Below are 57671 nucleotides of genomic sequence, written 5' to 3'. Positions count from 1 at the left end.
TTGAAAATGCGGGCACCACCGTCGCTACCTTGCGCGTCAAACCCGCCTGCTGCAGCGCATCGTGAATCGGGCCACCCAACTCCGCGCGACGTGACGCGATGATATGGCCAAACGCGGCGAACCGTTCGATATCCAGCTGTTGCGTCAGCGGATGACCGGCACGCACCACGCCCACAAAAACATCGCGAAACAGCGCCTGCAGGCGAATCTCCGGGCCCATATTGCCCAATACGCCAATCTCCAGATCGATGTTGCCTTCGCGCAAGTCGCGCGCGCTTTTCTCTGGCTTGGGCACAAAACTGAGCCACGCGTGCGGCGCTTGTTGAGCCACGGCTGCTATCAGCTCGCTGCCAAAGGCTTCGACGAATCCCTCATTGGTGCGCAAGGTAAAACAGCGATCCAGCTGACGTAGATCCAGCGACTGCGCCGTCGGGCTTAACACCGCACGCGCTTCGCTCACCGTGTGATGGGTGCGCTCGCGGATCGCTTCAGCATAAGGTGTCAGCACCATATTGCGTCCGGCGCGCACTAACAGCGCATCGCCAGTGGTGGCGCGTAAGCGTCCCAGCGTGCGGCTCATCGCCGATTCGCTTAAGCCCAAGCGACGCGCAGCGCCAATCACACTGCCTTCAATCAGCAGCGCATCCAAAGCAATTAACAGGTTGAGATCGGCATCATTCATGCGGGTTATCCTCGCCGATTCGACGCATCGAGACAAGGCGTTTGGTGCAGGTTAATACTGTCAATGCTGCGCATTCCGCCTGCCCTCACCCGGCGCTACACTCTATCCATCGCAAACACCGAGGAGAACAATATGAACATTTTACTGATTGGCGCATCGCGTGGACTGGGTTTGGCGCTGGCGGAAACCATGCTGCAGCGCGGTTATCAGGTGGTAGCCACCGGGCGTGAAAACTCGCCAGGCAATTTACAGCAACTGGCCGGTCGCTTCCCCGCACAGCTCAGGGTAGAAAGCGTGGATATCAATGAACCCGAACAGGTCAAAGCGCTACATACGCGGCTGGCGGATCGCCAGTTCGATATGCTGTTCGTTAACGCGGGCGTGAAAAATGACGACCGCGAAACCATCGCCGATGTCTCAACCGAAGAGTTTACCCGCGTGATGGTGACCAATGCGCTGAGTCCGCTGCGGGTGATTGAAACCTTTAAAGATCGCGTCACGGCTAGCGGCACCATCGCCGTGATGTCATCCGGCCAGGGCAGTTTGACCAACAACACCAACGGCAATTACGAGGTGTATCGCGGCAGCAAAGCGGCGCTGAATATGTTTATGCGCAGCTTTGCCGCACGCAGTGGCGGCGAACGCACATTATTGCTGATGGCGCCCGGCTGGGTGCGCACCGATATGGGCGGCCCGGAAGCGCGCCTGACCATTGAGGAGAGCATCCCGAATCTGCTGAATACCATGGAAAGTTACGCCGGACGGCGCGGGATTCATTATCTGGATTATTTAGGACGCGTGGTGCCGTGGTAAGCGAGCAGGTCGGCATAACGGTCGCCATAAATGGCGACCCTACGGAATTCCCGCCGTCCTGTCGTAGGATCGCCATTCATGGCGACCTTATTAACCCGCGCAGCAAATCCCGCAGCCAGCGGTTGGCGGCATCTTCGCTGCGCGCGTTGTGCCACAGCAGCGACACCTCATAATCCGGCATGCTGACCGGCACGGGCGCAGTGCTCAGCGCATATAACGCGCACCAGGATGGCACCAAACCCTGCGGCACCGTAGCGAACAGCGGCAGACGCTTAAGCAGCATTGGCAGCGCGGAGAAGTGCGGCGTCACATAACGCACGCGCCGCGCCATCCCATGCTGTTGCAATTGCCGATCCAGCGCGCTTTCACTTACGCCGCGATACGACACCAACGCATGCTCGTAACTGACAAACTGCTGCAGCGTCAGCGGCGCATCGAGTTGAATCTGATCGCGGTGCCAAACCGTGCTGAAACCCGCGCGTAGGATCTTCTCACGCGTAAGATCGCGGCTGGTTTCGTTGCCGACCGTGATCACCACATCGGCCTGCTGCTGTTCCATCAGCGGAATCGCCTGCCACGGATCGGTGGCGATGACTTTCACATCAACATTCGGCGCCACGCGCGCCAGTTCTGCCAGCAAATCCGGCATCAGCCAATGTTCCAGCCAGTCGCTCATGCCAATGCGAAAACTGTAGCTATCTTCTGCCGCGTTAAAGGGCTGCTGCGTGAAGATCACGCGATGCAGATCCTGCATCAACGGCGCGAACTGCTGCACCAACTGCTCGGCGCGTGGCGTTGGCGTCATGCCGTTTGAGGCGCGGACAAACAGCGGGTCGTCAAACATCTCGCGCAGACGCTTTAACGCCGCGCTCACTGCCGGTTGTCCGAGATAGAGCCGATTTGCCGCCTGCGTGACGCTGCGCACCTCGTACATCACCATCAACACCACCAGCAAATTCAGGTCGATGCGTGCAAAATCATTTTCGTTGATGCCTTTCATGATTTTAATCGATTTAAATAATGATCGTGCCGCCAGTATAGTGAGGCATCTTCGCTGCAACCAAGCAATAAGGAGCACCTCATGACGATTCGCGTCGGCGATTGCCGGATTACCAAAGTGAGCGAACAAACCGCTGCCTTCCCAATCGGCGTGCTGTTTACGCCGCATCGCGCGGAAATGAGTGATGAATTAGCCAATCAACCTGCTGAAATGTCGATTCACAGCTGGGTGGTGCGCACCGGCGAACACACCATCATCATCGATACCGCCACCGGCAACGGCCGCAACCGAGATAACAAACCGCTGTTCCATCAGCTGAATATGCCGTATGCCGAAAACCTGGCGCGCGCAGGCGTTAATCCGGCGGAGGTGACGCTGGTGCTGATGACACATATTCATACCGATCACGTTGGCTGGAACACTCATCAACAAGACGGTGAATGGCAGCCGATGTTCCCAAATGCGCGCTATATTTGCTCGGCGCGGGAACTGGCGCATTGCCAGCAGAATCCAGCGGCGCAGGAACTCTATCGCGATAGCATTCTGCCGCTGATCGAGAGCGGACAGCTGGAGACTATAAACGTGCAGGATTCCCCGCTGTTTGCTGGCGTGCTGCGCTATCTCTCAACGCCAGGTCACAGTGGCGATCATGCCTCGATCGTGCTGCAAAGTGCCGGTGAATCCGCCATCTTTGCCGGTGACGTGATGCACAATGCCATCCAGTTTCAGTATCCGCACTGGAACTCGCTGTTTTGCGAGGATAAAGCGCTGGCCGTCACTTCAAGGCAACGCGTGGTGGACTGGTGCGCACATCATCAGGCAATCTGGTTCAGCACCCACTTTAATGGCAGCTCGTGCGGACGCGTCTCACGCGACGGGCAATGGATTCCGCTGGAGGTTTAACCTGATGCAATACGCCGATTATCTCACCGCTTCGATCAACGATTTACAGCAGGCGCTGACCCAGCGCACGGTGAGCGCTCGCCAGTTAACGACGTTCGCGCTGCAGCGCATTGGCGAGGTGGATCAGCCGCGTTACAACGCCATTACCTGGCTGTTTGCCGATCAGGCTTTAGCGGCGGCGGACGCCAGCGATGTGCGTCGTCAGCGTGGAGAAGTGGCGGGACCTCTGGAAGGGATTCCAGTGCTGATCAAGGACAATATTGAAGTGCAAGGCTGGCCGACCAGCGCCGGTTCGGTGCTGCTGCGTGAGGTTATCGCCAGCGATGATGCGCCGCTGGTTACCCGACTGAGAAAAGCAGGCGCGATTTTGATCGGCAAAACCGCCATGCATGAGCTGGCGGCAGGCATTACCGGCGCGTCATCGTTGAGCGGTTTTACCCACAATGCGTGGGTTGAAGGCCGCTCGCCGGGCGGATCGAGCAGCGGTTCCGCCGTAGCGGTCTCGGCCGGTTATGTGCCGCTGGCGATCGGCAGCGATACCGCCGGTTCGGTGCGCATTCCGGCGGCGTTTAATCATCTGTTCGGACTGCGCATGACGCGCGGCGCGATCAGCACCGACGGTATCGTGCCGTTGTCGCCAACCCAGGACATTCCCGGCCCGCTGGCGCGATCGGCGGCGGATCTGCGTTTAGCGTCTGAGATTTTGAGCGGGCAACAGTTCGCGGAGAGCGATGAGCCGCTGCGCATCGGCATCTGGCAGGAAGGGTTTGCTGCCGATGAAGACGAGATTAATCAGGCGGTGCGCGCGGCGCTGGTGGATTTCGCGCCGCGTGAGGTGAGTTATCCGCAGCTGGAGACATTGGCGGCTGACGCCAATATCATCGGCTACGAATTTGCCGGTGCGCTTGCGGCGTATCTGGCGGATAAACCGCAGGCGCAGAGCCGCACGCTGGCGGAAGTGGTGGCGTCGAAGCGTTACCATCCGCAGCTGGAAACGGTGTTTACCACGCGGGCGCAGCATCCGGGCGTGGAGAGTGAAGGTTATCAGCAGGTACAGCAGCGTCAGCGCGAATTGTATCTGCTGCTGGCTGAATTTTTCGCCGCGCAGCAGATCAATCTGCTGGCTTATCCAGTGGTGCGCCGTGCGCCGGTTAAGCACGGCGAGATGCAGGAAGGCAGCAACGCACTGATTTCAGCGGTGACCGGCGCGCCGGCGATCAGCATTCCGGCAGGATTCAGCGCCGAAGGTTTGCCGATTGGGCTGGAGCTGCTGGCGCTGCGTGGGCGGGAAGATTTGTTGCTGAGTGTGGCGGATAAATTCAGGTGCGCCTAAATGCGTACCCTTCTTACCCGTGCAACGCCAATCCCTTAATCGCCTTATCCACCGCCTTCTTCGGGCCGCGTAGTGCAATACCCACCAAGTTCAAATTATCGGCGTCTTCCGCCTTAAACACGTCGCGGTTCGCGGCGTCGTGTCCGGTGGAAAACATCGCTTCAACGTAAGGAATGAGGGTTAACTCACGCTCCAGTCCCTGACGATGCGCGCGCTGTAACCCGGCTAAATCTCCGGCAAACACCAGCATTGGCTGTCCCGCCATATTGCCGTACTGGCGCGCTTTGGCATCAACATAGGGTTCACCCATCATTTCAGGCGCGGCGGAGGCAATGCCGGTGGCAAGAAACGCCACCACATTCAGGCGCTGCCAGGTGGCTAAATCATCACGTACGATCAGGGCGATTTTGGTATCAAACATCTGCAACTACTCTCCAATGACGACAAAACCTCATCATCTAAGAGCAGGCAGGGAAGCGTATAGAACGTTTGTGCACTGACGTTGATAAGACGCCGGCGTCATGCGATAGGCGCGTTGGAACCAGCGACCCAGATGGCTTTGATCGGCGAATCCTACCTGCGTTGCCACCTGCACGGGCTCAATACCCTGGGCCAGCAGCGCGCGTGCGCTGCGCAATCGCAAACGCACCAGATAGGCATGCGGAGATTGACCAAACGCCTGTTTGAATTGGCGCGTCAGACGAAATCGATCGATGCCGGAAAGTCGGGCGAGTTCATCCAACCCAATGTCCTGCGCCATAAAATCGTGCAGATAGTCGCGCAGCAGCTGCATCTGACGCATCGCTTCGCTGTGCTGCACGCTGGGTTTGGTATCCAGGTGACGCGCAAGCAAAGTGAGAAGATGATCGAGGCTTTGATCGCGCGCCAGCCGCCCTTCTCCCTGATGCACCGCAAACCACGCCTGCTGAATGGCGCTCGCGAGCAGCGCGTCGTCGGTGAGCGTGTGGCGGAAGGCGCCTTCAATATTCGAAACATCGCCCAACCCGCGACGCTGCATCATCTCTGCCACCCAAGGTTGCGGCAGATAGAGCATCACATAGGTAAAGCCTGCGGCATCCGGCGCATGGCCATCGTGCACCGCGCCAGGCTCAATCAAAATCGCCCGGCCCGGCGTGCTGGTGTGCAGAGAACGATGGCAATTGAAACGTTGTAAACCCTGCTGGGTCACACCCACCAGCAGTTCATCGTGGTCGTGTGGATCGTAAGCGTGCCCGCGAAAATGCGCGTTGACGCTTTCAATTCCGGTCTCGTCATCACGACGAAAATCAACCCAATCGTTATTAGCTGGCATAGGCGATCTCTGACAGATATATCAGGCATAGCCTAGCAGTCGGAACCACAGATAATCCAGTGGCAACAGCATCAGGACGCTGAACAGAAAGAGGGTCGCGCATAGCTGGAGGCCGGCCTTCGCCGGGACATTGCCTAATCCCATTGCCACCACTACCGGTGACGCCTGGTACGGCAACAGCGGCGTAGCGTAGGCAAACACCTGTAGCATGATGACGGTAAGCAGCGGAAAGCCAGACGCCTGCGCCAGCTCTTGCGCCATTGGCGTGACCATCGCCGGTACGCCATTAGCGGTGAGGACAAAATTCATTAGCGATACCAGCGCATTCAGCACGGCAAAATTACTGAACGACGGGTGATCCTGCAGCGGCAACACGCTAAGTAGCGCATTGGCGATGAAGCGCCCTAATCCGGAATCCACTACCAGTGTGGCGACGCCCAGAATACCGGCGATATAAATGCAGGTGCGGAAATTCACGCCGTTGGTGAAATCATCGCCCGAGAGAAAGCCGACGCGCGGCAGCAGGCAAATGCAGGCGGCCGCCAATCCCACCCACGCTGCGGGCAGGCCATGCAGGCTATCGGTCATCCACAACAGCAAGGTCACCATCAACAGGCCGATCAGCCGCCATTCGCTGCGGCTTAGGCCCGGCAGCACATCGCGCTGGCGAACCGGCGTCGGTGTGGCGCGAAACAGCCACAGCAGGCAACCGATTAACAACATGCCTTTGCCAACGCCGATCACCGGCATATGCAGCACCCACCATGGCAACCATTGCAAATGCAGCTGATAAGCGCTTTCTGCCGCGCCGCTCAGCACCAGATTAGGTACGTTTGCAGGCAAAATGCTGGCGGAGAGCTGGAAGGTGCCAAATCCGACCGCCAGCGCCAAACCGATGCTGCCGCGGCTGCCCGCTTTGATCCCCGCTCGTTCGCCCATCGCCAGCACCACCGGCATCAGCAGCGCAATGCGGCCCATATTCGAAGGCATGACAAACGCCAGCAGATAGGTGAGCAACACGGTTCCCGCCACCATGCGCGGCCAGCTTTGGCTCATGGGCACCACCAGATAGTTGGCCCAGCGCTGGGCGAGGCCGACTTTACGGATCGCCGCACCGAGCACAAATCCACTCAGCACCAGCCAAAATGCCGATGAGGCAAACCCGCTGAACACGCTACTGGCGGGCGCCAGTTTTAACAGCATCGCTGCAGTAAAAAACAGCAGCGCGGTGATAAATTCAGGTAAACGCGCACTGGCCCACAGCACAATGGTGATACCCACCACCAGTGCGGTAAGCCAAAAATTTAGATCTGTGGTCACTACTGAACTCCCTTTCCTGGTGCCGGTCGCCATTAATGGCGACCCTACGTGCCCGCTGCGGTTTTCGTAGGGTGCGCATTCATGCGCGCCTGCAGACGGATGCAAAGCGCAACAGCTTACTGCAAACCAACCTGCAGAAAGATGAATCCGTTAACAGTTTTTTAACTTGAAAGTGCCGTGAGCCAGTTAATCAGTGCCTTGCTGCCGGGCTGGCTAAGCGACCGCTGTGGCCAGGCGAGGAAGTAGGGTTTGCTCAGCGGCAGGCTAAGCGCATCGACAATCACCAGATCGCCGCGCGCCAGTTCATTAGCAATTAACCGGCGCTGCCCCAACAGCACCCCCGCGCCAGCCACGGCAGCATCGATAGCCAACGATGTAAGATTGAAGCTAAAAGCAGGCTGCGGCGCCGGATCATCCATCCCTTTAGCCTGAAACCAGCTGGGCCAGTCGGGCAGAAAACGCCCTTCGTTACCCCAGTCGAGATGGATCAACGGTGCCTGCAGCAAAACATCTTGCCCCACATAGCGTTGCAGCAGCGCTGGACTGGCTACCGGCAGCACCTCATCACGGAAGAGCAGCTGCTTATCCAGCTGAGGATAGCGATCGTCGCCGAAGCAGATGACAAAATCCGCCGGCGTGGCGTTGAAATCTACCTGCGTGTGGGTGCCGTGCAGCGATAAATCGATATCCGGGCACTGTTCACGCCACTGAGCAATATTGGGCAATAACCACTTTGATGCCAGCGCAGGCAGTGAATAGAGCGTCAGTTTTGGCACGGCGGCAGCATGGCGCAGGTTTTGCTGGCCAAGGTGCAGAATGTCAAATGCTTCAGTGACATAGCGCAGGTATTCTTTACCAATGTCCGTCAGCATCACGCCGCTCTGCGTACGTACGAATAACGCGCTGCCCAACTGCTCTTCCAGCTGGCGAATTTGCTGGCTGACGGCGGCGGGTGTTAACGCCAGCTGAGCAGCCGCTTTCGCCAGGCTGCCCAGCTCCGCCGCCACTTTAAACGATTGAATAACGCTAATTTTTGGCAAACGCGGTGATTGCGCAGGCATTAAGGTTTCCTTAGCAAGGTGTTAAGAATTTATCGTTACGCACTACCCTATCAGCGAGTTACAGTCATGACACACCGGTAAAAATGAGAACTGTTGCTATGTCTGCTTTGATTCGTTTCGACCTTCATCCGCTGGCTGATGCCGACTGGCGTCGCACCTGCCGTGAACAACTCAATCAGCACGGCGCGCTGGTACTGCGTAAGTTTTTACAGCCCGCTGCGCTACACGCCATCATTGCGGAAGGTGATGCGCAGCGCCATCTGGCTTATCACACCGCCAGTAAGCACAACGTCTATTTGATGAAAAAGGATGACGCTTACAGCGCTGACCATCCACGTAATCGCGATGTGCTGAGTACCAAAGGGTGTATTACCGATGACGTGATTGCTGCCGATTCGCCGCTGCGTCAGCTCTACAATGATGCGCTGTTCAAAAGTTTCCTCTGCGATGTGTTAGGCGAAGAAGCGCTTTATCCCTACGCCGATCCGCTGTCGTCGATCAATTTGCACTACGCGCCAGACGGTCAGGAGCTGGGTTGGCACTTTGATAACTCTTCTTTCGCCATCACCCTGCTGGTGCAGAAACCTCGTGCCGGTGCGGTATTCCAGTATGTGAAAGATTTACGTAACGCCGATGCCGGCGAGATGAATTTTGACGGCGTCGCCGCCGTGCTCGATCAGCGCCAGCCGGTTGAGGCGCTGGCAATTGATGCCGGCGATCTCGTGCTATTCCGTGGCCGCAACTCGCTGCATCGCGTTACGCCAACCGAAGGCGATATCACCCGCATGCTGGCCGTACTGGCGTACAACACCGAGCCGGGTATTGCCCTGTCGGAAACCGCCAGAATGACGTTTTATGGCCGGTTATAACGTCGCGAGCAACGCACGCCAGCCGCGCACAAAGATCTGCTGAGTACGAAACGCCACCAGCGCCCGCCAGTCGGCATCGGCGGGCCAGAATCCCTCCACTAACGCCTGCTTGATCACTCGCCCATGTTCGCTCGCCGGATCGCCTTGCAAATGCAGCCAGTGATCGTCCCGCACGCGGCGATGCATCTCTTCGCCGGTATAGGTGCCACACTCCACTACCAGCGGCAAAATCTGCACGTCAGGTAACGCAGTCAGCAGGAATTGCGACAGATAACCGGTGGCGGTGGCGGTCACGCCGGTCTCGCTATCGCGGCCTGCGCCGGTAAACAGCAGCGTTAGCCATTCGCCGTAAATTTCTTTGCCCCAGTCGTGCGCGGCGAAACGCTGCTCGGCAATCGACAGCAGCATCGGATGCCCCCACGCGCCCGCGCCGGTGTGCAAATCAAAGCTGAGAATGGTTTTTGCCTGCGATAAGTGGTTGGCGATAATGCTTTCCATGGTGCGGTATGACCAACTGGGCTGCTGGCCGCCGTAAAAGAAGCCGTCTGCCGCGTCATATTGCCCCGCTTCCACCACGCGTTTCACTGCCAGCCATCCGGCGCCGCTTAGCGTGTCGGCTAACATCCGATCGGCGTTAGCGCGATCGCCATGGTAAATCGCGTGCCAGCGAGCGTAAGCGGGATTCGCCGGAGCAGGCTGGTTGAAATCGATAAAGTTGCGATTAAGGTCAATATTGTCTTCATTGACACGTCGCAGGTGCGCAGCGCCCCATGGATTGAGCTGATGCAGCATCACAATGGCGGTATCGGCGGGCAGCGCGGTAAGGTTAAACAGATCCAGCCAGGCAATCTGGCAATCAGAGCCGTAGTAACCTTCCACACCATGCGTGCCGGCGATCACCAACATCAGCCGTGAAGCGTTAGCCTCGCCGATGACGGCAACATCGGTGTAAAGTTCTTCGCCCTGCGGGCCGGGTAATGGATGCGCGTAGGAGGTCAACGCGCCGTTTTGGCGTTTAACGGCGGCGAGAAAACGCGCGCGTTGGGTAGTGTAGTGAGGTAAGTCAGGCATGATTGATCTTGCTCTAATTAATGGCGGTCGGGATTGATCTGACTAGCATGGTGCGGTTTGCGGCGAGGTCGCCATAAATAGCGACCCTACGGAAATTGTAGGGTGCGCATTAATGCGCACCCTTCCAATGGCCGCGCCTTCTCATTACGGGTAGACCTTGAATGTAAAATACTTCTGCACCAGGTGATCGTAGGTGCCGTTGCTGTGCAACTCAGCCAGTGCGCTATTGATCAACTTAAGATTGGCATCATCACCTTTGCGCAGTCCAATTCCAACGCCGTTGCCCAGAACCTCTTTATCCACCAGCGTGGCGCTGATGACATAACCTTTGCCTTCCGGGGTCCTGAGGAAACCTTGCTCAGCGGAAACCGCATTCGCCAGGCTGGCATCAAGACGCCCTGCCACCAGATCCGGATAAATCTCCATCTGATTGGGATACGACACCACATCCACGCCCTGCGTAGCCCACTTTCCTTTGGCGTAGGTTTCCTGAATGGTGCCCTGCGCGACACCAATCTTTTTACCGCGTAACGCTTTGATGTCGCCAGTCAGCGGACTTTGCGCCGGTGTCAGCAGCGCACTCGGCGTGACGTACAGCATGTCGCTAAATGCCACCTGCTCGCGGCGTTTCTCGGTCATCGACATCGCCGAAAGAATGGCATCAAATTTCCTCGCCTGCAGCGCCGGAATGCTGCCGTCAAAACCAATCTGTACCCATTCGCATTTGACCTTGGCCTGGGCACAAATTGCGTTGCCCAGATCGATATCAAAACCCTGTAACGATCCGTCGCTGGCTTTAGACTCAAACGGTGGGAAGGTAGGATCAACACCAAAGCGCAGGGTTTGCTCGGAGAACGCCGCATGACTGAAAGCGCTCAGTGAAAGCAGTAACGCAAAGGACAAATTCTTTTTCATTGTTATCTCCAGCAGGCAGGTAAATTCACAACGGCATGCAGAGTTAATAACATGATGGAAACATTGCCACCACTAAAAAGATGGGTTTATTGCAGAGGAAATTCTTATTAAAACAGAAGGAGTTAAGCGAATTTATCTCCGGCCGTAAGAGAATCTTAATGCCGGAGAAAAAGTCACACGATGGCAGGACGTGAAACGTGCTCGGCGGCGGCTTGATTGGCTTTTGCCGCCGCATTCGACAAACTGAGTCCCGCCAGCAGCGCCTGACTCAACACGCCGACGAAACAATCGCCGGCACCATGCGTACTCACCAGCTCAACCGGGATCGCCGCCAGGCTAAATGCCGCCCCGCCCGTTTCGCATAATGCCAGACCATGCTCACCTGCCGTTACGATCACCTGTGGAAAACGCTGTGCCAGCGCTTGTGCCGCCTCACAGGCCGAGGTGAGATCGTTTACCGCAATCTGGCACATGTCACGCGCTTCTACCGCGTTAACGATCAGCAGTTGCACACAATCGGCCAACGCGGGTTCAATATCACGCGCCGGTGCGGCGTTAATGCATACCGCAATACCGCGCTGCTTCGCCTGCGTTGCCAGCTGCAGATTTACGCTGGCGGGCACTTCATTCTGCAACACCAGCATGCCCGCATCGCGCCACAGCGCATCACGCGTTGCACTGGCATCAATATGCAGATTGGCATTCGACACCACCACCGCGCCGTAATCCCCTTCTGCATCGCTGATGGCCACGCTCATACCAGAAGGCATAGCCGCTAGAATTGCCACAGCCTGGGTATCAACACCCGCCGCCTGCAGCGCATGCAGTAAAAACTCGCCCTGTGCATCATCACCAACGGCGCCGACAAAACTTACCGCAGCACCCGCACGCGCCGCCGCTATCGCTTGATTGCCGCCTTTGCCACCAAATTTATAACTGCAACCGCTACCGATAACCGTTTCGCCTTTTTCCGGGCGATGGTGGGCCGCCAGCATAATGTCGTAATGCAAACTGCCGGCAACAATAATTTTGTTCATGATTTAAAAGTCCCGCAGATCCTGAACCGCTCGCTGGGTTTTCATCAAATTCGTTTCTGCCAGCTTGAGATCTTTTTTGGCAATTGCGACAAATAACGCATCAAGAATATTTAATTGCGCGATACGTGACGCAGCATTTTCACCAAGCAGATGCGATCCCTGGGATGTTGATGTAAGAACCACATGCGCATTTCGCGCAATAGGCGACTCAGCATAGTTCGTAATCGCAATAATTTTTGCGCCGTTACGTGCTGCCAGTTTAATAGGATCATTTACCGCGCGCGTGGCACCAGAATGGCTGATGGCGATAACCACATCATCATCAGACAATACGGCTGCCGACATCAGCATAATATGGGCATCATCATAGGCCGTCGATTTAATACCAATCTTAAGCAACTTATGCGATAAATCGCGTGCTACGGTAGCCGAACCGCCGACCGCATAAAGATCAATATGACGCGCTTTAAATAAAATGTCTGCCGCACGGTTAAATTGCGAAATGTCCAGAATCGACAATGTTTCTTCTATTGCCTGAATCGATGTTCTAAACACTTTCGCCAGCAATTGTTCCGATGAATCATCCGGCTCAATTTCCGCATGTAAACCGGCCACTTCCGACTGATTATAATAAATCAGGCCGGTACGAAAATTACGGAAGCCGGTGAAGTTAAGCTTCTTGGTAATTTTCACAATCATCGCCTGGGAAACACCATTTTCCTCAGCAATCTCCTGCAGCGATGTTTGTTCATTTATGTCGGTTCTGGCGATAATCGCTTCTGCTACGCGTCTTTCTAGCGGCGTGAGTTGCGGTAAGCGCATGCGAATTTGAGCGCCAATGGCTCGCGGATCTTGCTTCATTACCTGCCTCGTGTCGCCCGGTCAATCAACATCGCTATGATAATGATTAGCCCGGTAGCAAGCAATTGATAAAAGGCCTGAATATTTAGTAGCGTCAAGCCATTACGCAATGCGCCAAGAATAATTGCACCAATAAGGGTGCCGACAATACTCCCTTTACCCCCCATCAGCGATGCGCCACCAATCGCCGCCGCCGCAATGGCATCGAGCTCCCACAAATTACCGATGGTGGGTTCAGCTGCACCTAAGCGGCCAATCAAAATTAATGATGCCAGTGACGCCAGCGTACCGGAAATAATATACACCGTCACTTTCGTCCTTTTTACCGGCACCCCCGCCACGCGCGCCGCTTCTTCATTACCCCCTACCGCAAGAATGTATTCGCCCAGCGGGGTTTTATTCATTACCACCCATAACAGCAGCGCAATCACCGCCACAATCACAATCGGTGTCGGCACACCTATTACCGTACTATTAATGATGCTGCGGAATTCCATCGGAATACCAAACACCGGATTACCGCCGGTATAAATCAGTGCAATGGCGCGGAATAACGATAAGCCGCCGAGCGTAACAATAAACGGCTGCAATCCTGCATAGGCGATTAAGGTGCCGCTAAATACACCACACAGCGCGCCAATCCCCAGTGTTGCCATAATCGCTACCGGCACCGGCACGCCCGCCACCATCATAGTAGCGCCCAATACCGCCGACAGCGCCGCCGTTGGACCAACGGAAAGGTCAATACCGCCCGAAATAATCACCAGCGTCATACCTAACGCAATTAAGGCGTTAATCGATGACTGCTGCAAAATATTCAGTAAGTTGGGCACGGTAAAAAAAACCGGCGATAAAAACGAAAATGTCACGACGATAATGACCAGACCGATTAACGTGCCCGCGTCGCGCAGATTAAATTTGAGCAGCGCCGACGGCGCAGTCGTAGACTGAGTAGAACTTTGCGTCATCATAATTTAGCCTTGATAGGGTAAGCGTTAAATAGCTTCTTTAATTTCTTTAATCGCAAAGCTCGCGATATTTTCTTCAGTAATTTCTGCACCCTGCAGTTCACGGGTAATTTTGCCTTCGCGCATCACTAAAACGCGATCGGATACCCGCAGTATTTCCGTCATTTCCGAAGAGACCACCACAATAGCTTTACCTTGCTGCGCCAGTTTCTCAATCAGATTATAAATTTCTGATTTGGCGCCGATATCAATTCCCCGGGTCGGTTCATCAAATAAAAATACGTCAGCATCCGCCGCGACCCAGCGACCAATAATCACCTTCTGCTGGTTACCACCGCTCAGCGTGCCGATCGGCTTTTCGATATTCAGCGGACGCAGTTTCAGGTCAGACATCACTTCCTGCGCCACCTGGTTCAGTTTAGCTTTACGGATCAATCCGCCCAGCGTGAAGTTGCGCATCGACGGCAATGCCATATTCATCTTCACCGCGCGCGCCTTAATAATGCCCTCTTTCTTACGATCCTCCGGCACCAAACCGATACCGGCACGAATCGCCGCGCTGACGTTATGATTGCGCACCGCTTTGCCATTCACGCGCACTTCACCCGCGCTGCGTTTGTCGATCCCCGCGATAAGTTTTAATAACTCGGTTCGACCGGCGCCCACCAGCCCGGCGATGCCCAGCACTTCCCCTGCGCAGACGTTGAAGCTGGCAGGCTTGATCTCATTACCGCGCGCGACATTTTCTACCTGCAGCACCTGACGCTCGCTGGCCCAGGAGTGATGCTCCAGCTTTTCGATTTTACGCCCGACCATTTTGGCCACGATGCTCTCTTCGGTTTCATCGCAAATGTTCACCACACCAACCTGGCGTCCATCGCGCATGATGGTGGCGCGATCGCACACCTGGAAAATCTCGTTCATCTTGTGCGACACGTAAATCAGCGACACACCGGTGGATTTCAAATCTGCGATCAGTTCGGCCAGACGCTCAAACTCGCGCGGCGTCAGGCTAGAGGTCGGTTCATCCATGGCGATGATTTTGGCCTCATCCAGCAGCGCGCGGGCAATTTCGACGATCTGCTGCTGTGACACCTTGAGATTTTTAATCGGCTCAGCCGGGTTAATACTCGGATCAAGCTGCTTGAGAATGTGCACCGCACGCGCCAGCTGCGCACGCTTATCCACGAAAAATCCCTTCAGCGTGGTGAGCGGGCGACCAAGAAACATATTCTGGGCTACGGAGAGCTCAGGAACATGCTGTAACTCCTGATGAATCATGGCGATGCCGGCATGCCGTGCGCTTAGCGGATTCTTCATCTGCACCTGTTGGCCATTGACATAAATTTCACCACTGTCAGCAGAGCGCACGCCGGAAAGGATGTTGAGGAGCGTCGATTTCCCCGCCCCGTTCTCACCAATCAGTGCGTGTACTTCACCTGGCCGCACCATAAAATCTACCTCTTGCAGCGCCGCAGCGCTGCCGTAGGTTTTTGTGATACCGCGCATCATTAAGCGATACTGTTCCATACGCTCTCCGCCTGTTTTATTGCTGAGCCAGCAGCTGACGCAGTTTGTCGTTGTCTTTGGTCGAAAACGCCTCGGCGTTATCTTTGGTGATCAGCGCCTGCGGCGTAGTCACCACGCGCGACAGTTTTTGGCCAGCGATCAGGCGCAGGATCACTTCTGTCGCCACTTCGCCGGTCAGCACCGGGAAGCTATCCACCGTACCGGTCAATTCACCGCGTTTGATGGAGGCATACGCATCTGAAATGCCATCAGTACCGAACACTGCGGTTTGTTTGGTTTTATTCTGCGCGCTCACCGCTTCAACGACGCCTAAGGCCATGGTGTCGTTGTTGGCATAGAAACCGATCAAATCGGGATGCTGCTGCAGAATGGTTGAGGCCGCGTTGAACGCCTGCTCGCGGCTCCAGTTGGCGGGCACGCTGGCCACAATGTTGAATTTGCCATTAGCCTGCAGCGTCTCCTTGAAACCGGCGGTGCGCTGGCCCGCAGCATAGACGCCCGGCTGGCCTTCAATCACCGCCACTTTGCCGCCTTGCGGATGGTGCTGGATAAACCATTTTGCCACGCGTGCCCCGTTATCTTTCTGCACGTTGCCCACGTAATACTGCGCACTGGGCACCACAGCATCGTTAACGTTCACCACCGGAATGCCTTTACTGCTGGCACTCTCCAGCGCCGGTTCGAGGTTGATATCGGTTTGCGGCGAGACCAGCAGGCCATTAAATCCCTGCGCGATCAGCGTTTCAGCAATCGACAGCTGACCGAGCTGATCGTCCTCATTGGCCGCTGCCTGATACGCCACGGTGAAGCCATATTTCTTCGCGACGTTTTGATAGCCTTCGCCGAGGGAACGCCAGTATTCGTTGGTCAACGTTTTCGATACGCCGCCAATTTTCAGTTTGGCATCGACTTTCGGCATCGGGCCATACTTGCTTTCCAGTTGCGTCCAGTCGGTGCGATCGGGTTCAGAATCGGATTTCAGCGGCGGCAATGTGGCGGCGTAAACGCTGGAGCACAATAACGCGGTGGTAAGGACAGAGAGTAAGCGCTTTTTCATGGTGTTAGCCTTTTTATAGTTTTCGCGTGACGTTGAAGTTGTTTCGTTAACGAGCCAGCATGATGTCATTGACAATTTGCTGCGATGACACGGCATCCTGGCGACCAATCGCCTCCTCCAGCGCCGGATTGTTATTGAGTTTTTCGCACAGTTTCAGCAGACGGGTAACGGTCGCAATATTGATCTCGGCTTCGCGAATCGGATCCAGACCGCTGGCGTCGGGGAAGGTATCGAAGTAGTACGCGCCTTGATAACCATCACGCTGCATCTGCCAGAGGAACTCTAGCGTGGCGCGCGGATTGACTGAACCGGCCATCAAACCGTCATCGCGCTTGCCCCAGCCATCGTTGAGATCCAATCCAAGTAAACGCGAACGGCGCGCCACCATGGCCGCAGCAAAGGCCGGAATTTCGTTGGCAAACAGCACGTGGGCGAAATCCAGCGTAATGCCGAGGTTGGCGCAACCAGCCTCTTCCACCGCCAGCAGGCAAGTGGTGGCATTCGGGAAGATGCTGTAGGCGCGCGGTTCGTTAGGTTTGTATTCGATGCTAACGTCGATATCTGGCGCATACTCCGCCACTTCACGCACCGCGCTCACTGCGTCTTCCCACATTTTTTTATAGTCAGCCTGGAAGCAGTAATCGAAGCCGTCCTGCCCCATCCACAGTGTCATTAAACGTGAACCGAATTCGCGACCGGCGTCGATACCGCGCTTAGTCAGCTCGATAGCTTCGCGACGAATCTTTGCATCCGGGTTGGTAAAGGCACCAATTTTGAACTGCGGCGCATCCCAACGCATCTGCATGCCGTTAACGGCTAAACCGGCATCGTCAATCGCCTGCCGCATGGTGTGGATATCCGTGGTGATGTGCTGCGGATAGTTGAGGTCCAAATGCGTGAGCCCCTGCACTTTTCCTGCACGCGCAATCATCTGTAAAACAGAAGGTTTTCCCTGAAGATCTGGCCAGTAAAGATGCGCCCCAGAGGCGAATGAGTTCAAACGTGTAGCAAACTTTAATTCGGACATGAGGAAGGACCCTTCGTGACAAGTTGTAATGTACTTTCCTTCTTCACGATTATTTGTGAAGTTATGGAATAAATTACATAGCCAACGCTATTTGGCAAGCAGTGACGCTCAGAAACTATTCAAAGTGAGAGGATGTTCACGAAATTCTTGATCAGTTGCGCGGGATCGACAGACACGTTTCGGTCGATGTCATTCTTTTGTCATAACTCGCTCACGCTGATGTCAGCGCCCTTTTCATATCCTGTAGGTCAACCTTCGCAATCAGGATTAACAAGATGAAAATGAACAAACTGACTCTCGCAGCGGGCATGCTGCTGGCTATCGCAGGCGGCGCAGCACAAGCGCAGGCGCAACCGATTAACAATATTGTGCTGGTGCATGGCGCCTTCGTTGGCGGTGCAGGCTGGCGTCCGGTGTACGATCGGTTGACGCACGATGGCTATAAAGTGACGCTGGTGCAGGAGCCGCTGACCGGCTTCCCGGAAGATGTTACAGCGACGCGTCGCATTATCGATCAGCAAAATGGGCCAGTGATTTTAGTAGGACACAGTTACGGCGGCGCGATCATCAGTGAAGCCGGTAACGACAATAAAGTGGCGGGCCTGGTCTACATCGCCGCCCACGCGCTGGATAACGGCGAAACGGAAGCCAGCAACGGCAAAAAATTCCCCAATAGCGCGCATCCGTTCGCGAAATCGAGTGACGGTTATCTGACTATCGCGCCAGAAAATTACCACAGCGATTTCGCTGCCGATTTGCCTGCCGCCCAGGCTGATTTTGAAGCCCATGCGCAAATGCCAACCAATTCGGCCGTTTTCACCGCCAACATTCCTGACCCGGCATGGAAGACCAAGCCTAGCTGGTACATGGTGGCGAAAGCTGACAAAATCATCAGTCCCGATCTGGAGCGCATGTACGCCAAACGCGCGCACAGCCACACGGTGGAAATTGCCGGTGCCAGCCATTCGGTTTACCAGTCGCATCCTGATGATGTTGCAAAATTAATTGAACAAGCGGCGCAGCACGCGCAACCCTAAATCCCCTTTCCCGCGGAGAAGCGCATGAAAATTTTGGTGATTGAAGACGAAGCCAAAGCGCGCGATTACATGCGCAAAGGATTGACGGAAGCGGGATTCATCGTGGATGTGGCGGAAAACGGTCAGGATGGCGTGTTCTATGCGCAGGAGCATCATTACGACTTGATATTACTCGACGTTATGATGCCCGGCATGGACGGTTGGCAAGTGATGGCGGCGCTGGATAAACAAATCCACACGCCGGTCATTTTCCTCACCGCGAAAAGCACGCTGGAAGATCGGATAAAAGGGCTAGAACTAGGCGCAGATGATTATCTGGTAAAACCCTTCTCGTTCGCAGAACTACTGGCACGCGTCCGCACGCAACTGCGGCGCGGCAGTCAGCAAAAGCTGCCGGATACGCTGCGGCTTGCCGATTTGCAGCTTGATATTTTAAAGCGCCGCGTTGAGCGCGGCGGTCAGCGTATCGATCTCACCAACAAAGAGTTCAATTTACTGCATCTGTTCATGCTGCATCCGGGCGAAGTACTGACGCGCACCGTCATTGCTTCCCGCGTGTGGGACATGAATTTTGATAGTGATACCAATGTGGTGGATGTGGCGGTGAAACGTCTGCGGCAAAAAATTGACGGCCCGTTTGAGCCGCCGCTGATTCACACCGTGCACGGCGTCGGTTATCGCTGCGAAGCCGAATCATGAAGAAACCTTCCCTCGCCGCGCGACTGTCGCTGTTGTTGAGCGCGACGGTGATCGTCATTTTTTCCCTCAGCGGTATCGCGCTCTATCACTCCCTGGCGCTGCAAATTGGCGTGCGCGACGATGCGGCGCTGCTCAATCGTATCGATCAAATCCGCACCCTGCTGCGCGATGAAGATGCTGTGACGCTGATCCAGCAGAAACCCCGCTTATTCGCCAACATGCTTGGTAATACCGAGTCGCTGCTGGTGCTGCGTTTTCCCGGCCAGCCGCCGCTGATTGTGGTCAACCCCGGTCAACGTCCGCTTCCTGCCATTACGCCGGTCGCTGCAGATCAACCGTTGTCGCTTGCGTCGGTGCATCATCTGGCTGCCGAAGACGGTACACCGTTTATCTCGGCGGCGGCGCTAACGCCCACGCGCGATGGCAGCGGACAGATCGAGATCGTTACTGGCCGCCTGATGAGCGATCGCACGCAAACGCTCAACAGCTATCGCAATCAAATCGTCCTCACCACTGCGCTGGCGGCGTTGCTGGTGGCGGCGATCAGCGTTTGGCTGGTGCGGCGCGGTCTCATTCCGCTCCGACGTTTGGCGGCGCAGGCGGATGCGATTGATGTGCGCCACTTGTCGCAGCGCATGCCCGATCAAGCCCCAGCAGAACTGCAGCCGCTGGTCGCGGCGTTTAATCAGATGCTAAGCCGCCTTGAAAGCGGTTATCAGCAGTTGAGCCAGGTGTCAGCGGATATGGCGCACGATCTGCGCACGCCCATTAATACGCTGATGGGACAGACCGAAGTGGCACTTAGCCAGACGCGCAGCATCGGCGATTATCAGGCGCTGCTCGGCTCCAATTACGAAGAGCTGGAGCGACTGGCAAAGATGATCGACAACATGCTGTTTTTGGCGAAAGCGGAAGATGCCAGCCAGGCAATGGATGTGCAAAACATCGATCTGGCGGTGCTGGGTGAGAAATTGCAGGAGTACTTTGACGGCATGGCAGAAGAACAGGCGATGCAACTGGAGATGGCGCTGCACGGCGAGCTGCATGCCGACGCGCACCTGCTGCAGCGCGCGCTAGCCAATCTGATAGCGAATGCGCTGCGCTATGGCGATTGTCATACCACCATCCGTATTTTCAATCACGGCACGACATTGGTAGTGGAAAATCGAGGCCCCGCGCTCAGTGGCGAACAGCAGGCGCGCATCTTTGATCGCTTCTGGCGCGCCGATCCATCACGTCATCAGGGTAGCAGCGGATTAGGATTATCGATCGTGCGCAGCATTATGCGCCTGCATCAGGGAAGCTGCGAGGTGCACAGCGAGCATGGCGTGAACCGCTTTACGCTGCGATTTCCTTAGCGTAAGTGCAGCCGTTGAAACGGTGCGCATCAATGCGCACCCTACGACAGTCAAATAAAGGTGAAAATCTCTTCACGCGGCAAACGTGATTTTGGCAACGCAGCGTTGAAATCCGCATCGCTGCGGTAGCCTAGTGACACCAGCACCACGCTGGTGAAACCTTTTTCACGCAGTCCCAGCGCCTGATCCAGTGCGCGCGGGTCAAAACCTTCCATTGGTGTGGCATCAATCGCTAACATTGCGGCGCCCAGCAGCAGGCCACCCAGCGCCAGATAAACCTGTTTTTCCATCCACTGCGGCACATCACGCTGCTCGTAACGATGCATATCAACATAGCTCCGACGGCTCTTATCCTGCCCGGCTTTACCCTCCGGCTTAGCAAAACGTCCGTCCGCTTCTTCCTGTGCCAGCACATGTTGCAGATGCGCTTCATCCAAATCGGTACGCATGCACAGCGCGATAACGTGCGACGCATTCAGTACTTTCGGACTGTTATAAACGAACGCGCCGTCGGTAGATTTTGCCATCTGCTCACGGCCCGCCGCGGTGGACGCCACCACAAAGTGCCACGGCTGTGAATTGACCGATGATGGGCTGTTGCGCAGCACGTTTAGCAGGGTTTCGATTTCGTCCTGCGGCAGGCTTTTACCGCCCTCAAAGGCTTTTACGGTGTGACGACGGGCAACGGCATCATTGAGTGTCATGTCAGATTCCTTGTTTTCAGATCAATAAAATTCTGGTGTCGACATTGCGCGATAAATCGCGCCGCTACAGCAGCGTGCAGTTATCTGTAGCGGCGCAATTTATTGCGCATGGTTAAAACTTAAAACCCGCTCAGCACAATCTTGCCGCGCGCGCGTCCGCTCTCGATCAGCGCGTGGGCCTGGCGTAAATTAGCGGCATTAATCGTGCCGTGATGTTCTCCCGCCGTGGTTTGCAGGGTTTTATCATCGATTAACTGGCTCACGCGCTGCAGAATCTCATGCTGACGCTGCATATCAGCGGTGTGGAACAGCGAGCGGGTAAACATCAATTCCCAGTGCAGCGAAATAGCTTTGCGCTTCAGTGGAACCGCATCCAGCGTCTCCGGGTCGTCAATTAACGCCAATTTACCCTGCGGCGCAATGACATCGATCAGTTGCGCGTAATAGCTGTCAGTGTGGGTTAAAGAAACGACATAGCGCACCTCTTTATGCCCAATCGCTTCCAGCTGCTCGCCAAGCGGACGATGGTGATCAATCACATGATGCGCCCCCAGCTTACGCACCCAATCCGCCGTTTCCGGACGCGATGCCGTGCCAATTACCGTCAGTTTGGTCAGCTTGCTGGCAAGCTGCGTCAGGATCGATCCGACGCCGCCGCCCGCGCCAATAATCAGTAAGGCCGCGTCATCTTCAGCTTGCACTTCCAGTCGATCAAACAGCAATTCCCAGGCCGTGAGGGATGTCAGCGGCAGCGCGGCGGCATCGGCATCATTCAATGAGCGTGGTTTATGCCCGGCGATGCGCTCATCCACCAGCCCATATTCGGCGTAGCTGCCAGCGCGGGTAATATCACCGGCGTAGAACACGTTGTCACCGGGCTGGAACAGCGTGACATCCGCGCCAATCGCTTCCACTACGCCAACCGCATCCCAGCCCAGAATGCGCGGCTTATCGGTGGGTGCACCGGCACGCACTTTGGTATCCACGGGGTTCACCGCGATGGCGTGAATTTTTACCAGCAGATCGCGTGCGCCTGGCGATGGCTTTTCTACGTCGAGTTCATACAGCGCATTTTCATCAGAAATCGGTAAACCGTTTTGGCTATAAACAATGGCTTTCATCAGGCAGATCCTTATTTAACAGCAGTTTTCATGCGATAGATTCAGCATAACGGGCCGTTACGCAATGAAAAATGCCCCTTGCAGGTGAACACTTTCACTTTTAGAGTGAAAATCCGTTTTTACTCCTTTCACTGAGAAGCAGATGATCCGTCTGGAAGATGTCACGCTGTTTGTCCGTTCTGCCGCCCTCGGTAGCTTTTCCCGCGCGGCGCGCGAGGTGAACTTATTGCCCGGTCAGGTGAGCGCGGCGATTCAGCGGCTGGAACGCGATTTAGATCGCCGCTTATTCGCCCGCTCCACGCGTAGCCTGCGTTTAACCGCGGAAGGGGAAAAGTATTTGCCCTATGCGCAGGAGATGCTGGCCCTGATGCAGGCCGGAGCCGACAGTTTGCAGAGCGATGAAGATGCGCTGAGCGGTGAGCTTAAAATCGCGCTGCCTTCGGACATTGGCCGCAACATCTTGCTGCCGTTGATTACCGGCTTCTGCCGCGCGCATCCGGCACTGGCGGTGCGGCTCGCTTTTTCCGATCAGATCAGCGACGTGTTTCGCGATCCGGTGGATATCGCCATTCGCTACGGCAAGCTGGAAGACAGCAGTTACGTTGCGCTGCCGCTGGCGGAGGATAATCGCCGCGTGATGGTGGCATCGCCCGATTACCTCGATCGCCATGGTCGCCCGCAAAGGCTGGAAGAGATTGCCCAGCATCATCACTGCCTGCTGTTTATTATGGGCGGACACGTTTACGACAAATGGGCTTTCCCGCAGGAAGGCATGCGGCGGCAAATTACGGTTAAAAGCCGCATGCTGTGTGATGATGCGGAGGTTGCCCGCCGCTGGGCCATCGCGGGCATGGGCATCGCCTATAAATCCTGGATTGATGTGTGTGAGGATGTGCTTGCAGGAAGGTTGGAGATCGTACTACCGGAGATGCCGGGTGAAAGTACCCCGCTGCACCTTATCTGCCCGCACCGTAAACAGTTTTCTCCGGCGATCCGTGCCTTACATAGCCTACTGCGCGAGCATCTGCGCGCGATAACAGCGCGGCTGTAACTGCTGTGACATCTGCACCTGTTACAGCTGTAACACTGATACTGTTCACGCTCACGCGCTTAATTTTTACTTATTGATTTTATTAGTCTTGTTAACCCCTTAGCGGCTGGCACGCTTTTCGCACTCTCCTTTTGAGCTTCTGCACCGGCCACCTGCGTGGCAATGGACAGAACCACAGCCAGACTCAAGGAGAAAATAATGAAAGCGGCACGTTGGTATAAAGCACGCGACATTCGCGTAGATGAGATTGAAGAACCCCAGGTTTCAGCCGGTAAGGTTAAAATTAAAGTGGCGTGGACCGGTATTTGCGGCAGCGATTTGCATGAATATCTTGCCGGTCCGATTTTTGTACCTGTCGACCATCCGCACAAAATCAGCCATGACATCGCCCCAATCGTGATGGGCCACGAGTTTTCTGGCGAAGTGGTGGAAGTGGGTACCGGCGTGACGAAAGTGAAAGCGGGCGATCGTGTGGTGGTCGAGCCGATTCTTTCCTGCGGCGAATGCGCTGCCTGTCGCGAAGGTAAATACAACCTGTGTGGCGATCTCGGCTTCCACGGTTTATCCGGCGGCGGCGGCGGCTTCTCAAGCTTTACCGTGGTAGCGGAGCACATGGTGCATCGCATGCCAGATGCACTCTCTTACGAGCAAGGGGCGCTGGTTGAACCGGCGGCGGTGGCCCTTCACGCCGTGCGCATGAGCAAACTGAAAGCCGGCGATAAAGCCGCTGTATTTGGTGCCGGTCCGATTGGCTTGCTGGTGATTGAAGCGCTGCGCGCGGCAGGCGCCGCCGAAATCTATGTGGTGGAGCTTTCGCAACAGCGCGGTGAGAAAGCGCGCGAGCTGGGCGCTAACGTAGTCATCGATCCGAGTAAAGACGATGCGGTAGCGAAAATCCGTGAGCTGAGCAAGGGCGGCGTCGATGTCGCGTTTGAGGTCACCGGCGTACCGGTAGTGCTGAAGCAGTGCATCGACAGTACCCGCTATGAAGGCGAAACCATCATCGTGTCTATTTGGGAAGGTGAAGCGTCATTCCATCCGAATAAAGTGGTGCTAGCCGAGCGCAACGTGAAAGGCATCATCGCCTATCGCCATATTTTCCCGGCGGTGATGGAGCTGATGGTTCAGGGCTACTTCCAGGCGGAAAAACTGGTCACTAAACGCATTGAGTTGACCGATCTGGTCGAGCAGGGATTTGAAGCGCTGGTGAAAGAGAAGCAGCAGGTGAAAATTCTGGTTCGTCCCCCGCAGTAATCGCCAGCCATGGGTCGCCATTAATGGCGACCCATGGGACAGGCAGCGAAAGATTAAGGAGTTACGCGTCTTTGCGCTTAATACCGAATTTTCCCATTCGACGATACAACGTCATGCGGCTAATTCCCAGCTGACGCGCCGCCTCGCTTTGATTCCAACCCACGGCGTTGAGTTGCCGCCGCAGCGCTTCTGCTTCGCCACTCAGCGATAAGGGCGCGACGGATTGCGGCAGCTGTAACGCATCAGGCAGATCTGCACGCTGAATCATTCCCTGTTCACACATCGCCTGGGCATATTGCAGCGCGTGATGTAACTCGCGCAAATTGCCCGGCCAGGAATAACAGCACAGCGTCTGGCGCGCAGCATCACTGATTAACGCCTTGCCGTTTAGCATCTGGTCGATCAACCCATTAATATCCTGGCGTGCGCGCAGCGGCGGTAGCGTGATAGTCGCGCCCTGTAAGCGATACAGCAGATCCTCACGGAATGCTCCCTGCGCCACCCGCTCGGTGAGCGCATGGTGAGAAGCGGAGATCACGCGGAGATCGACTTTCTGCGCCTGGCGTGCGCCAATCGGCAGCACTTCCTGCTCCGCCAGCACGCGCAGCAAACGCGTTTGCATTTCCAGCGGCATATCGCCAATTTCATCAAGGAATAACGTACCGCCGTGCGCGGCCTGAATCAGCCCGCTGCGCGCGCGATTGCCGGCTCCCGAAAAACTGCCGGGCAGATAGCCAAACAGCTCACTCTCAATTAATGTCGCCGGAATTGCTGCACAGTTGATTGCGATAAAGGGCCCTTTCCGCCGCGAACTGGCCTGATGGAAAGCGCGCGCAAAATACTCTTTGCCGCTGCCGGTTTCACCTTGTACCAACACATTGAGCGGTGTATTAAGCAAACGCGTCGCGCGCTGTAATTGCCGATCAAGCTGCGTATCGCCGCCGCTGAGCGCCGCCAGGGCTGGCGCCGTTTTCACCTCGGCCGATCGGATGCGCGGCGCGGCAGGTGGCTGCGTACGGGCGAAGAAACGCTGCTCGCCTCTGATGTCTTCTAACTGATGGACTTCGGAAGCATTTAACCAACTCGGCAGCTGATCGATCGAGGTGCGGAATAGCGCTGAAAGGGGGGATCCGAGAAGATCATCCCGCCCAGAAAACAGCTGGCGCGCCGGCTGATTCATGCCTACCAGCTGTCCGGAAACATCAAACGCCAGAAGGTATTCAGGATGTACATCGGCCCATGCATACGTGCGACTGAGTTTGAGAATCCAGTCCTGACGATGGCGATGTAAAAGCCATGCGTTTTCAATCCGTCGGGCCTGCCCCAGCGCCAACTGCATCACCAGATGCTGACTGCTGCGCGGCTGTGGCGATGTTAACGCGGAGATATCCAGTACCGCCTGCATCACCCCTTGCGAATCAAACAGCGGCACCGCGCTGCAGGTGAGCGGAATATGGGTGGCATCGAAGTGGTCAGTTTGATGCACGGTGATCGCGTTGCCAGTGGCAAGCGCCGTGCCCACCGCACAGGTACCTGATAACGCTTCAGACCATTGTGAACCGAGGAATAATCCCGCACGCCGCAAACTGACCTCCGCGTTGGCATCGCCGAGGTAATCCACCGCGACGCCCTGTGCATCGGCCAGCAGCAGAATATAGCCAGCGGGCGCAATCTGCTGATAAAGCGTCTGCAAACCGTGCTGAGCGACAAAGCGCAGCTCATCCAACTGCTGACGATGCTCAAGCAGTTGATGTGCTGGCAGAATACGCGCGTCCTGCAGGCGAGCGGGATCCAGTCCATGCTCACTGACACAGCGTAACCATGAAGCCTGCACCGCCTCCTCTTGCGGATTAACCACGCGGGCAGCATTACGGTTCTCGATTCGGGCAACTACATTGGCAATGTGTTCACGCTGGCTTAGGTTCACAGCGATTCTCCTGCATCAGCGCACTATACACGCCAGTTTAAAGCGGAATCACAGCATAGCGGATTAACATCTAAATAACAGATGTAGCGTGGATGAGATGCGCAACGACAGCAGAAGACTTTACTCTGGGGGATTACCATGGGTATTAGCCGCAGCGAATAGCGAAATGGCTGCTATGAATGGCGAGGTGAGCTGTGCGTCCATTATGACGGTCGCCATGAATGGCGTTGTGTACTGTGCGTCATTATGACGGTCGCCATAAATGGCGACCCTACATCGTAGGGTGCGCATTTATGCGCACCGTTTCAACGACCGCATTAGCCGTCATGATGCATTTATGCGCACCGTTTTAAAGACCGCATTAGCCGTCATGACGCATTGATGCGCACCGGACATGATTCAGGAGTTATTCGGCGGTGTAGCGTCGGTTTCGCTAAACGTTGGCTTCTGGCGGGTTACCGAATAAACAACATTTTTCGGACTATTAGGATCGGTGGTGACATCCACTGAAGCAATCGTCACTTTGCCAAAGCCAAAAAGCGTCTGCACGTATCCGCCAATTTGGTGTTTACCTGGCGCGACACGAATCTCTTTCTTTTCGCCCTTCTGCAACAGTCCCGCATTTTGACCATCAACCGTTAAATAAATGGTTGAACCATCATCGGTGCGCGTAACCAGATGCGAAACATTAATCACCGTCGGGCCGCTTTCAAATGGGGTTGGCGTGTCATTATTTTCGATTGGCGCGCCGGTCGCAGGCTGAGCCGCGGAGGTATCCGCCGTCGCAGTGCTGTCAGGGGATGTACCGGTAACGGCAGCCAGTCGGGCACAGCCGGTGAGCATTAAGGTTGCCATCAAAGTGGCCAGTGTGAAACGCGATAACATCGTGACAAAAACACCTTTGCTGAATGAGAAGCGATTATTTTAGCGTGCCTTGAATAGTGATGACAGTCTCATAATTACAGTATTTTCCTAAAACCGGTGAGGAGTTGTAACAGGTGCATACCAGCCGCACGGAATGTAAAAGAAACGGCGGCCGGTAAGACCGCCGACGGAATTACCAGCTGTAATTAACCGATGCAACAATGGAACGACCGCTGCCATAGAAGCAGGCGCTGGTGTTGCTGCACGAGGCGACATAGTGTTTGTCCGCCACGTTATTCACATTAAGTTGCAGCGTGGTACCGCGCAGCGAATTCGCCGCTTCGCCTAATTCATACTTCGCCATCACGTCGTACAACGTGTAATGCGGAACCTTATTGGTGCCGGTTTCATCCGCTGGCGCGGTGCCGGTGTAGCGCACGCCGCTGCCAAGGGTAAAGCCATTCAGCACGCCATCGAGGAAGGTATAACTGCCCCACGCCGAGGCCGCATGACGCGGAATGCTGGACGGCGAGTGACCAATACGTTCGGTGATGCTGCTCTCTTTGGTCACCGCATCGGTGTAGGTATAAGCCGCCAGCAGTTTGATCTCTGGCGTGATCTGCGCATGCGCTTCGGTTTCAATACCTTTTGAACGCACTTTACCAATCTGCTCGTTATAGCCGGTGACGTTGTTATAAGCGGTAATGTTTTTCTGCGTGATATCAAACGCGGACACGGTAAACACCGCATCCCAGCCCAACGGCTGATACTTCACGCCCACTTCTGTCTGTTCACCGGTGGTCGGTTTGAACGGATCGGTGCCCGGCGCGCCGCTGTTCAGGTTGGGTTCAAACGAGGTGCTGTAGCTGATGTATGGCGAAATCCCGTTATCGAACGCATACAGCAAACCGGCGCGCCCGGTGAACTTGTTATCATTCTGCTGGGTTTCGCTGTTATCGGTGCGATCCTGTGTACGCACTTCGCTCCAGTCATTACGGCCTGACAACAGCAGGTTCCACTGATTCCACTCCAGCTGATCCTGCAGATAAACACCAACCTGATCGAGCTTCTTACGGGTGCTGGTAGTCAGCGTCAAATCGCTCTCGTTGATGCTGATACGCGTTGGGTTAGCCCAATCGAGAATGTATTGATCGCCCCTGTCGAGCCACAATTTGTTATCTACGTCGCTCCACTTGTAATCCAGCCCGCCAAGCACAGTGTGCGCAACATTCCCGGTATCAAAGGTGGCTTTCAGCTGGTTATCCAGACCCAACTCTTTTGACTTGATCTTGTCGTGCTGCGGACGACGGTTGATCGAGTGATCGTTATCCGCATCAACGGTATACACCAGATATTTGTACGACTCATCCATGTTGCTGTAGCGCAGATTCTGCGTGAAGCTGACGTTGTCGTTCAGATTGTGCTCGAAAATATAACCAATCGACGTCTGCTCGCGTTTGGCTTCGTTGAAGCTCGGATCGCTGACGTTAAAGTCATAAGGGATCCGTCCGGCACTGGTGTTGAACAACGTTCCGTTGGCCGGCAGGAAGTTACGGTAGCCCGCTTTCGGCTCGTTCTGATACAGCGTCAACAGCGTAAAGCTGGTATCGGCGTTGGGCAGCCAGGTAATGGCCGGCGCAATCGCCATACGCTGCTGTTTATTATCTTTAACGAACTCGTGTTTGGTGCTGGCGATACCGTTCAGGCGATAAAACAGCGTGTTGTCATCATTTAGCTTACCGCCGAAATCAAACGCCGCTTCACCCAAATGTTGATTGCCAGTGCTGAGCTGCACTTTATGAATACTTTGCGCCGTCGGGCGTTTGCTGGTCATCGCCACGATGCCACCCGGATTCACCTGGCCGTACAGCACCGAGGCGGGACCATGAATCATCTCAACGCGCTCCAGCAGCCAGGGATCGATCTGCCCCGCGGCGCCAGCCTGACCGGACAAGCCGTAGCTCAGGCCGTCGAGGAACTTCGGCGCATAGCGGAAACCGCGCGCAATAATCTCATCATTACGGTTGGAGTTACCGCGATAGTTGGTTAGCACGCCGCTGGTGTAGCTTAGCGCATCCGCCACCGATGCCGCCGCTTGATCGTCCATCTGCTCACGCGTAATCACTGAAATGGATTGCGGGGTTTTGCGCAACGGCGTGGCGGTTTTTGTGCCTGCCGCGCTCTCTTTCGCCACATAGCCTTGTAGCGGTGCGGTGACGCTTTCGTGCGTTTCGGCGTTAACGGTAATCGTCTCTTCGGCGGACACCGGTGCCACTAACAAAATTGAGGCCAGTGAAAGATAGACAGGATTGAACCTGAACGGGTGTGCCACAGCAGGTATTGCTGATTTTCTTACTTTAATAGACATAGTCGCCATCTCTATTTCAAACTGCCTTGTAGATGAAATAATCCATTCAGAGGTCCTCGCCTAATAGCAGAGGCTGTAACGGATTGAAATATTACTGTCATCGATTATTTACGGCCCTAATTTCCCCGCGTGACCTCTCTCACAAAATAATCCACTGAAAATCCGAAGGTTTCTTAGGCGCGAAAAATCATATTGCAAATGTAAATCGTTATCAATAGCATTTGCATTAGCTTTGATTAAGTAAAGACTATGAACAAAATTTGGAGATGGATTGCAGAATGTTTCTAACGCATGCAGAAAAAACAGCAAAAACCTGGTTGCCTGCGGGAACCGTTGCGCAATGGTTGCGACAAGCTGATGTGGGCGGCGAAGGCTGGTGGCAGCGGCTTTATGCCACCGGAACACCGCTGGTGGAACGTGATGAGCAGGGTCAGACCTCCATGCATTTTTTTTGGCGCGATCCCCAAGGTCATTCCGCACTTTCTTCTACGCAACGGGTTTATATCGATATTAATGGCGTCACCGATCACCACAGCGAAGCGCCAGAAAGTTTGGCGCGCGTGGGGGACAGCAACGTCTGGCATTGGTCTACGCCGATTGAATCCGATTGGCGCGGCAGTTACAGCCTGATTCCGGTCACTGCGCAACAGCTGCCGCCGCTATTTTGTGGCGATGATGACACCTGTCGCGCGCTGCAACGTAAATGGTGGATTTCGCTGATGCCGCTGGCGATTCCCGACAAGCTCAATCCCACCCCGCCGTTTCTCAGCAGCCGTCGCTTTGCTTTGAGCAACGCGCATATGCCGGATGCGCCGGATCAATCGGCGTGGCGAGCGCTGGATGCCGGACTCGCCGAAACCTGGCCCGATACGCTGCAAACGCTGCGGTGGCGCAGCACGCTGCTCCAGGTTACGCGCAAGGTTTGGATCTACAGCACGGGTAAAACCGACCGGCCTGAACAGCGTCCGCTGGCAATTCTGCTCGACGGACAAAACTGGGTGTACGGCCAGCCGATCTTTAGCGCACTGGATCAGGTCACCGCCGCTGGCGAACTGCCGCCGGCCTGCTGGCTGTTTATCGATGTCATCGACAGCCAGCATCGCGAAGCGGAATTACCGTGCAATGAAACTTTCTGGCAGGCGGTGCAGCAAGAGCTACTGCCGCTGGCTCAGCAACACGCGGCATTCAGCAGCGATGCCGATCGCACGTTGGTGGCCGGGCAAAGCTACGGTGGACTCGCCGCCCTGTATGCCGGGTTGCACTGGCCGCAGCGCTTTGGCCGCATTCTTACGCAATCCGGCTCATTCTGGTGGCCCAACCTGCAATATCTCCGCGACTACGCCAATCGTGAACATCACGCGCCGGGCCTGCTGTTGCAGCGTCTGCAACAAGGCACATTGCCAACGGGCACGCTGAAGATCTTCCAGGAAGTGGGCGATCGCGAGGCGGACATGGTGTACGTCAACCAGCAGATCGCTCCGGTGCTGGAAGCCGCTGGCCACGAATTACATTTTCGCCGCTACGCCGGAGGGCACGATGCGCTGTGCTGGCGCGGCGGTCTGATCGACGGCTGTCGCTGGCTGCTGGCCGATTTTCTATCCCCAACCTCACCCTCTGAAGGTAATCACCATGTCTGAACAACAAAACCCGTTTGATAACGATGCGCTGGAATTTCTGGTGCTGCTTAACACGCGCCAGCAATACAGTTTGTGGCCAGCATTCGCTCCCGTTCCCGCCGGTTGGCATAACGTGGCAGGGCCGCTAACGCGCGCTGCGGCAATTGAATTTATCGAAGCCAACTGGCACGACATGCGACCAGCGACGCAACAGACGTCGTCTACCGCAGCTTAATTTGCTCTTTTAATCATTTAGTTAATTTATTCCCCCAATCACTCGGGCTGCAGCAAGGCGGCAAGTGTGCAAATCCCTAGGTGCTTACGGACGTAAGTGACTGGGGTGAGCGCACGCAGCCAACGCCGTTGCAGCCCGAAGGATGACGGGAATCAGACAGGAACTGTCTCTTGGCAACGATCAAACAACCCTATCCTTTAGTCGCGGCGCAGCCCGGCATCTGGATCGCTGACAGCATTGCGCAGCCGCGCAATCAATTTACCGTGGCGCACTACAGCGTGTTGCACGGCAACATCAACCGCGTCGCACTCGATAGCGCTATTCGTCAGGCGATGGCCGAAGCTGATACCGTGCAGGCGCGCTTTGGTCTCGACGATGAGGGCAATCCGGCGCAGTGGTTCGATGCACAAGCACCCATCGCACCGGAATGGCACGATTTTAGCCAGCGTGCCGACGCAACCCGCCAGGCGCACAAGCTGATGCAGGCAGATATCGCTGCTGAGCTGCCTGCCGACGGCGACGCTCCGCTCTATCGTCACGTGTTAATGCGCGTCGATGACGGCAACTGGCTGTGGTATCAGCGCTATCATCATCTGCTGGTAGATGGCTTCAGTTTTGCGGCGTTGACGCAGCGCATTGCGGCAATCTATGCCGCCGAGTGTACCGGCGAAACGCCTGCGCCCACGCCGTTTACCCCCTTCACCACGGTGATTGAGGAGTATCAACAGTGGCAGGATTCCGCCGCCTGCGAGCGCGCCGCCAGCCACTGGCAAAGCTACACCGCTGAGCTTCCTGAAACCCTTACGCTCTCAAATGAAAACATAACGCATCCCGACGCTCGCCCCATCAGTTGTCAGGTCACCCTCCCGCAGTTGACGAGATTGCATCAGCAGCTGGCTGACAGCAGCGAAGGAGATATCGTCAGTGCCCTGTTAATTGCCTATCTCGCCCGCATCAGCAACCGCTCGCGTTTGTCGATTGGCTTTCCGTTCATGCGCCGCATGGGTTCGGCGGCGATCTCAACGCTCGGACCGGTGGTGAATGTATTGCCGCTGATCTTTAGCGTGAGCGATGAGATGACGTTACCGGCGCTGTTGCAGCAGGTGCAGAGCGAAATCCGCAAAGCGCGCCGTCATCAGCGTTATGAAGCGGAACAGCTGCGCCGCGATCTGGGTCTGGTTGGCAGCAGCCAGGCGCTGTATGGCCCGGTGATTAACGTCAAGGTTTATCACGACGATGTGCAATTCGATGGTCATGGTGCCGCCACCCACACGCTGGCAATGGGCCCGGTGGACGATCTGGAATTTGAGGTTGGTTTCCGCGACGGTGCATTACAGTTGACGTTAGTCGCTAACCCGCAGCGTTATAATGCAAAATCGTTACAACGTCACGCCGAACGCATTGGCTATCTGCTAAACCAGTTTGTTGATAATCCTGCTATTAACGTGGGTGCGCTGTCGCTGATTGCCCCGCAAGAGCAGGCCGATCTGCAGCGCTGGTCAACCGGCCCTGGCATCATACCGCCTGCCAATACCGCCACCATTGTTGATGTCCTGCTGCAATCTGCTGCGCAACATGGCAATGAGATCGCGGTAGTTTGCGGCGAGCGCAGCCTGAGTTATCGCCAGCTTGCCGATCGCGCGATGCAGCTTGCACATCTGCTGATCGCGCGCGGTTTGCACGCCGACGACGTGGTGGCAATCGGAATTCCACGTTCTGTAGATTCACTGGTGGCGATATTTGGCGTACTGGCAAGCGGCGCGGCCTATATGCCGCTCGACCTCGACTACCCGCGTGAACGCTTAACCCTGATGTGCGATGACGCGCAGCCCAAACTGCTACTCACCCACACCCGCACGCTGGAGCAAATGCCAAAACTGCCGCATCTGTTGATTAACGAGATTGAGTTGAACACGTATCCCACCGCGCGACCCGCAACTAACCTGTGCGGTGTCGATCTGGCTTACATGATCTACACCTCGGGATCGACCGGACGCCCCAAAGGCGTAATGAGCACGCATCAGGGTTTGCTCAATCTGTTCCTCTCGCATCGCGAACACCTGTTTGGCCCCGCGATTGCGCGCTTTACCGCCCACAGTCCGCGCCGCATGCGCGCGGGTCACACCGCCTCATTCTCCTTTGACTCCTCCTGGGAACCGCTGTTCTGCATGCTGATGGGCTGCGAGCTAAATATCTTCAACGAAGATCTGCGCCGCGACGCCTGGGGATTGATACAACAGATGAACGCGGTGCCGGTGGATTTACTGGATATCACACCGTCGTTCTTCTCACAAATGATCGACAGCGGCCTGCTGGAAGCCGATAACCATCGCCCATCGTTTGTGATGATTGGCGGCGAAGCGGCAACGCCGACACTGTGGAAACGGATGCAGCAACAGCAGCAGATGGAGATCCACAACTATTACGGCCCGTCGGAATACACCATTGATACGCTCGGCGCCAACGTGATGGCCTCGCCGCAGCCGGTGATTGGCCGTCCAGTGGGGAACAGCGAAGTCTATTTGCTGGATAACCAGTTGCGTCCGGTACCGATTGGCTGCCCAGGCGAGTTGTACATTGCCGGAAGCGGCATCGCGCGCGGCTATTTGCGTCGCCCCGATCTCACCAGCGCACGCTTTGTTGCCAATCCGTTCCGCGCAGGCGATGTGATGTACCGCAGCGGCGACCTGATGCGCTGGAATCAGGATGGTCAGCTGGCGTTTATTGGCCGTACCGATCACCAGATTAAAGTGCGCGGCTTCCGCGTCGAGTTGGGTGAGGTGGAGAACGCGCTGGTGGCGCTGCCGGAAGTCAGCACCGCCATCGTCATCGCCGAAGTGATAGGCGCGACGCATCGCTTAATTGGCTACTGCTCGGTGCAGGATGATGCGCTGCGCGCAGAGGGCACTCTCAGCGCGCAATTGCTGGCACAGCTTGCAACACGGCTTCCGGATTACATGGTGCCGGCGGTACTGATGGTGATGGAGACGTTGCCGCTTAATGTCAACGGCAAGATTGATCGCCAGGCGCTGCCAAAGCCGCAACAGGCGGCGCAGAACCAAAGCCGCGCTGCCAGCACGCCGCAGGAACAGCTGATTTGTTCGGCGATAGCCAACCTGCTCGGGCTGGAAAGCGTGGGTGCAGAGGATGATTTCTTTGCACTCGGCGGTGACAGTATCTCGGCGATGGGACTTAGCACCGCCGCGCGCCGCGCCGGTTATCTGTTACGTCCGCGTGAAATTTTCGCTGAACGTACCGCTGCCCGCATGGCGCGTGATTTAACGCCGTTGGCACAACAGTCCACCGCTAAACGGGTGGCGCAACAGGGCGCGATTGGCGGATTGCCGATCCTGCACTGGTTCCACGCGCAGGCAGGCATTAATGCGCGCTTTGCCCACGGCGTGCTGCTGTCGGTGCCGCCGCAGTTACAGCAGGCGCAGGTAGAACAGTTGATCGATCAACTGGCGCGGGCGCATCCCGTGTTGAACGGCTTTACGCGCGATGAGCAGCTGATCGTCGGCGAAACATTGCCTGCATGCCCTGCCCGCGTACGCGTACGCGTATGGGCAATAGCAGATCGCGATAGTGCGGCGGAGCAGGCGTTTACCGAAGATGCTTACGCGCTTGATCCCGCTGCCGGTGCGTTACTCAAGGCCACGCTGTTGCAACAAAACGGCGCCAGCTGCGCGCTGGTGTTGACGCTGCATCATTTAATTGTTGATGGCGTTTCCTGGCGCGTGTTGCTGGATGAGCTGCAACAGGCCGGTGATGCGCTGCTCAATAACACGCCGCTGATGATCCCTGCAGAGGAAACCTCGCTGCATGACTGGTCGGCTGCCTTGCTGGCTAACCTCTCCGCGCGCGCTAGCGAACTGCCGTTCTGGCAACAGATGCTGGCTGAACCGCTGCCGGCGATTGGACAGCGATCCCTTCAGCACAGCGATCGCCAGCAGCATCGGCGCACGCTGCTGGATGCGGCCACTACGCACGCGCTGCTCAACACGCTGCCGCAATCTTATCGCGCCACCAGCGAAGAGTTGCTGTTAACGCTGCTGACCCTCGCGCTGCGCCAGCATAACGGCAGTGCGATGCAACGCGTTACGCTGGAATCACATGGCCGCGCCGAGCTGCATACCCAGCAGGATTTGGCGCGCACCGTTGGCTGGTTAACGGCGGAATTCCCGCTGTTGCTGGCATTACCGGAAAACCCACAGGCGCCGCTCAACGCTAGCGTACGCGCGGTAAAAGCGGTACTGCGCGCGGTGCCGGATCGCGGCATTGGCTATGGTCAGTTACGTTGGCTGGATGCGCATCGCGGCGTTACGCTGGCAAAACTGGCGGCTAAGCATGCGCCGCAGGTACTATTTAACTATCTGGGGCGCTTCCAACAGCGCAGCGGCTATTGGTCGCCACAGCGCACCGCCAAGGCGTTCCGCGACACCTTTGCGGTGATGCAGGATGGCGCGCTGCCGCTGCAGCATGCGTTAGAACTTAACGTGTTTGTCGAAGAGCAGCCGGACGCGGCGCAGCTGGCGCTCAATTGGAGCTGGGCCGCTGGCGTGTTGAATGCTGAGGCGATTGAACAACTGCATCTGGCGATGGTCAGCACCGCGCAGGCGTTGATGGCACTGGCACAAGATCAGCCGCAGCAGGCCGCCAATACGCTGGTTGCCGCCGACGTGGCCATTGATGGCGTAGACGATACCACGCTGCAACAGCTGCATGCGCGTCACGGTGCCTTCAGCCACGTGCTGCCGCTGTTGCCATTACAAAAAGGCCTGCTGTTCCACGCCCAAACCACCGCACAACAAGGCAGCTATAACTCGCTGACGCGTCTTACGCTGAGCGGCGAGATCGGCGCCGCAGCCGTTCAGCAGGCGCTGAACGCGGTGCTACGCCGCCATCCACAGCTGGCGGCACGCTTTGATGCCGAACTCAGCCTGCAACCGCTGCAGCTGCTGCCGGAAGGCGAGCGGGATTGGCCGCTGGCGGTGCATCAGTTGGCTGAGGAAGACGAAGATCAGGCGCTGCTGGCGCTGGAGCATCAGGCGCTGGCGCAGGATCTGTTTAGTCAGCCGATCATGCTGCAAGCCACGCTGATCGCCCATCGCGATGGCCTGCGCTGGACGCTGCTGCTTAACGCGCATCATCTCGTGGTCGATGGCTGGTCAACGCCGGTGATCCTCCACGATCTGCTTTGTGCGCTGCGGCAGCAAACCCTGCCCGCGCTCAGCAGCAGTTATGTTGACCTGGTGCGTCAACTCGGCCAGCGCGACTGCGACGACGCGCGCCAACAGTGGCAATCGTGCCTGCGCGACGTGCGGCCGACGCTGCTCTATCCAAACGCGGCCGACAGCGCGGTCAGCGAAAAACGCATCACGCTGGATGCCACGCTGGAGCGCGAGCTTTATGCGCTGTGTCGGGCGCGTGGATTAACCCTGAACACCGTCATGCAGGGTGTGTGGGGCTTGATGCTGTCCGTTGCCAGCGGCCAGCAGGATGTGGTGTTTGGTGCACCAGTGTCCGGTCGATTTGGCCAGATTGACGGTATCGATCAGCACGTCGGCCTGTTCAGCAACACCTTGCCGGTGCGCGTTCGCTTCGATCATCAGCGGCCACTGCTGGCGCAGCTGGCCGATCATCAGGCGCAGCAGATCCAGCTAATTGAGCAGGATTGCCTCGGATTGGCCGAAATTCAGCAGCTGGTTGGCGCAGGTACGCTGTTTGATACTTTGCTGGTGGTCGAGAACTATCCGGACAACCAAAGCGTGCTGGATGCCAATGCCGACGTGCGCTGCGAGGCGATTCACAACCGCGGCTATACGCATTACCCGCTGACGCTGCTGGTGCTACCGGGTGAACAGCTGACGCTGCTGATGGAGTATCGCGACTGCGTCAGCGCGCCGGAACGTCTCGCCGAGCGGTTGCTCCTGCTGCTGCAACAGCTGGTTTCCACGCCCGATCTGCCGCTGACGCAGTGGCGACTGCAAACGCTGGCTGAGCAATCGCTGCTGGCGTGGGTCAATAACACCGGCGTGCAGCTGGAAGATGAAACTCTGCAGCAGGCAATTGCCCAGCAGGCAGCGCGTACGCCCGATGCGCTAGCGCTGGTTGATGAAGCGCATCGTTTGAGCTACAGCGACATGCAGCGGCAGGTTACGCTGCTGGCGGATCGCCTGATCGAAGCCGGCGTGATGCCGGGCGACATCGTCGCCGTGGCGCTGCCGCGTTCGGTACGGCTTAGCATCGCGCTCAGCGCCATTTTACAAGCCGGGGCGGCGTATCTGCCGCTGGATATCGGTTATCCCGATGAGCGTTTGGCCTACATGGTAGAAGATGCGCGGCCGTGGGTGGTGATCACCGAGTCAGCGCTGGAAATTCGTTTCGCCCGTTTTGGTACGCTGATGCTATTTGATGGCTTAGCCAACCCACAGGCTCAGGCTCGGCACACGCTGCCGCAGGCGGATGCCAATCGGCCGGCTTACGTCCTTTATACCTCGGGTTCCACCGGCAAACCGAAAGGCGTGGTGGTGAACCAACGCGCTATCATCAATCGTCTGCGCTGGATGCAGGCCAGCTATCCGTTGCGCGCCGACGATGTGGTGCTGCAGAAAACCCCGTGCAGCTTTGATGTCTCGGTGTGGGAGTTCTTCTGGCCGCTGATGACTGGCGCGCAGCTGATGATGGCTCCAGCGGAGGCACACCGCGATCCGCAGGCGCTGTGGCAGCTAATTGACGATTATCGCGTCACCACAATGCATTTTGTCCCCTCGATGCTGGCCGCATTTGTCGGCCATCTGGCGACGCAAACCGATCGTGCTTGCCCAAGCCTGCGCCGCGTATTTTGTAGCGGTGAAGCGTTGGCGTGCGATTTGGCGCGCAGCTATCAGGATCTGATTGCCGCACCGCTGCACAATCTGTATGGCCCGACCGAAGCCGCCGTCGATGTCACCTGGCAACCGGCCAGCGGCAGCGCGCTAGCGGGCCTCAACGGTCCGGGCGTACCGATTGGACGCCCGGTGTGGAACACGCAGCTGCATATTCTCGATAACCTGCTGCGCCCGGTGCCGGTTGGCGTGCCCGGCGATCTCTATCTCAGCGGTGTGCAGCTGGCCGATGGCTATTTGCACCGCGCCGACCTCACCGCGCAGCGCTTTGTCGCCGCGCCGTTTGCCGAAGGGGAACGCATGTATCGCACCGGCGATATTGCCAGCTGGCGCGCCGACGGTGCGGTTGAGTATCTGGGACGCAGTGACGATCAGCTGAAAATGCGCGGACAGCGTATTGAGCCGGGCGAGATCGAACAAGCCCTGGCGGCGCTGCCAGGCGTGGCGCAAGCGGTGGTCGCGGCGCGCAACCTTACGCAGCAGTCAACGCCGGGCGTCGATAATCGTCAGCTGCTGGGCTGGCTGGTAGCGGAAGCGGGCATCACGCTGGACCTCGAGCGCGTGAAGCAGCAGCTGAGCGAACGATTGCCTGCGCATATGCAGCCGGTCAGCTATCTGCTGCTCGACCAATTGCCGCTGAGCGCTAACGGCAAGCTCGACCGCAAAGCGCTGCCGATGCCGCAGCGCAGCGCGCGCAGCGGTCGCTTACCGGACAGCGCCAGTGAGCATTTGCTGGCAGAGCTGTTCCAGCAGCTGCTGGGTTGCGACAGCGTGTTCGCCGACGACGATTTCTTCGCGCTCGGCGGCCATTCGCTGCTGGCGATGCGTCTGGCGGCAGAACTGCGTCGTCGTGAGGTGCCGCCGCTCAGCGTCGGGCAGATCATCGCGGCACGCAGCGTGGAGAAGCTGGCGACGCTGCTCGACGACGGCGCCAGCAGCGAAACCGGTGGCAACGGTGAACTGCTGCCGCTGCGCGCAGGCAACGGCCCTACGCTGTTCTGCATCCATCCCGCCTCCGGTTTCGCCTGGCAGTACAGCGCCCTGCTGCACTATCTGGACGGCGACTTCCCGATTGTCGGCCTGCAATCGCCGCGTCCTGATGGGGTGATTGCGGCGTGTCACAGCGTGGCGGCGATGTGCGATCGGCATCTGGCAGCGATTCGCCAGCAGCAGCCGAGCGGACCTTACTTCCTGCTCGGTTATTCGCTTGGCGGCACGCTGGCGCAAGGCATCGCGGCACGCCTGCAGGCGTTAGGTGAAGAGGTGGCCTTCCTCGGCCTGCTGGATACCTATCCGGCGGAAGGTCAGGACTGGCGCATGCCGGATGCCGCTGCAGCGGAACAGGAGGTGGCGCGGGAGCAGGCCGAATTTATGGCGGCAACCGAAGACGAACGCGATCCGCTGCTGCGGGCGGAGAAGGCGGCGATGTTTAGCACCATCGTGGCTAATTACAAAGATGCCGTCGCGCGCCTGGCCGAAGCGCGCACGCCGCGTTATGCCGGCAACGCCACGCTGTTTATGGCGAAGAGAACCGTGCCGCCGGATATGGATGTCCGCGCCAGCTGGGCGCCGTTTGTGGATGAGCTCACCCTCTACCCGCTGGATTGCGAACACGCCGATATTCTCTCGGCGGATTCGCTGAAGGTATTGGGACCGTTGATAAATCAGCTGTTAGCGGGTTGAGCTTTGGTGCGGGCATCGAAACGGTGCGCATAAATGCGCACCCTACGAAAGGTCTGCACGTTTTTGTAGGGTCGCATTCATAGCGGCCTGGAAATAAGTGTAGGGTCGCCATTCATGGCGACCTTTACCCCTTATGTTGGAGATATATGGCTAAGCCTTCGATATTTTTAGATTTTAGTTTGCTGAAAAATAACCCGTCATTCCGCGCAATATTCTGCGCTCGCATGCTGTCGGTGTTTGCGCTCGGCATGCTGGCGGTGGGTGTGCCGGTGCAGATTCAGGCCATGACCGGCTCCACGCTGCAGGTGGGCGTGGCGGTGATGCTCGATGGCGTCGGCATGTTTATCGGCCTGCTGCTTGGCGGTGTGCTCGCAGATCGCTACGATCGCCGCAAGCTGATCCTGTTTGCACGCGGCACCTGCGGCATTGGCTTTGTGCTGCTCAGCCTGAATGCCTTCAGCTCAGCGCCTTCGCTGCTGGCGCTCTACTTCCTCGCCTTCTGGGATGGCTTCTTTGGAGCGCTGGGCATGACCGCGCTGATGGCAGTGATCCCGCTGATCGTCGGACGCGAACATCTGGCGGAAGCCGGTGCGCTCAGCATGCTAACGGTGCGCCTCGGCGCGATTCTCTCGCCAGCGATTGGCGGGATGATTATCGTCGCGGCAGGCGTCGGCTGGGCCTTTGCGGTCGCCGCCATCGGTACGCTGGCTACGCTGATTCCGCTAGTGCGTTTGCCCGCCATGAAGCCTGAACAGCAGGAACCGGAGCATCCGCTGCGCGCGCTGGCGAGCGGCATTCAATTTGTTTGCCAGCATAAAGTGGTGGGCGCGGTGGTGCTGGTTGGGTTACTGCTCAGCATGGTGGGCGCGGTGCGTATCCTGTTCCCGGCGCTGGCGCTAACCTTGCACGCCGATGCCTCGGCATTAGGTTTGATGTATTCTGCGGTGCCGCTGGGCGCGATGATCGGCGCATTTACCAGCGGCTGGGTGCGACAACTGGCACGCCCGGGGCGGGTGCTGATCGGTTGTGCGCTGCTGGCGTTTGCCTGCATCGCCTCGCTCGGTTTCTACAGCCATTTGCTGCCCGCACTGCTGGCGCTGGTGTGTTACGGCTACAGCAACGCTATCGCCTCGCTGTTGCAGTTTATGCTGACGCAGCATCATACGCCGGATGCGCTGCTGGGTCGCGTTAACAGCCTTGGCACAGCACAGGATGTGACGGGCGATTCGCTTGGCGCATTAGGTTTGGGGGCACTGGCACGGGTGTTGGCGCCGTTGAGCAGCGTGTTGTGGTTTGGTGGCCTGGCGGCGGGGCTGTTGGTCTTGCTGGCGCTGGCGGCGCGCGGCCTGCGCACCGCACGCCTCGGCGATCAGCCTGATGCGTCGCGACCAGCCACCGCTGACGCTTGATGCGTGAATTGCCGCTCGATGCTGCTCAGCATATTGCTGGCGCTGTAGTAATCGAGGCGGAAAGTGTCGTTCCCCACGGCAAAAATAGCGTGCTGCTGCACCGCGGGCAGATGGGCGAGGAATGGATTCTTCGCCACCTGCGGCACGGTTTTCTCATCGGCCGCAAACAGCAAAATAGTGTTGCCGGTGATGCCATCGGCCATATTTTCACCGTTTAGCTGAATGATGTCATTGCGCTTGCCCATGCTGGTGCTGCCCTGAAAACTCGCGGGCGGCGCGGCCAAGGTAAAGCCCAACGCCTTTAACAGCGCACCCTGCGCCGAGGCCGGTGTCCATAGGTTCATGCCGCGTCCATCTTCGTAATAGACCAGGGCAGACGTCGGCTGTGGCGGCAGCGTGATCGTATTGCGCACCGCAGCGACGCGCTGGTCAAACGCAGCTATCACCTTTTTTGCATCCGCTTCATGACCGGTGATGTCACCCAACTGTAAAGCTAATGCCTGCCAGCTCTTATCGCCGTAGTCGATCACTAATACCGGCGCAATGGTTTGCAGCTGATCGTACAAGCGCAGCGCTGAATCCCCGCCGGTGGCGGCCATCACGATCAAGTCCGGCGCTTCGGCCGCAATCGCTTCGGCGTTTGGCTGCGACACGTACAGCGGTTTTACCTGACGCGCTTTCGCCACTTCACTCCACTGAGTAAAGAAGCCCTGCGCATCCGCCACGCTGCTATTGCGGCTGGTGGCGCCAGAGCCGATCAGCGGCGCATTAATTGCCAGCAAAGTGCCGCTCAGCGTGACGCTGGTCGAAACAATACGCTGCGGCGGCTGTTGCAGCGTAAGTGGGCCTTGCGGGGTTTGGATGGTGCGCGGCCAGCTGGCGGTTGCGTGGGCGTGGGTGCAGATGAAAAATAGAGTGAGCAGCAGAGAAAGAGCGGGAAAACGCATCAGGTTGTCCATCACTTGATAATTGAGAATAAATATCATTATCAAAAATACAGCGGTGTGCAAGCGTAATTCTTGGTGTATTTCCGGTCGCCATGAATGACGACCCTACCTATTCGTAGGGTGCGCATTAATGCGCACCTGGCAGAAGTTACTGCAGTGAATAACGCGCCATCGGCGCCACATCCTTAATCACACCATTCGCTTTCATATACTCACCAAATGCCTGATAGCGCGCCCGATCAAACTCTGCGCTGTGCGCAGCAAAGTACGGTAGCGTCGCCTGCCACGCTTCATGGTTTAGTTTGGTGTTCAGCTCTGGATATTGCTTGATAAATGCCTGCCACGCCTCTTGCGGATGCGCGCGCAGCCATGCCACACCCGCATCAAGCCCGCGCAAAAACGCCGGAATACGTTTGTCCTGCGCGGCCGTTTTTTGATTTGCCAGAATAATCAGTTCGTCATACGCCGGCACACCGTAATCCTCAGGTTTGAACACCGTCGGATTGGCGCCTTTGTCCTGCAGATCCAGCAGCTCATAGTTGCGGAAGATGGTCATCGCACCCTCAATCTTGTGCGTCAATAGCGCTGATTCACCGTCCATATTCAGGTTAATCAGCTTCACGGTGGCAACATCAACGCCCTGCGATTTCAGCATATTGCGAATTGCCACGTCTTCCGTTCCCGGTACCGCATAGCCCAGCGTTTTCCCTGCAAAATCTTTTAAAGAGTGAATATCGCTCGCAAGCGTGGTCAGCGTATTCAGTGGCTGATTGATTAAAGTACCAACGCGGATGACTGGCACATCCTTCTCCACCAGCGTATAGAGCTGCGGCTGATAGCTGATAGCAAGATCGGCTTTACCTGCGGCCAAGAGCAGCGGTACAGAGGCGGAATCGGCAGGCGCGATCATCTCTACGTCCAGCCCCTCTTTTTTGAAAGCCCCGCTGTGCTGAGCCGCAAAAATCGCGGCATGATTCGGGTTAATAAACCAGTCGAGCAGCAAACGAACTTTCTCTGCGGCGTGGACATGAGCAGAAGCCAGCAACAGCAAGGTGGTAAAAATAGTGCGTAAGGTGTTCAAAGTGCATCCTTATGAAGTTTGCCAGAGGGTTTTCTTGCGAATCAGCGCCACGCTGCCGGAGAGCAACAGCGCCAGAATCAGTAACAGCAGCAGTGCAGCAAAGCTGGTGGCGGTTTCCAGCCGGGCGTTGGACTGCATCATCAAGTAGCCCAACCCTTCACTGGCTCCAACCCATTCGCCAATCACGACGCCTATCGGTGCCAGCACCGCCGCCATCTGTAAGCCGGAAAAAAACTGCGGTAAGGCGGCGGGCCAACGCACGCGCCAGAAGATGCGAAAGCGCGATGGCGTGGTGGTTTGCGCCAGCTCCAGCCAGCCGCTCGGCGTGCGGCACAGCCCATCGAACAGCGACAGGCACAGCGGAAAAAACAGAATCAACGCCGCCACCACCACTTTCGACGCAATGCCAAAACCGAGCCACAGCACCAGCAGCGGCGCGAGGGCAAATACCGGGATCGCCTGGCTGGCGGTGACCAGCGGAAACAGCACGCGTCGCAGCAGCGGGCTGGCAGCCATCAGCACCGCCAGCGTCACGCCGGCACCCACGCCGAGCAGCAGCGCCAGCACAATTTCCGCCAGCGTATATAACGCGTGATGCCAGAGCAGTTGGCGCTGCAGCCATAGCGCTTCAAGCACCGCCTGCGGCGCGGGCAGTAAAAAGGTCGGCACGCCGCTGTGACGTGCCAGCAGCCAGCCGCACAGCAGCACCACAAACAAATAGATCGCGCTAAACAGTGTTTTCATGGGTATTCAATCGGGAGAAAAGTTGCGCCTGCGCCTGCAACACGCCGGGATCATCGAACGATCGCGGGGTCACACCGCCAGGCACCGGCCAGTTTTCGATCGCCAGCGGTTGGCCATCAAGCAGCAAAATATCATCGGCCATGCGGCAGGCTTCCAGGGGATCGTGGGTCACCAGCAACACGGTTTTGCCTTGCAGCAAGCGTGCGGTCAGCGTCTGCAGGCTGAGTTTGGTCATCACATCCAGCGTGGCGAACGGCTCATCCATCAGCACCACCTCACGCTGCGCATACAGCGTGCGCGCCAGCGCCACCCGTTGCCGCATGCCGCCTGAGAGCTGATGCGGCGGCGCGTGCGCCACCTCGCTGAGCTTCACCTGCGCCAGCAGCGCCAGCGCGCGCGGACGATCTGCTTTTTCACCGCCCAGTCGCGCCGATAGCATCACGTTTTCCAGCACCGTCAGCCACGGATAGAGCAGATCCTGCTGCCCCATCCAGGCGACATTGCCGCGTAAACCCTGCACCGCGCCCTGTTGCGGCTGAAGTAACCCCGCGATTAAGCGCAGCAGCGTGCTTTTGCCGATGCCGCTGCGTCCCAGCATCACCGTGGTTTTGCCGCCGCGCAGTCGCAGATTCAGCTGCTGGCACAGCGGTTTATCGCCCCAGCTAAAGCTCACGTCGTTGAACACAATGTCGTGGCTCATGGGCGATTTGCCGCCAGAATCGCCAGCTGGTTAAAGCCACGCTGCGCCAACACTGCGGCGGCCTGCGCGGCACGAATGCCACTGGCGCATACCAGCACAATGCGCTGCTGCGTCGGTGGCTGCCATGTGGCGATCGCCTGCGGCAGAATGCGCTCAACGCCCTCTGCGACGCTGACTGGCGCTTCTTCATGGCTACGCAGTTCGACAATGCAGTCATCCGCCGCCAGCAGCGGCCGATCGATAAACGGCACCGCCTGTTGCGGTTCTTCGGCCTCATCAAAGCGGAACGGGCGGAAGTGCCAGTTAACAAAATCGCAGTTCACCAGACAGCCAAGCGGCGATGGCTGCAGTTCGAGCAGCACGCTGAGCGCCATCTGCGCCTGCATTGCGCCCAATGCGGCGACCGCCGGCCCCATCACGCCGGCGGTGTTGCAGTCCGCCGCGGAGGTCGGCAGGCGCGGAAATACCGCGCGATAGCTCGGCGATCCGCCACAGAAACCGCCCACGTAACCTTGTCTGCGTAACACCGAGGCGCTGATCAGCGGGATGCCAGCTAGCATGCATGCATCGGAGAGCTGATAGGTGACGGCAAAATTATCGGCGGCGTCGATCACCAGATCGCACTGCGCCAGCGCCTGCTGCATATTGCTGGCGCTCAGCGACTGCTGCAGCGCGTCGATCTGCACCTCGGGATTACGCTGCTGCAAAGCCTGCTGAGCGCTGAGCACCTTGGGCTGGCCGATATCCTGCAGCGTAAACAGCGTTTGCCGATGCAGGTTATGCAGCGCCACTTCATCGTCGTCATAGAGCCGAATATGGCCGACGCCCGCGCCCACCAGCTGCGGCAGCAGCGTCGCGCTTAACCCACCGGCACCCACCACCACTACGCGCGCGTTGCGCAGTTTGCGCTGCCCGTCTTCACCCACTTCCGGCAGCATCATCTGGCGTTGATAGCGTTCCATATCACCGCCCATCAGTTGAGATTTGCCAGGCCAAAGATGGGGGTGGAAGCACTCGCCATATCACACTTTTCCATTAATCCGGCGCGACGGGCCGCCTGTCCGGCTTCTATTGCCAGACGAAATGCGTTTGCCATCTCGATCGGATCGCCCGCTTTGGCGACGGCGGTATTCAGCAGGATGCCATCGAAGCCCATTTCCATCGCCTGCGCCGCCTGTGACGGCGCGCCAATGCCGGCATCAATGATCAGCGGCACATCGCTAAACCAGGCACGCATCGCGCGCAGGCCGTCGATATTACGCAGTCCCTGGCCGGAACCGATCGGCGCGCCCCACGGCATCAGCAGCTCGCAGCCTGCCGCCAGCAGTTTTTCGCCAACGATCAGATCTTCAGTGGTGTAGGGAAACACCTTGAACCCGTCTTCGCTGAGAATGCGCGCCGCTTCCACCAGCGCGAACGGATCGGGCTGCAGCGTGTCAGCGTGGCCAATCACTTCCAGTTTGATCCACGCGGTATTAAACAATTCTCGCGCCATATGCGCGGTGGTGACCGCCTCTTTCACCGTGTGACAGCCGGCGGTATTCGGTAACACGCGGATGTTGAGTCCGGTCAGCAGTTCACGAAATGCCGCGCCCGCAGCACCTTCACGCCGCAGGCTAACGGTGATGATTTCAGTACCAGATGCCGCAATCGCCTGCTGCAAAATGGCAGGCGAAGGATATCCGGCGGTGCCGAGCAGGAAGCGCGATTGTGGGTCAACATCGTAAAACATCGTTTAGCCTCCCTGCATCGGTGACAAGACTTCGAGCTGGCAACCTTCATCCAGCAGCTGCGTGTCGTAGTGGCTTTTGGGCACAAACGTGCCATTAAAGGCGGTGGCGACGCAGGCCACATCAATTTGCTGCTCGATCAGCAGTTCGCTCAGGCTTTTTGCTTCGGTGCTGATAGCGCGCCCGTTAAGCTGAATAATCATAAGATTGCTCTCCAGATAGGCGCTGCATCAGCTGTTCAGCCAGCATCGGTGCCAGCAGAAAACCGTGGCGATACATGCCGTTGAGATAGAAGGTGTGATTTTGATAGTGAATTTCCGGCAGATTGGCCGGATAGGCCGGACGCAGCCCGCTGCCGCTCTCAATTACCCGTGCCTCCGCCAGCGCCGGATGAATGGCGTAAGCGGCACTGAGTAACTCCATCATGGCGCGGGCACTGATTGGGCTGGCGTCATCGCTCTCAATCATGGTAGCGCCGAGCATAAAATGCCCGCCGCGACGCGGCACCAGATAGCAGGGAAAACGCGGATGTAGCAGGCGAATCGGACGGGAGAACTGCACCTCATCGCTGTGCAGAATCAGCATCTCGCCGCGCACGGCGCGCAGGCGCGGCAATTCGGGCGCGGCATGAATGCCACGGCAATCGATAATCTGACCGCTCGGCGCATGCGAGTTGAAGGCTACGCCGCGCGCAATCAGCTTCTCACGCATTTCCTGCAGCGCCAGGCGCGGGTCGAGGTGCGCTTCCTGAGCGAAAAACAGACCGCGCGCAAAGCGCCCTTCCAGCGCCGGTTCAATCGCACCAGGTTCAACCCATTGATGCTGCTCGGTCATGCGGGCAAAGCGGTTAAGTTCCTGGCTGTCGCGCGGCGGCGCCACCACCAGCGTTCCCTGATGTGCAACGCTGCTGACGCGCTGTTGCCACCACGCGGCGGCGTGCTGTCCAAGGGTTATCACCTCACGCGGCGCGCTTTCGGCTTCACACCAGGGCGCCAGCATGCCGCCGGCATACCACGATGCCGGGCGCCGCGATGCATCGTCGATCACCTCAACGTCTTCGCCGCGCTCCGCCAATAATGTTGCCACGCACAAGCCGGCCACGCCGCAGCCTAGCACGCTCCAGCGGCTCACAGCGCAGGTTCCATGATGTTCAAAAAGGGAAAATTCACATCGGCCTCTCAGTGTTTACTGAGACCCGCAGATACAGGTGAAGGGAAATGGCGCCACGATCGAGCTTGCCTTAGCGCCAGACAGCCAAGCTAACAGACTGTCAGTCTTCCTACGCCAGTATCAACTGGGTCAGGTTCAAAGGGTCGCTAAGCCGCGCAGTGCGCTATTAGCCTCTCAGTCTCTGTGGCGAGACTCCCCCGACGCGTCTATTTGTATTGCAGGCGATGGTCGCCGTCAAGCGCGGAATAACTGTATAAAGGGTGTGGTTAAATTGTTTTCTCCATACTCAAACCCGTCATAATTCGAGCTGGTAGATTAAAAATGTTACGTATGATATACAAACACATTATTTTATGCGCAAGAACAAATTACAGGTGATGTCGAAATAACCATGAACACTATTAAAATTGCATTTATTAAAGCCGGATGGCACAAAGAAATTGTCCATAATGCCCTGGTAGGTTTCGAAAAAGAATTAGCCGATCAATCTATTGCCGCGGAATTAAAAGTGCTGGAAGTGCCTGGCGCATTTGAAATGCCGCTGTTGGCTAAGCGTCTGGCTGAAACCGGCAAATACGATGCGATTGTCTGCGCGGCGCTGGTGGTGGATGGCGGTATCTATCGCCATGATTTCGTTGCAGCAGCGGTGGTTGATGGCCTGATGAATGTGCAGCTCACCACTAACGTACCGGTGTTTTCCGTTTCATTGACGCCGCATAACTTCCAACCGGTAGACGTCATCGAAAACTTCTACACCGAGCATTTCATCAAGAAAGGCAAAGAAGCCGCACGTGCTGTGCTGGCTATTCATAATCTGTCGATTGATTGAAACGTTAAAAAGGGAACACCTTATCAGGCATTCCCTTTTTATTTATTCTGACTTTCTATTGTTCATATTCAGAATAGTGCCAACCTTGCCAGCTTCACTATTTGGCACTCATCAAACGATCGTCCTTCATATGTCTGCGCGGTTCTGAAGGGTTAATATCACACTCTTTTGGCAACAACAGCGTAAAGATCCCCGCAATCACCAGCGAACCCGCCAGCCAGCAGATTGCCACGTTTTGGCTATAGAGCAGCGTCATGATGCCAACTAAGTACGGCCCACAGAATCCCCCCAGATTGCCAAGCCCATTAATCACGCCGCGTGCGCTACCCGCCACTTCCGGCGCAGCGATACGTCCGGGAATAGACCAGAACGGACTGGTCGCTGCTTTCAGGAAGAAGCCGCATACCACCAGCGCGATATAGGCGGCAACCACGTTCTCATGCAGCACCACCGAAGCCAGCAAGGCAGCAGCGAAGCAGAACAGCGAGACCATTACCCACAAACGTCGCTTACCGGTGCGATCGCTCAGCCAGGAAATCGCATAGATACCGAGCACTGTCGCCACAAACGGAATGGCGGCCAGCAGGCCGACGCCCGCCATGTTAGTGCCGGTGAGATTTTTCAGGATACTCGGCAGCCACAGCGTGTAACCGTAATCGCCAGTTTGGTAGAAGAAGTTAAGCGCCACGAGCTTCATCAAACCTGAATTACGGAACACCGCTTTTAACGGGGCTTTACTAAGCGGTGCTTTTTGGCGATGTTGCGCCTTTTCACGCGCCAGTTCGCGCAGCAAATACGCCTTTTCACGTGCGGGTAACCAGCGCGCCTCTTCGGGACGATCGGCGATTACCAGCCACCACACCAGCAGCACAGCGGCAGAAAGCAGACCTTCAATAATGAACAACCAGCGCCAGTCCAGCACGTTAATGATGTAGCCGGATATCGGTGCGGTAAACATGCCGCCCAACGGCGCAAACATCATTACAAAAGCATTAGCGCGTCCCAGTTCCTTTTCTGGAAACCAATTGCTGACCATGGTTAACACCACCGGTAACATGCCACCTTCCGAGATACCCAGCACGAAACGCAGCGCCAGCAGCTGATAATGGTTGGTAACAAAGCCGGTGGCGATAGACACCACCATCCATGCTGCCAGCGACCACGCAATAAAGCGTTTACCGCTGCCATTTACGGCGATACGTCCACCTGGCACTTGCAGGAACAGGTAGCCGATAAAGAAGATGCCACTTACCACACCCGCCATTTGGCTGGTGATTGCCAGGTCTTGATCCATGCCGCCAGGCAGCGCAAAGCTGATGTTGACGCGATCCATGAATGAGACGATGCAGGTAATGAGAATGGGGGCGATAACGCGATACCAACGCGTTCCGGGGATTTTTTCTTGCATGCTGCCCTCTCCATGTTAAGCCAGGTTGCTTAGGTTCAAGGCTTTCTATTAAAGAGAGTATGGGAATAATTATTGCGATCTTAATCACTGCAATTAATGTTAAGAAATTGTGTTACTTACGCTGTGATCGTGCGAGCAAATCGGCGTGACTATAAAAGCATCGTATTGGTATATATAGAAATAATGCGTGCTCGCCCTTATAGAACCATTAATTTTTTCTCTATTTTTTTAGCCGCGCAACGCAGAAACCCAAGACAGGTCTGGTGGTTAATTATACGGGCCCCGGGCAATATTTCACATTGATGGAGCCTGAACGTTATTCACATAGGAAGGGAGAACAATATGGAGAAAGCACTTAAGCCACTAATTGTGACTGCCATTTTCGTTAGCGGCTTGGTAGCTTATTTCATTCCTTATATAAAAATGGAGTTCTCTGGAAGTGCACATTACACCGAGCAAAATAAAAGAGAGTATAACTTTTATACGCCGGCCATTCTAAAAACGATGCCGCGCATTACATCTGAATACGATTTTGATTTTGCCAATATCACTGGGCCAGCATCACAGGTATATGCGATAAGGTTTTATCACACAAATGATCCCAGCGAAATCAATAAATACCTGCAAAAAAACGGTTTTATTCAGCAGAAAGAGTGTCATATTCAAGCCGTATGTTGGCAGAGAGGAAACGCATCTGAAACAGTGACTATTAGTACATTAGATAAGCCTATTGCTTTGTTAGTGTCTGTCATCTATAAATTTTGATATGAGCAACCTGGAGGCGTTTATTACGTCTAAGATTAATATCTTAGAAATAATACTGAATCTGACCGGGTAGGTGCGCATGAATGCGCACCCTACAAAACAGTAGGGTCGCCATTCATGGCGACCCTATGATGTTAATGATTATCGTGGGCAAAGGTGATGAATTTCCGCCGCGCATCACGTACCGCAACACCATGAATCAACAGACCCAGCACCGCCAGAATCGCGCCCACCCAACCGGTTGACTGCCAGCCTAAACCTGCTGAAATTGTGACGCCACCTAGCCACGCACCTAACGCATTGGCCAGATTAAATGCCGAGTGGTTCATCGCTGCCGCCATGGTTTGTGCATCTCCCGCCACATCCATCAAACGAATTTGCAGCACAGCCGCCAGCGCGACCATGGTGCCAACCAGCATCACGTTGATTGCACCCGCCAGGGCATAATGTGCAGCAAACACAAAGGCGCTAAGCACCAGAAACGACCACACCAGCAAAATACGAATCGTCTTTTCAATACCGCGATCGGCCAGACGACCACCCGCAATATTGCCGATAATCATGCCTAAACCAAATAGCGCCAACACGGCAGGAATCCAGCTCACCGGCATCTGTGCCAGTTCGGTCATAGTGGGTTTGACGTAGCTAAACACCGAGAACAATCCGCCGCTGCCTACTGCACCAATCGCCAGTGTGAGCAGCACCTGCTTGCGCGTTAGCGCTGACAACTCACGCAGCGGGCTGGCATTTTTATCACCCGCTACGTTGGGTACCCACAGCCACACCAAAAGCAACGTGACCAGCGCCAGACCACCCACAATGGCAAAGGCATCGCGCCAGCCAAACCATTGACCGATGGCAGTGACCGCCGGAACGCCCAGCAAATTAGCAATGGTCAAACCAAATAGCACCATCGATACCGCTTGCGCACGCTTTCTGCGCTCGACCAAACCGGCCGCTACCAGCGCGGCCACGCCAAAGAAAGTGCCATGCGGAAAACCGGCAAGAAAACGCGCCAACAGCATCGAGTAGTAGCCAGGTGCCACCGCGCTCAGCAAATTTCCGGCGGCAAACAGGCCCATTAACGTCATCAGAAAATTACGACGTGAGGCTCGCGCACCCAAAACGGCCAGCAGCGGCGCACCAATTACCACGCCGAGAGCGTAAATACTGATCAGATGCCCGGCAGAAGGGATCGACACGTTGAGGCCTTTGGCTGCATCGGGCAGCAGGCCCATAATCACGAATTCGCCGGTACCAATGGCAAAGCCACCGGTTCCCAGCGCGAACAGCGCTTTCAGCACGCTTTTGCGCGGCAGCGATGCCTCGCTCAGCAGCTGAGTAAGTTGAGGTTGTACTGATGACATGAGTTTTCCGAACCACAGGTGAAGAACTCAGCCAAGATCGTGGGTGCATTGAACAGCAACCATCGTCGTAACTGAGTTAAGTAAGCGGCATATGATAGCGCAATTATGTGTTAATGGCTGGGGTAACGCTGCCTTATTGGTCGCCATGAATGGCGACGCTACGACTTAGGGTGCGCATTTATGCGCACCGGGTAACATTATCCATGACGTTGTCGGGCCAACAGCGCAGCGCCCATCATGCCGCCATGATGCGCGAACGCTCCCGGCACCACTAAACGCTGGCGCGTACTGCGCAACACATAACCCTGCACCGCCTGATCTAACGCCTCGATTAACGGCACCACAGAAGCCAGCCCGCCGCCCACCACCACGCGTGATGCGCCGGTAATGTTAATGGTGTACGCCAGCGGCTCGCCAACCAGCTGTAACCACGCCTGCAGGGTTTGCTGCGCCTGCCTGTCCTGCTGCTGCCAGCGCTTGATAATATCAATGCTGCTCGCTGTGCTGCTATGCAATGTCTGATGCAGATTTTCCAGGCCGCGCGCGCCTCCGTAACTGTCGAGACAGCCTTTTTGTCCGCACGGGCAGCTCAGGCGCGGCAGGCGCACCATTTCACCATCAAGCTCCACTTCAGTGAGTGTGATCGGCCCATGCCCCCATTCCCCGGTCAAACCATTTTGGCCAGTGATGATACGACCATCCGCAACTAATCCACCGCCAACACCTGAACCGAGGATGGCACCAAACACCACCTTGTGTGCTTGCCCGGCTCCCGTTAGCGCCTCCGCCAGCGTGAAGCAATCGGCGTCGTTGTGCACAATCACCCGTCGCTGCAAGATCGCTGATAATTCGTTGGCCAATCTGCGCTGATGAAAAGCAGGAATATTGCTGGCAAACATCTCCCCGGTGTCCGGCGCCACAATGCCGGCGGTGGAAATCGCCACCGGACTATCAGCAGTAAAATGCGCCTGATGTTGGGCAATCATGTGGCTGACCAGCGCGGTGAACGCCGTCCAACTGGTCGCCGGGATATTCTGCTGATCGAGAATCGTTAATGCATTTTGCGCATCCATCACGCCTAACTTGATAAATGAACCGCCCAAATCGAGGCAAATAACTGCAGGTTTACTCATAAACGTTTATCCATCACATCACGCAAGCCGTCGCCAAGGACATTGAAGCCCAGCACGGTAATCAAAATCGCCAATCCAGGGAAGAGTGACACATAGATATTTAGGCCAAGGAAGTTGCGCCCGTCGCTCATCATCGTGCCCCACTCCGGCATGGGCGGCTGCACGCCTAAGCCAAGAAAAGAGAGGCTGGCGGCAGAGAGCACTACCGCGCCGGCTGTTAGGGTTGATTGCACGATCAGCGGCCCAATCGAATTGCGCAGAATATAGTGAGTGATGATGCGCGGATAGCGCACGCCGAGCATATGTGCCGCTTCGATATACTCCATATTTTTCAATCCCAGCGTTAAATTGCGGCTCAGGCGCGCATAGACCGGTATGGAGAAAAGCGAGATAGCGATCAACATATTAGTAAGGCCTTCCCCCAGCACGCTAACAATCAGAATCGCCAGAACAATTCCCGGGAAAGCAAAGATAATGTCCATCACCCACATGATCAGGGCATCAATTTTACGCCCGGCTAAGCCAGAAATGATGCCCAGTGGAATGCCGATCGCCATTGATATCGCCACGCTCAGGCAAACCTCAAACAGCGTTATGCGCGCACCAAAAATCACCCGCGAGAAAATATCCCGGCCATAATCGTCGGTGCCAAACCAATGTGCGGCCGAGGGTGCCTGCAGCGTATTGAGTAAATCCTGTTCAACCGGATCCCAATGGGTGATCAGCGGTGCCAGCACGGCGGCGAATACCACCAGCAATACCAGTGCGCCGCCAATGCCGATGGAAGGATTAGCGACCAGGGTTCTTAGCAGGTTTCGGCTGCGCGAACGCGGCGGCAGCACGGAGCTTTCAATGCTGTTCATCAGTCGAACCTTATTTTGGGGTTAAGCAGACCAATCAGAATTTCCCCCACCAGATTCATCAGCACCACGCCGGTAACGGCGACCAGCGTCACGCCCTGAATCACGGGATAATCACGGTAGCGCACCGAATCCACCAGTAAGCGGCCAATCCCCGGCCAGTTAAACACCGATTCCGTCACCACCGCACCGCCAATCAGACTGCCGAAATTCAGTGCGACAATGGTGACGATCGGGATCAGCGCATTACGCAGCGCATGCTTCCAATGGATGCTGCCAGACGATAAACCTTTGGCTTTGGCAGTCCGAATATAGTCCTGACTCAGCACATCCAGCATGCTGGATCGCGTCATGCGGGCAATCATCGCCATCGGCAAGATCGCTAGCGTAACGGTTGGCATGATGTAATTTTTCCATGAATCTGCACCCAGCAGTGGTAGCCAACCTAACTCAACGGCGAAGTAGTTCATCGCCAGCAGCGCCAGCCAGAAGTTGGCGATGGACGCGCCGGCAATGGTCAGCACCATGACGATTTGGTCGGGAATGCGCTGGCGATATATTGCGCCTGTCATCCCCGCCGGCACGCCAATCGTAATGGCCAGCAGATAAGCCAGCGCCGCCAGTGATAAGGTATACGGCAGCCGCTCACTGATTTCCGTCATCACCGGTCGCTGCGACTGCAGCGACAGTCCGAGGTTGCCATGTATGGCTTCGGCAGCAAATTTCGCATATTGCAGCGGCAAAGGCTTATCCAGTCCCAGCCGCACGCGCATATTATCCACGGCTTCCTGTGGCGCTTCCGGTCCTGCCATCAAGCGTGCCGGATCGCCCGGCAGCGCGCGGATGGCAATGAATACAATGATCGACACCCCGAAAATAATTAACGGCAGCGACAGCACCTTTTTTGCGACGTACGCTTTCATATCACATCAGCCATGAGTTTATTGCTTCATTGCATCTCGGACGACAATCTGCCCACCCGGCTGCATGACGACCCCGCTGATGTTTTTGCGCGCGGCGTAAAGATCGTCCTGATAGAACAGCAGCACCTGCGGCGCTAATCCGCTGATCTGTTTCTGTGCCTGGAAGTAGAGATCCTTGCGTTGAGTATCGTCGAGCGTGGACGCGGCAGTATCGATCAGTTCATCGGTGTGCTTATCGCTGAAGAAGCCAAGATTGGCGCCACCTGGTGCAAAGCTGCTGGTGTGATACAGCGGACGCAATTGCAGGTCTGAGCCGTATAAACCGGAAGACCATGACGCCAGTACCGCATCGGTGCCCTGTGCGGCCTTCTCTTTGCCATCGGCAAAGGCCGCTTTGGTCCACACACCGCTTTCCATCTGGCGCACGGTGAGCTTCACGCCAATTTTGCTCCACATACCCTGCAGCACTTGCGCAGTACGCGCGTCCGGCGCCTGCACCGCAATCGACATCGGGAAGCCATCGGCGTAGCCCGCTGCCTTCAGCAGATCTTTGGCCTTTTGAACATCATAAGGATAATCGTGCAGATTCTTGTCGTAGTTAGGATCGACGGGTGCCAGCGCGGAATTGGCCGGTTGCGCATAGCCAAACATGATGGCTTTTACCAGCGCCTGTTGATCGGTGGCAAAGTTTAGCGCCTGCCGCACGCGAACATCGCTGAGCGCTTTGCTCTGCGTATTCAGATCGACCCAGAACACAGCCGCTCCCGGCGACCGTTTCAGATTAACGTTGGCATTGTTTTTTAACATACCAGCGAACTGCGGCGGCACCGGGTTAATAATATCTACCTGTCCCGATTGCAGCGCCATATTCATTACCGAAGGCTCGCTGCTCCACGTCCATTTTATTTCATCCGGCCCGGAGGATTTTCCCCAATAGTCACTGTTCTTTTGTTCAAGTACATATTCGCCAGATTTGTATTGCACCAGCTTATAGGGCCCAGTGCCGTCGGCTTTATTGTTAATGCTGCCCTCTTTATCCGCTTTTGGGCTCACCATTAAACCCGGTCCGGAGGCTAAAACGGTTAAAAAGGCCGGGTTGATTTTTTTAAGCTGGAACGTAACGGTAAGATCGTCTTTTTTCTTCACATCCTGAATAAAGGTACGAATTTTTCCGCTACCTGCCAGCCCACGTTGTGTATTTAAATGGCGCTGAAAGTTTTCGACTACCGCATCGGCATTAAACGGCGTGCCGTCATGGAATTTCACGTTGGGCCGCAGGGTGAAAGTCCAATTAAGACCGCTGTCGTCGGACGTCCAGGATAAGGCTAATGCCGGAATAATTTTTCCATCGTCTCCAATGCGCGTCAGGCCTTCATACATCGGATCAAGCACGGTACCGGTAAAGGTCGCGGTCTGGTTGCCCGGATCCATACTACGCGGCGGTTCGTTCTGCATGATCACCAGCTGGCTGGCGAAAACGGAGGCGCTGGCCATTGACGCTAATAAACAACCGGCCAGCGTCAGTACCTTGAAATGCTTATGTTTGCTTTCCATGAAGGCCCTCAATGAATCATTGAAACGAAGGGTGAATGAACATGTCGTTGTAGGGTGCGCATTTATGCGCGCCTGAATGCATTGGTTGCCATGAATGGCGTCCCTACGAAATCTTTACCACGGCGTTGCGCTATATAAGCCACGATCTCTAAACAAAAGCCAAGATGTCAGTTCATATAATTTACTTATAATTAGATCTGTATTCAGAAATTTAACTAAATCTCGTTGTATTTGTTTTCTGGCCTTATTATTGTCAGCGCATAAATGCTAACGCTGTGAGACCTCGAATGCTCAATGCCCATCAGCAACAAATTCTGCGTTTGCTTATTGCCTCACAGGGAATGAGCCGTACCCTGATTGCTGAACAGATGAAGTTGAGCAAAGCCGCTATTACAACGCAGGTTAAAGAGATGCTAAATGCCGGATTACTGGAGGAAAGTATTCCAGAATCAAACGGCCAGGGACGTCCATCGGTATTATTAAAAATG

The 57671-nt window shown here is 56.4% G+C and carries 49 protein-coding genes and 1 riboswitch (2 of these 50 running past the window's edge); of the genes, 16 read left to right on the top strand and 33 right to left on the bottom strand.

What is annotated here, in order from left to right; translation table 11 throughout:
• A protein-coding gene (locus AAGR08_RS20395; RefSeq protein WP_345830577.1) for a LysR family transcriptional regulator crosses the window boundary here: on the bottom strand, positions 1-682 show its 5' portion. The gene continues 254 nt to the left of window position 1, outside the view; 682 of the gene's 936 nt are visible here — the first part of the coding sequence; the start codon lies at positions 680-682; the stop codon falls past the left edge of the window.
• Positions 683-814: 132 nt separating this feature from the next.
• Between AAGR08_RS20395 and AAGR08_RS20390 the strand changes: the two genes are divergently transcribed.
• Entirely contained in the window at positions 815-1495 is a 681-nt protein-coding gene (locus tag AAGR08_RS20390; protein WP_345830575.1) for an SDR family NAD(P)-dependent oxidoreductase, read from the top strand.
• A 76-nt stretch (positions 1496-1571) separates the two neighbouring features.
• Here AAGR08_RS20390 and AAGR08_RS20385 read toward each other — a convergent pair whose 3' ends face one another.
• Entirely contained in the window at positions 1572-2495 is a 924-nt protein-coding gene (locus AAGR08_RS20385) for a LysR family transcriptional regulator (RefSeq protein ID WP_345830573.1), read from the bottom strand.
• A gap of 81 nt (positions 2496-2576) precedes the next feature.
• Between AAGR08_RS20385 and AAGR08_RS20380 the strand changes: the two genes are divergently transcribed.
• Both AAGR08_RS20380 and AAGR08_RS20375 read left to right on the top strand, forming a co-directional pair.
• Entirely contained in the window at positions 2577-3398 is an 822-nt protein-coding gene (locus tag AAGR08_RS20380; RefSeq protein ID WP_345830572.1) for an MBL fold metallo-hydrolase, read from the top strand.
• A gap of 4 nt (positions 3399-3402) precedes the next feature.
• A complete protein-coding gene (locus tag AAGR08_RS20375) occupies positions 3403-4731 on the top strand; it encodes an amidase (protein WP_097098019.1) in 1329 nt (442 codons plus the stop codon).
• Between the two features lie 13 nt (positions 4732-4744).
• On the opposite strand, the gene AAGR08_RS20370 is transcribed toward AAGR08_RS20375, so the two are convergent.
• From AAGR08_RS20370 to AAGR08_RS20355, 4 genes are all read right to left on the bottom strand, one after another.
• The gene (locus AAGR08_RS20370; protein WP_345830570.1) at positions 4745-5152 is read right to left on the bottom strand and encodes a DUF2000 family protein; all 408 of its coding nucleotides are present in this window, start codon (positions 5150-5152) and stop codon (positions 4745-4747) included.
• 33 nt (positions 5153-5185) lie between these two features.
• Positions 5186-6043 carry an AraC family transcriptional regulator gene (locus tag AAGR08_RS20365; protein ID WP_097098021.1) on the bottom strand — a complete coding sequence of 286 codons (858 nt, stop codon included), beginning with the start codon at positions 6041-6043 and terminating at the stop codon, positions 5186-5188.
• A gap of 21 nt (positions 6044-6064) precedes the next feature.
• Positions 6065-7363, bottom strand: a complete 1299-nt coding sequence (locus AAGR08_RS20360; protein ID WP_345830567.1) for an SLC13 family permease — start codon at positions 7361-7363, stop codon at positions 6065-6067.
• 161 nt (positions 7364-7524) lie between these two features.
• Positions 7525-8424 (bottom strand): LysR substrate-binding domain-containing protein, encoded by a 900-nt coding sequence (locus AAGR08_RS20355; RefSeq protein WP_345830566.1) that lies wholly within the window; start codon positions 8422-8424, stop codon positions 7525-7527.
• Positions 8425-8522: 98 nt separating this feature from the next.
• Here AAGR08_RS20355 and AAGR08_RS20350 point away from each other — a divergent pair, with 98 nt between their 5' ends.
• Positions 8523-9293 carry a 2OG-Fe(II) oxygenase gene (locus tag AAGR08_RS20350; protein WP_345830564.1) on the top strand — a complete coding sequence of 257 codons (771 nt, stop codon included), beginning with the start codon at positions 8523-8525 and terminating at the stop codon, positions 9291-9293.
• Here the strand turns inward: AAGR08_RS20350 and AAGR08_RS20345 are convergent.
• From AAGR08_RS20345 to AAGR08_RS20310, 8 genes are all read right to left on the bottom strand, one after another.
• The gene (locus AAGR08_RS20345; RefSeq protein WP_345830562.1) at positions 9288-10364 is read right to left on the bottom strand and encodes a DUF2817 domain-containing protein; all 1077 of its coding nucleotides are present in this window, start codon (positions 10362-10364) and stop codon (positions 9288-9290) included. The genes AAGR08_RS20350 and AAGR08_RS20345 overlap by 6 nt on opposite strands.
• 144 nt (positions 10365-10508) lie before the next feature.
• Positions 10509-11279, bottom strand: coding sequence for a transporter substrate-binding domain-containing protein (locus AAGR08_RS20340; protein ID WP_345830560.1), 771 nt, complete (start codon positions 11277-11279; stop codon positions 10509-10511).
• Between the two features lie 173 nt (positions 11280-11452).
• Positions 11453-12316: a PfkB family carbohydrate kinase gene (locus AAGR08_RS20335; protein ID WP_345830559.1), complete on the bottom strand. Its 864-nt coding sequence runs from the start codon at positions 12314-12316 to the stop codon at positions 11453-11455.
• Positions 12317-12319: 3 nt separating this feature from the next.
• A complete protein-coding gene (locus AAGR08_RS20330) occupies positions 12320-13177 on the bottom strand; it encodes a MurR/RpiR family transcriptional regulator (protein WP_097098028.1) in 858 nt (285 codons plus the stop codon).
• Positions 13177-14148 (bottom strand): ribose ABC transporter permease, encoded by a 972-nt coding sequence (locus AAGR08_RS20325; RefSeq protein WP_097098029.1) that lies wholly within the window; start codon positions 14146-14148, stop codon positions 13177-13179. The genes AAGR08_RS20330 and AAGR08_RS20325 overlap by 1 nt, the downstream gene beginning before the upstream one ends.
• Positions 14149-14172: 24 nt before the next feature.
• Positions 14173-15675 carry a sugar ABC transporter ATP-binding protein gene (locus tag AAGR08_RS20320; protein WP_345830556.1) on the bottom strand — a complete coding sequence of 501 codons (1503 nt, stop codon included), beginning with the start codon at positions 15673-15675 and terminating at the stop codon, positions 14173-14175.
• 16 nt (positions 15676-15691) lie between these two features.
• Positions 15692-16732: a substrate-binding domain-containing protein gene (locus AAGR08_RS20315; RefSeq protein WP_345830554.1), complete on the bottom strand. Its 1041-nt coding sequence runs from the start codon at positions 16730-16732 to the stop codon at positions 15692-15694.
• Between the two features lie 46 nt (positions 16733-16778).
• Positions 16779-17759, bottom strand: a complete 981-nt coding sequence (locus AAGR08_RS20310) for a TIM barrel protein (RefSeq protein ID WP_097098032.1) — start codon at positions 17757-17759, stop codon at positions 16779-16781.
• 275 nt (positions 17760-18034) lie between these two features.
• Between AAGR08_RS20310 and AAGR08_RS20305 the strand changes: the two genes are divergently transcribed.
• Genes AAGR08_RS20305 through AAGR08_RS20295 form a run of 3 tightly spaced genes read left to right on the top strand, consistent with a single transcriptional unit; the run spans position 18035 to position 20853 of the window.
• The gene (locus tag AAGR08_RS20305) at positions 18035-18796 is read left to right on the top strand and encodes an alpha/beta hydrolase (RefSeq protein WP_345830552.1); all 762 of its coding nucleotides are present in this window, start codon (positions 18035-18037) and stop codon (positions 18794-18796) included.
• Between the two features lie 24 nt (positions 18797-18820).
• Positions 18821-19495, top strand: coding sequence for a heavy metal response regulator transcription factor (locus tag AAGR08_RS20300; protein WP_345830551.1), 675 nt, complete (start codon positions 18821-18823; stop codon positions 19493-19495).
• The gene (locus tag AAGR08_RS20295) at positions 19492-20853 is read left to right on the top strand and encodes a heavy metal sensor histidine kinase (RefSeq protein ID WP_345830549.1); all 1362 of its coding nucleotides are present in this window, start codon (positions 19492-19494) and stop codon (positions 20851-20853) included. The genes AAGR08_RS20300 and AAGR08_RS20295 overlap by 4 nt, the downstream gene beginning before the upstream one ends.
• Positions 20854-20903: 50 nt before the next feature.
• Here the strand turns inward: AAGR08_RS20295 and nfsB are convergent, their stop codons facing one another.
• The gene (nfsB, locus tag AAGR08_RS20290; RefSeq protein ID WP_345830547.1) at positions 20904-21557 is read right to left on the bottom strand and encodes an oxygen-insensitive NAD(P)H nitroreductase; all 654 of its coding nucleotides are present in this window, start codon (positions 21555-21557) and stop codon (positions 20904-20906) included.
• 119 nt (positions 21558-21676) lie between these two features.
• On the bottom strand, positions 21677-22678 hold the full coding sequence (locus AAGR08_RS20285) for a zinc-binding alcohol dehydrogenase family protein (RefSeq protein ID WP_345830545.1): 1002 nt from the start codon (positions 22676-22678) through the stop codon (positions 21677-21679).
• Between the two features lie 142 nt (positions 22679-22820).
• On the opposite strand from AAGR08_RS20285, the gene AAGR08_RS20280 reads away from it, so the two are divergent.
• Together AAGR08_RS20280 and AAGR08_RS20275 are read left to right on the top strand one after the other, a co-directional pair.
• A complete protein-coding gene (locus tag AAGR08_RS20280) occupies positions 22821-23729 on the top strand; it encodes a LysR family transcriptional regulator (protein ID WP_345830543.1) in 909 nt (302 codons plus the stop codon).
• Between the two features lie 198 nt (positions 23730-23927).
• The gene (locus AAGR08_RS20275; protein WP_345830541.1) at positions 23928-24983 is read left to right on the top strand and encodes a 2,3-butanediol dehydrogenase; all 1056 of its coding nucleotides are present in this window, start codon (positions 23928-23930) and stop codon (positions 24981-24983) included.
• Positions 24984-25044: 61 nt separating this feature from the next.
• Here the strand turns inward: AAGR08_RS20275 and AAGR08_RS20270 are convergent, their stop codons facing one another.
• The 3 genes from AAGR08_RS20270 to AAGR08_RS20260 all read right to left on the bottom strand — a co-directional run bounded on the left by AAGR08_RS20270 (position 25045) and on the right by AAGR08_RS20260 (position 30142).
• Entirely contained in the window at positions 25045-26910 is a 1866-nt protein-coding gene (locus AAGR08_RS20270) for a sigma-54-dependent Fis family transcriptional regulator (RefSeq protein ID WP_345830539.1), read from the bottom strand.
• 399 nt (positions 26911-27309) lie between these two features.
• Complete coding sequence (locus AAGR08_RS20265; RefSeq protein ID WP_097098049.1) at positions 27310-27795, bottom strand: hypothetical protein; 486 nt, start codon at positions 27793-27795, stop codon at positions 27310-27312.
• 172 nt (positions 27796-27967) lie between these two features.
• Positions 27968-30142 (bottom strand): TonB-dependent siderophore receptor, encoded by a 2175-nt coding sequence (locus tag AAGR08_RS20260; protein ID WP_097098050.1) that lies wholly within the window; start codon positions 30140-30142, stop codon positions 27968-27970.
• Between the two features lie 278 nt (positions 30143-30420).
• On the opposite strand from AAGR08_RS20260, the gene fes reads away from it, so the two are divergent.
• The 4 genes from fes (at position 30421) to entS (ending at position 41972) form a co-directional block, all read left to right on the top strand.
• Complete coding sequence (fes, locus tag AAGR08_RS20255) at positions 30421-31779, top strand: enterochelin esterase (RefSeq protein WP_345830536.1); 1359 nt, start codon at positions 30421-30423, stop codon at positions 31777-31779.
• Positions 31772-31993 (top strand): MbtH family protein, encoded by a 222-nt coding sequence (locus tag AAGR08_RS20250; RefSeq protein ID WP_097098052.1) that lies wholly within the window; start codon positions 31772-31774, stop codon positions 31991-31993. The genes fes and AAGR08_RS20250 overlap by 8 nt, the downstream gene beginning before the upstream one ends.
• Before the next feature lie 170 nt (positions 31994-32163).
• On the top strand, positions 32164-40563 hold the full coding sequence (locus tag AAGR08_RS20245) for an amino acid adenylation domain-containing protein (RefSeq protein WP_345830534.1): 8400 nt from the start codon (positions 32164-32166) through the stop codon (positions 40561-40563).
• A gap of 146 nt (positions 40564-40709) precedes the next feature.
• Positions 40710-41972 carry an enterobactin transporter EntS gene (gene entS, locus AAGR08_RS20240; RefSeq protein WP_345830532.1) on the top strand — a complete coding sequence of 421 codons (1263 nt, stop codon included), beginning with the start codon at positions 40710-40712 and terminating at the stop codon, positions 41970-41972.
• Here the strand turns inward: entS and fepB are convergent.
• The 8 genes from fepB to AAGR08_RS20200 form a co-directional block, all read right to left on the bottom strand.
• On the bottom strand, positions 41933-42919 hold the full coding sequence (gene fepB / locus AAGR08_RS20235; RefSeq protein WP_345830530.1) for a Fe2+-enterobactin ABC transporter substrate-binding protein: 987 nt from the start codon (positions 42917-42919) through the stop codon (positions 41933-41935). The genes entS and fepB overlap by 40 nt on opposite strands.
• 148 nt (positions 42920-43067) lie before the next feature.
• Complete coding sequence (locus AAGR08_RS20230) at positions 43068-44000, bottom strand: ABC transporter substrate-binding protein (protein ID WP_097098055.1); 933 nt, start codon at positions 43998-44000, stop codon at positions 43068-43070.
• A gap of 9 nt (positions 44001-44009) precedes the next feature.
• Positions 44010-44744 (bottom strand): ABC transporter permease, encoded by a 735-nt coding sequence (locus AAGR08_RS20225; RefSeq protein ID WP_345830529.1) that lies wholly within the window; start codon positions 44742-44744, stop codon positions 44010-44012.
• On the bottom strand, positions 44728-45444 hold the full coding sequence (locus tag AAGR08_RS20220; protein WP_345830527.1) for an ABC transporter ATP-binding protein: 717 nt from the start codon (positions 45442-45444) through the stop codon (positions 44728-44730). Before AAGR08_RS20220 ends, AAGR08_RS20225 begins: the two co-directional genes overlap by 17 nt.
• Positions 45441-46406, bottom strand: coding sequence for a HesA/MoeB/ThiF family protein (locus tag AAGR08_RS20215; RefSeq protein ID WP_345830525.1), 966 nt, complete (start codon positions 46404-46406; stop codon positions 45441-45443). Before AAGR08_RS20215 ends, AAGR08_RS20220 begins: the two co-directional genes overlap by 4 nt.
• An 11-nt stretch (positions 46407-46417) precedes the next feature.
• The gene (locus tag AAGR08_RS20210; RefSeq protein WP_345830524.1) at positions 46418-47176 is read right to left on the bottom strand and encodes a thiazole synthase; all 759 of its coding nucleotides are present in this window, start codon (positions 47174-47176) and stop codon (positions 46418-46420) included.
• A 3-nt stretch (positions 47177-47179) separates the two neighbouring features.
• Complete coding sequence (gene thiS / locus AAGR08_RS20205; RefSeq protein ID WP_097098059.1) at positions 47180-47377, bottom strand: sulfur carrier protein ThiS; 198 nt, start codon at positions 47375-47377, stop codon at positions 47180-47182.
• Positions 47361-48305, bottom strand: a complete 945-nt coding sequence (locus AAGR08_RS20200; RefSeq protein WP_097098060.1) for an FAD-dependent oxidoreductase — start codon at positions 48303-48305, stop codon at positions 47361-47363. The genes thiS and AAGR08_RS20200 overlap by 17 nt, the downstream gene beginning before the upstream one ends.
• Before the next feature lie 128 nt (positions 48306-48433).
• Positions 48434-48553: riboswitch (TPP riboswitch) on the bottom strand.
• A gap of 182 nt (positions 48554-48735) precedes the next feature.
• Between AAGR08_RS20200 and AAGR08_RS20195 the strand changes: the two genes are divergently transcribed.
• Complete coding sequence (locus AAGR08_RS20195; RefSeq protein WP_097098343.1) at positions 48736-49173, top strand: 6,7-dimethyl-8-ribityllumazine synthase; 438 nt, start codon at positions 48736-48738, stop codon at positions 49171-49173.
• Positions 49174-49270: 97 nt separating this feature from the next.
• On the opposite strand, the gene AAGR08_RS20190 is transcribed toward AAGR08_RS20195, so the two are convergent.
• Entirely contained in the window at positions 49271-50581 is a 1311-nt protein-coding gene (locus AAGR08_RS20190) for an MFS transporter (protein ID WP_097098061.1), read from the bottom strand.
• Positions 50582-50923: 342 nt separating this feature from the next.
• On the opposite strand from AAGR08_RS20190, the gene AAGR08_RS20185 reads away from it, so the two are divergent.
• The gene (locus tag AAGR08_RS20185; protein WP_345830521.1) at positions 50924-51346 is read left to right on the top strand and encodes a hypothetical protein; all 423 of its coding nucleotides are present in this window, start codon (positions 50924-50926) and stop codon (positions 51344-51346) included.
• Positions 51347-51480: 134 nt separating this feature from the next.
• On the opposite strand, the gene AAGR08_RS20180 is transcribed toward AAGR08_RS20185, so the two are convergent.
• The 5 genes from AAGR08_RS20180 to AAGR08_RS20160 form a co-directional block, all read right to left on the bottom strand.
• Entirely contained in the window at positions 51481-52713 is a 1233-nt protein-coding gene (locus AAGR08_RS20180) for an MFS transporter (RefSeq protein ID WP_345830519.1), read from the bottom strand.
• A 197-nt stretch (positions 52714-52910) separates the two neighbouring features.
• On the bottom strand, positions 52911-53846 hold the full coding sequence (locus tag AAGR08_RS20175) for an ROK family protein (RefSeq protein WP_345830517.1): 936 nt from the start codon (positions 53844-53846) through the stop codon (positions 52911-52913).
• Positions 53843-54709 (bottom strand): ABC transporter permease, encoded by an 867-nt coding sequence (locus AAGR08_RS20170; RefSeq protein ID WP_345830515.1) that lies wholly within the window; start codon positions 54707-54709, stop codon positions 53843-53845. Before AAGR08_RS20170 ends, AAGR08_RS20175 begins: the two co-directional genes overlap by 4 nt.
• A complete protein-coding gene (locus AAGR08_RS20165; protein ID WP_345830513.1) occupies positions 54709-55629 on the bottom strand; it encodes an ABC transporter permease in 921 nt (306 codons plus the stop codon). The genes AAGR08_RS20170 and AAGR08_RS20165 overlap by 1 nt, the downstream gene beginning before the upstream one ends.
• 18 nt (positions 55630-55647) lie before the next feature.
• The gene (locus AAGR08_RS20160; RefSeq protein ID WP_345830512.1) at positions 55648-57183 is read right to left on the bottom strand and encodes an ABC transporter substrate-binding protein; all 1536 of its coding nucleotides are present in this window, start codon (positions 57181-57183) and stop codon (positions 55648-55650) included.
• A 287-nt stretch (positions 57184-57470) separates the two neighbouring features.
• On the opposite strand from AAGR08_RS20160, the gene AAGR08_RS20155 reads away from it, so the two are divergent.
• Positions 57471-57671 carry the start of an ROK family transcriptional regulator gene (locus tag AAGR08_RS20155; protein ID WP_097098067.1) on the top strand. 933 nt of this gene lie beyond the right edge of the window, so the window shows 201 of its 1134 coding nt (coding positions 1-201); it begins with the start codon at positions 57471-57473; the stop codon falls past the right edge of the window.

Origin of the sequence: Pantoea sp. BRR-3P (assembly GCF_039621635.1) — a bacterium.
Lineage (GTDB): Bacteria > Pseudomonadota > Gammaproteobacteria > Enterobacterales > Enterobacteriaceae > Pantoea > Pantoea floridensis.
The sequence above is the reverse complement of the archived record's forward strand: the minus strand, read 5'-3'. Positions and strand labels throughout refer to the sequence as shown.

Coding starts and splice junctions, on each gene's coding strand:
- AAGR08_RS20180 (WP_345830519.1), bottom strand. CDS start 52,713: ATGTCATCAGTACAACCTCAACTTACTCAGCTGCTGAGCGAGGCATCG.
- AAGR08_RS20370 (WP_345830570.1), bottom strand. CDS start 5,152: ATGTTTGATACCAAAATCGCCCTGATCGTACGTGATGATTTAGCCACC.
- AAGR08_RS20220 (WP_345830527.1), bottom strand. CDS start 45,444: ATGAGCCACGACATTGTGTTCAACGACGTGAGCTTTAGCTGGGGCGAT.
- AAGR08_RS20320 (WP_345830556.1), bottom strand. CDS start 15,675: ATGGAACAGTATCGCTTAATGATGCGCGGTATCACAAAAACCTACGGC.
- AAGR08_RS20250 (WP_097098052.1), top strand. CDS start 31,772: ATGTCTGAACAACAAAACCCGTTTGATAACGATGCGCTGGAATTTCTG.
- AAGR08_RS20350 (WP_345830564.1), top strand. CDS start 8,523: ATGTCTGCTTTGATTCGTTTCGACCTTCATCCGCTGGCTGATGCCGAC.
- AAGR08_RS20390 (WP_345830575.1), top strand. CDS start 815: ATGAACATTTTACTGATTGGCGCATCGCGTGGACTGGGTTTGGCGCTG.
- AAGR08_RS20195 (WP_097098343.1), top strand. CDS start 48,736: ATGAACACTATTAAAATTGCATTTATTAAAGCCGGATGGCACAAAGAA.
- AAGR08_RS20285 (WP_345830545.1), bottom strand. CDS start 22,678: ATGAAAGCCATTGTTTATAGCCAAAACGGTTTACCGATTTCTGATGAA.
- AAGR08_RS20330 (WP_097098028.1), bottom strand. CDS start 13,177: ATGAAGCAAGATCCGCGAGCCATTGGCGCTCAAATTCGCATGCGCTTA.
- AAGR08_RS20275 (WP_345830541.1), top strand. CDS start 23,928: ATGAAAGCGGCACGTTGGTATAAAGCACGCGACATTCGCGTAGATGAG.
- AAGR08_RS20340 (WP_345830560.1), bottom strand. CDS start 11,279: ATGAAAAAGAATTTGTCCTTTGCGTTACTGCTTTCACTGAGCGCTTTC.
- AAGR08_RS20310 (WP_097098032.1), bottom strand. CDS start 17,759: ATGTCCGAATTAAAGTTTGCTACACGTTTGAACTCATTCGCCTCTGGG.
- AAGR08_RS20315 (WP_345830554.1), bottom strand. CDS start 16,732: ATGAAAAAGCGCTTACTCTCTGTCCTTACCACCGCGTTATTGTGCTCC.
- fepB (WP_345830530.1), bottom strand. CDS start 42,919: ATGCGTTTTCCCGCTCTTTCTCTGCTGCTCACTCTATTTTTCATCTGC.
- AAGR08_RS20280 (WP_345830543.1), top strand. CDS start 22,821: ATGATCCGTCTGGAAGATGTCACGCTGTTTGTCCGTTCTGCCGCCCTC.
- AAGR08_RS20190 (WP_097098061.1), bottom strand. CDS start 50,581: ATGCAAGAAAAAATCCCCGGAACGCGTTGGTATCGCGTTATCGCCCCC.
- AAGR08_RS20225 (WP_345830529.1), bottom strand. CDS start 44,744: ATGAAAACACTGTTTAGCGCGATCTATTTGTTTGTGGTGCTGCTGTGC.
- entS (WP_345830532.1), top strand. CDS start 40,710: ATGGCTAAGCCTTCGATATTTTTAGATTTTAGTTTGCTGAAAAATAAC.
- AAGR08_RS20300 (WP_345830551.1), top strand. CDS start 18,821: ATGAAAATTTTGGTGATTGAAGACGAAGCCAAAGCGCGCGATTACATG.
- thiS (WP_097098059.1), bottom strand. CDS start 47,377: ATGATTATTCAGCTTAACGGGCGCGCTATCAGCACCGAAGCAAAAAGC.
- fes (WP_345830536.1), top strand. CDS start 30,421: ATGTTTCTAACGCATGCAGAAAAAACAGCAAAAACCTGGTTGCCTGCG.
- AAGR08_RS20185 (WP_345830521.1), top strand. CDS start 50,924: ATGGAGAAAGCACTTAAGCCACTAATTGTGACTGCCATTTTCGTTAGC.
- AAGR08_RS20335 (WP_345830559.1), bottom strand. CDS start 12,316: ATGAACAAAATTATTGTTGCCGGCAGTTTGCATTACGACATTATGCTG.
- AAGR08_RS20260 (WP_097098050.1), bottom strand. CDS start 30,142: ATGTCTATTAAAGTAAGAAAATCAGCAATACCTGCTGTGGCACACCCG.
- nfsB (WP_345830547.1), bottom strand. CDS start 21,557: ATGACACTCAATGATGCCGTTGCCCGTCGTCACACCGTAAAAGCCTTT.
- AAGR08_RS20365 (WP_097098021.1), bottom strand. CDS start 6,043: ATGCCAGCTAATAACGATTGGGTTGATTTTCGTCGTGATGACGAGACC.
- AAGR08_RS20345 (WP_345830562.1), bottom strand. CDS start 10,364: ATGCCTGACTTACCTCACTACACTACCCAACGCGCGCGTTTTCTCGCC.
- AAGR08_RS20210 (WP_345830524.1), bottom strand. CDS start 47,176: ATGTTTTACGATGTTGACCCACAATCGCGCTTCCTGCTCGGCACCGCC.
- AAGR08_RS20325 (WP_097098029.1), bottom strand. CDS start 14,148: ATGATGACGCAAAGTTCTACTCAGTCTACGACTGCGCCGTCGGCGCTG.
- AAGR08_RS20380 (WP_345830572.1), top strand. CDS start 2,577: ATGACGATTCGCGTCGGCGATTGCCGGATTACCAAAGTGAGCGAACAA.
- AAGR08_RS20295 (WP_345830549.1), top strand. CDS start 19,492: ATGAAGAAACCTTCCCTCGCCGCGCGACTGTCGCTGTTGTTGAGCGCG.
- AAGR08_RS20170 (WP_345830515.1), bottom strand. CDS start 54,709: ATGAACAGCATTGAAAGCTCCGTGCTGCCGCCGCGTTCGCGCAGCCGA.
- AAGR08_RS20355 (WP_345830566.1), bottom strand. CDS start 8,424: ATGCCTGCGCAATCACCGCGTTTGCCAAAAATTAGCGTTATTCAATCG.
- AAGR08_RS20175 (WP_345830517.1), bottom strand. CDS start 53,846: ATGAGTAAACCTGCAGTTATTTGCCTCGATTTGGGCGGTTCATTTATC.
- AAGR08_RS20165 (WP_345830513.1), bottom strand. CDS start 55,629: ATGAAAGCGTACGTCGCAAAAAAGGTGCTGTCGCTGCCGTTAATTATT.
- AAGR08_RS20160 (WP_345830512.1), bottom strand. CDS start 57,183: ATGGAAAGCAAACATAAGCATTTCAAGGTACTGACGCTGGCCGGTTGT.
- AAGR08_RS20305 (WP_345830552.1), top strand. CDS start 18,035: ATGAAAATGAACAAACTGACTCTCGCAGCGGGCATGCTGCTGGCTATC.
- AAGR08_RS20375 (WP_097098019.1), top strand. CDS start 3,403: ATGCAATACGCCGATTATCTCACCGCTTCGATCAACGATTTACAGCAG.
- AAGR08_RS20265 (WP_097098049.1), bottom strand. CDS start 27,795: ATGTTATCGCGTTTCACACTGGCCACTTTGATGGCAACCTTAATGCTC.
- AAGR08_RS20215 (WP_345830525.1), bottom strand. CDS start 46,406: ATGGAACGCTATCAACGCCAGATGATGCTGCCGGAAGTGGGTGAAGAC.
- AAGR08_RS20385 (WP_345830573.1), bottom strand. CDS start 2,495: ATGAAAGGCATCAACGAAAATGATTTTGCACGCATCGACCTGAATTTG.